Annotated in this window: 51 protein-coding genes and 2 pseudogenes (1 of these 53 running past the window's edge); 17 read left to right on the top strand and 36 right to left on the bottom strand. The window is 71.9% G+C overall.

Translation table 11 applies throughout. The features are described from left to right. Positions 1-1,243, bottom strand: partial view of an AMP-dependent synthetase/ligase gene (locus ACIF9R_RS29330; protein ID WP_399985396.1) — the 5' portion only. 680 nt of this gene lie to the left of the window's left edge; only the first 1,243 of its 1,923 coding nucleotides appear in the window; the start codon lies at positions 1,241-1,243; its stop codon lies off the left edge, out of view. Positions 1,244-1,878: 635 nt separating this feature from the next. Further along, entirely contained in the window at positions 1,879-3,165 is a 1,287-nt protein-coding gene (locus ACIF9R_RS29325) for an acetyl-CoA C-acetyltransferase (RefSeq protein ID WP_399985395.1), read from the bottom strand. A gap of 132 nt (positions 3,166-3,297) precedes the next feature. On the opposite strand from ACIF9R_RS29325, the gene ACIF9R_RS29320 reads away from it, so the two are divergent. Then, positions 3,298-4,605: a 3-oxoacyl-ACP reductase gene (locus tag ACIF9R_RS29320; RefSeq protein ID WP_399985394.1), complete on the top strand. Its 1,308-nt coding sequence runs from the start codon at positions 3,298-3,300 to the stop codon at positions 4,603-4,605. 7 nt (positions 4,606-4,612) lie between these two features. Continuing rightward, entirely contained in the window at positions 4,613-5,527 is a 915-nt protein-coding gene (locus ACIF9R_RS29315; protein WP_399985393.1) for a MaoC/PaaZ C-terminal domain-containing protein, read from the top strand. Here the strand turns inward: ACIF9R_RS29315 and ACIF9R_RS29310 are convergent. From ACIF9R_RS29310 to ACIF9R_RS29275, 8 genes are all read right to left on the bottom strand, one after another. After that, a complete protein-coding gene (locus ACIF9R_RS29310; RefSeq protein ID WP_399985392.1) occupies positions 5,497-6,246 on the bottom strand; it encodes a TetR/AcrR family transcriptional regulator in 750 nt (249 codons plus the stop codon). The two genes, ACIF9R_RS29315 and ACIF9R_RS29310, sit on opposite strands and share 31 nt — an antisense overlap. 24 nt (positions 6,247-6,270) lie before the next feature. Next, complete coding sequence (locus ACIF9R_RS29305; RefSeq protein ID WP_399985391.1) at positions 6,271-7,593, bottom strand: SPFH domain-containing protein; 1,323 nt, start codon at positions 7,591-7,593, stop codon at positions 6,271-6,273. Then, positions 7,590-9,311, bottom strand: coding sequence for an SPFH domain-containing protein (locus ACIF9R_RS29300; RefSeq protein ID WP_399985390.1), 1,722 nt, complete (start codon positions 9,309-9,311; stop codon positions 7,590-7,592). Before ACIF9R_RS29300 ends, ACIF9R_RS29305 begins: the two co-directional genes overlap by 4 nt. A 262-nt stretch (positions 9,312-9,573) precedes the next feature. Then, complete coding sequence (locus ACIF9R_RS29295) at positions 9,574-9,873, bottom strand: DUF4229 domain-containing protein (RefSeq protein WP_399985423.1); 300 nt, start codon at positions 9,871-9,873, stop codon at positions 9,574-9,576. A gap of 97 nt (positions 9,874-9,970) precedes the next feature. Next, positions 9,971-10,495, bottom strand: a complete 525-nt coding sequence (locus ACIF9R_RS29290; RefSeq protein ID WP_399985389.1) for a GNAT family N-acetyltransferase — start codon at positions 10,493-10,495, stop codon at positions 9,971-9,973. Between the two features lie 84 nt (positions 10,496-10,579). Further along, the gene (gene mqnE, locus ACIF9R_RS29285; RefSeq protein ID WP_399985388.1) at positions 10,580-11,743 is read right to left on the bottom strand and encodes an aminofutalosine synthase MqnE; all 1,164 of its coding nucleotides are present in this window, start codon (positions 11,741-11,743) and stop codon (positions 10,580-10,582) included. 120 nt (positions 11,744-11,863) lie between these two features. Beyond that, positions 11,864-12,322, bottom strand: a complete 459-nt coding sequence (locus ACIF9R_RS29280; protein ID WP_399985387.1) for an Lrp/AsnC family transcriptional regulator — start codon at positions 12,320-12,322, stop codon at positions 11,864-11,866. A gap of 108 nt (positions 12,323-12,430) precedes the next feature. Beyond that, entirely contained in the window at positions 12,431-13,114 is a 684-nt protein-coding gene (locus ACIF9R_RS29275) for a UbiX family flavin prenyltransferase (RefSeq protein WP_399985386.1), read from the bottom strand. A 93-nt stretch (positions 13,115-13,207) separates the two neighbouring features. Between ACIF9R_RS29275 and ACIF9R_RS29270 the strand changes: the two genes are divergently transcribed. Further along, entirely contained in the window at positions 13,208-13,810 is a 603-nt protein-coding gene (locus tag ACIF9R_RS29270; protein WP_399985422.1) for a rhomboid family intramembrane serine protease, read from the top strand. A gap of 197 nt (positions 13,811-14,007) precedes the next feature. Here ACIF9R_RS29270 and mqnP read toward each other — a convergent pair whose 3' ends face one another. The 3 genes from mqnP to ACIF9R_RS29255 form a co-directional block, all read right to left on the bottom strand. Further along, positions 14,008-14,919: a menaquinone biosynthesis prenyltransferase MqnP gene (mqnP, locus tag ACIF9R_RS29265; RefSeq protein ID WP_399985421.1), complete on the bottom strand. Its 912-nt coding sequence runs from the start codon at positions 14,917-14,919 to the stop codon at positions 14,008-14,010. Positions 14,920-15,013: 94 nt separating this feature from the next. Continuing rightward, the gene (locus tag ACIF9R_RS29260) at positions 15,014-15,484 is read right to left on the bottom strand and encodes a hypothetical protein (RefSeq protein ID WP_399985385.1); all 471 of its coding nucleotides are present in this window, start codon (positions 15,482-15,484) and stop codon (positions 15,014-15,016) included. Further along, a complete protein-coding gene (locus ACIF9R_RS29255; RefSeq protein ID WP_399985384.1) occupies positions 15,481-16,938 on the bottom strand; it encodes a menaquinone biosynthesis decarboxylase in 1,458 nt (485 codons plus the stop codon). The genes ACIF9R_RS29260 and ACIF9R_RS29255 overlap by 4 nt, the downstream gene beginning before the upstream one ends. 76 nt (positions 16,939-17,014) lie before the next feature. Between ACIF9R_RS29255 and ACIF9R_RS29250 the strand changes: the two genes are divergently transcribed. After that, entirely contained in the window at positions 17,015-17,353 is a 339-nt protein-coding gene (locus ACIF9R_RS29250) for a PLD nuclease N-terminal domain-containing protein (protein ID WP_399985383.1), read from the top strand. Between the two features lie 34 nt (positions 17,354-17,387). Here ACIF9R_RS29250 and ACIF9R_RS29245 read toward each other — a convergent pair whose 3' ends face one another. Beyond that, positions 17,388-19,220, bottom strand: coding sequence for a protein kinase (locus ACIF9R_RS29245; protein WP_399985382.1), 1,833 nt, complete (start codon positions 19,218-19,220; stop codon positions 17,388-17,390). Between the two features lie 174 nt (positions 19,221-19,394). Here ACIF9R_RS29245 and ACIF9R_RS29240 point away from each other — a divergent pair, with 174 nt between their 5' ends. Next, positions 19,395-19,994 carry a TetR/AcrR family transcriptional regulator gene (locus ACIF9R_RS29240; protein WP_399985381.1) on the top strand — a complete coding sequence of 200 codons (600 nt, stop codon included), beginning with the start codon at positions 19,395-19,397 and terminating at the stop codon, positions 19,992-19,994. Between the two features lie 33 nt (positions 19,995-20,027). On the opposite strand, the gene ACIF9R_RS29235 is transcribed toward ACIF9R_RS29240, so the two are convergent. Next, positions 20,028-20,924 carry a hypothetical protein gene (locus ACIF9R_RS29235; protein ID WP_399985380.1) on the bottom strand — a complete coding sequence of 299 codons (897 nt, stop codon included), beginning with the start codon at positions 20,922-20,924 and terminating at the stop codon, positions 20,028-20,030. Positions 20,925-21,296: 372 nt separating this feature from the next. Further along, positions 21,297-22,061, bottom strand: coding sequence for a CDP-alcohol phosphatidyltransferase family protein (locus tag ACIF9R_RS29230; protein WP_399985379.1), 765 nt, complete (start codon positions 22,059-22,061; stop codon positions 21,297-21,299). Positions 22,062-22,172: 111 nt separating this feature from the next. Here ACIF9R_RS29230 and ACIF9R_RS29225 point away from each other — a divergent pair, with 111 nt between their 5' ends. Next, a complete protein-coding gene (locus tag ACIF9R_RS29225) occupies positions 22,173-22,655 on the top strand; it encodes a nucleoside deaminase (protein ID WP_399985378.1) in 483 nt (160 codons plus the stop codon). Between the two features lie 48 nt (positions 22,656-22,703). Here ACIF9R_RS29225 and ccsB read toward each other — a convergent pair whose 3' ends face one another. The 7 genes from ccsB to hemL all read right to left on the bottom strand — a co-directional run bounded on the left by ccsB (position 22,704) and on the right by hemL (position 30,646). Further along, the gene (gene ccsB / locus ACIF9R_RS29220) at positions 22,704-23,816 is read right to left on the bottom strand and encodes a c-type cytochrome biogenesis protein CcsB (protein WP_399985377.1); all 1,113 of its coding nucleotides are present in this window, start codon (positions 23,814-23,816) and stop codon (positions 22,704-22,706) included. Positions 23,817-23,946: 130 nt separating this feature from the next. Then, a complete protein-coding gene (locus ACIF9R_RS29215) occupies positions 23,947-25,671 on the bottom strand; it encodes a cytochrome c biogenesis protein ResB (RefSeq protein ID WP_399985376.1) in 1,725 nt (574 codons plus the stop codon). A 4-nt stretch (positions 25,672-25,675) separates the two neighbouring features. Beyond that, the gene (locus tag ACIF9R_RS29210) at positions 25,676-26,449 is read right to left on the bottom strand and encodes a cytochrome c biogenesis CcdA family protein (protein ID WP_399985375.1); all 774 of its coding nucleotides are present in this window, start codon (positions 26,447-26,449) and stop codon (positions 25,676-25,678) included. Between the two features lies 1 nt (position 26,450). Beyond that, the gene (locus ACIF9R_RS29205; protein ID WP_399985374.1) at positions 26,451-27,101 is read right to left on the bottom strand and encodes a TlpA family protein disulfide reductase; all 651 of its coding nucleotides are present in this window, start codon (positions 27,099-27,101) and stop codon (positions 26,451-26,453) included. A gap of 90 nt (positions 27,102-27,191) precedes the next feature. Next, entirely contained in the window at positions 27,192-28,508 is a 1,317-nt protein-coding gene (locus ACIF9R_RS29200; RefSeq protein ID WP_399985373.1) for a hypothetical protein, read from the bottom strand. A gap of 132 nt (positions 28,509-28,640) precedes the next feature. Beyond that, positions 28,641-29,333: a histidine phosphatase family protein gene (locus tag ACIF9R_RS29195; protein ID WP_399985372.1), complete on the bottom strand. Its 693-nt coding sequence runs from the start codon at positions 29,331-29,333 to the stop codon at positions 28,641-28,643. After that, positions 29,330-30,646, bottom strand: coding sequence for a glutamate-1-semialdehyde 2,1-aminomutase (gene hemL / locus ACIF9R_RS29190; RefSeq protein ID WP_399985371.1), 1,317 nt, complete (start codon positions 30,644-30,646; stop codon positions 29,330-29,332). The genes ACIF9R_RS29195 and hemL overlap by 4 nt, the downstream gene beginning before the upstream one ends. A gap of 315 nt (positions 30,647-30,961) precedes the next feature. On the opposite strand from hemL, the gene ACIF9R_RS29185 reads away from it, so the two are divergent. Then, positions 30,962-31,570 carry a hypothetical protein gene (locus ACIF9R_RS29185; protein ID WP_399985370.1) on the top strand — a complete coding sequence of 203 codons (609 nt, stop codon included), beginning with the start codon at positions 30,962-30,964 and terminating at the stop codon, positions 31,568-31,570. Between the two features lie 141 nt (positions 31,571-31,711). Here ACIF9R_RS29185 and ACIF9R_RS29180 read toward each other — a convergent pair whose 3' ends face one another. Continuing rightward, complete coding sequence (locus ACIF9R_RS29180; RefSeq protein WP_399985369.1) at positions 31,712-33,652, bottom strand: BTAD domain-containing putative transcriptional regulator; 1,941 nt, start codon at positions 33,650-33,652, stop codon at positions 31,712-31,714. Between the two features lie 112 nt (positions 33,653-33,764). On the opposite strand from ACIF9R_RS29180, the gene ACIF9R_RS29175 reads away from it, so the two are divergent. Further along, complete coding sequence (locus ACIF9R_RS29175) at positions 33,765-34,643, top strand: alpha/beta fold hydrolase (RefSeq protein ID WP_399985368.1); 879 nt, start codon at positions 33,765-33,767, stop codon at positions 34,641-34,643. A gap of 433 nt (positions 34,644-35,076) precedes the next feature. Here the strand turns inward: ACIF9R_RS29175 and ACIF9R_RS29170 are convergent, their stop codons facing one another. After that, positions 35,077-35,439: a DUF6223 family protein gene (locus ACIF9R_RS29170; RefSeq protein WP_399985367.1), complete on the bottom strand. Its 363-nt coding sequence runs from the start codon at positions 35,437-35,439 to the stop codon at positions 35,077-35,079. 260 nt (positions 35,440-35,699) lie between these two features. Between ACIF9R_RS29170 and ACIF9R_RS29165 the strand changes: the two genes are divergently transcribed. From ACIF9R_RS29165 to ACIF9R_RS29155, 3 genes are all read left to right on the top strand, one after another. Beyond that, positions 35,700-36,830 carry a sensor histidine kinase gene (locus ACIF9R_RS29165; protein WP_399985366.1) on the top strand — a complete coding sequence of 377 codons (1,131 nt, stop codon included), beginning with the start codon at positions 35,700-35,702 and terminating at the stop codon, positions 36,828-36,830. Continuing rightward, the gene (locus ACIF9R_RS29160; RefSeq protein WP_399985365.1) at positions 36,827-37,492 is read left to right on the top strand and encodes a response regulator; all 666 of its coding nucleotides are present in this window, start codon (positions 36,827-36,829) and stop codon (positions 37,490-37,492) included. The genes ACIF9R_RS29165 and ACIF9R_RS29160 overlap by 4 nt, the downstream gene beginning before the upstream one ends. Before the next feature lie 144 nt (positions 37,493-37,636). Beyond that, on the top strand, positions 37,637-38,176 hold the full coding sequence (locus tag ACIF9R_RS29155) for a DUF4396 domain-containing protein (protein WP_399985364.1): 540 nt from the start codon (positions 37,637-37,639) through the stop codon (positions 38,174-38,176). A gap of 128 nt (positions 38,177-38,304) precedes the next feature. Here ACIF9R_RS29155 and ACIF9R_RS29150 read toward each other — a convergent pair whose 3' ends face one another. The 3 genes and pseudogenes from ACIF9R_RS29150 to ACIF9R_RS29140 all read right to left on the bottom strand — a co-directional run. Then, positions 38,305-38,634, bottom strand: coding sequence for a winged helix-turn-helix transcriptional regulator (locus ACIF9R_RS29150; protein ID WP_399985363.1), 330 nt, complete (start codon positions 38,632-38,634; stop codon positions 38,305-38,307). Further along, positions 38,570-39,179, bottom strand: a pseudogene (locus ACIF9R_RS29145) (sigma-70 family RNA polymerase sigma factor); the annotation flags it as partial. The pseudogene ACIF9R_RS29145 and the gene ACIF9R_RS29150, both read right to left, overlap by 65 nt. Then, positions 39,121-39,306, bottom strand: a pseudogene (locus ACIF9R_RS29140) (hypothetical protein); the annotation flags it as partial. The pseudogenes ACIF9R_RS29140 and ACIF9R_RS29145, both read right to left, overlap by 59 nt. A 414-nt stretch (positions 39,307-39,720) precedes the next feature. Here ACIF9R_RS29140 and ACIF9R_RS29135 point away from each other — a divergent pair. Next, positions 39,721-41,214 (top strand): SulP family inorganic anion transporter, encoded by a 1,494-nt coding sequence (locus ACIF9R_RS29135; protein WP_399985420.1) that lies wholly within the window; start codon positions 39,721-39,723, stop codon positions 41,212-41,214. A gap of 75 nt (positions 41,215-41,289) precedes the next feature. Next, positions 41,290-41,925 (top strand): glyoxalase, encoded by a 636-nt coding sequence (locus tag ACIF9R_RS29130; protein WP_399985362.1) that lies wholly within the window; start codon positions 41,290-41,292, stop codon positions 41,923-41,925. 48 nt (positions 41,926-41,973) lie between these two features. Here the strand turns inward: ACIF9R_RS29130 and ACIF9R_RS29125 are convergent, their stop codons facing one another. From ACIF9R_RS29125 to ACIF9R_RS29100, 6 genes are all read right to left on the bottom strand, one after another. Continuing rightward, positions 41,974-43,944, bottom strand: coding sequence for a sigma-70 family RNA polymerase sigma factor (locus ACIF9R_RS29125; protein ID WP_399985361.1), 1,971 nt, complete (start codon positions 43,942-43,944; stop codon positions 41,974-41,976). Between the two features lie 125 nt (positions 43,945-44,069). Then, positions 44,070-44,777, bottom strand: a complete 708-nt coding sequence (locus ACIF9R_RS29120; protein ID WP_399985360.1) for an AAA family ATPase — start codon at positions 44,775-44,777, stop codon at positions 44,070-44,072. A 395-nt stretch (positions 44,778-45,172) separates the two neighbouring features. Next, positions 45,173-46,552 (bottom strand): ATP-binding protein, encoded by a 1,380-nt coding sequence (locus tag ACIF9R_RS29115; RefSeq protein WP_399985419.1) that lies wholly within the window; start codon positions 46,550-46,552, stop codon positions 45,173-45,175. Between the two features lie 52 nt (positions 46,553-46,604). Continuing rightward, positions 46,605-47,330, bottom strand: coding sequence for a response regulator transcription factor (locus tag ACIF9R_RS29110; RefSeq protein WP_399985359.1), 726 nt, complete (start codon positions 47,328-47,330; stop codon positions 46,605-46,607). Between the two features lie 73 nt (positions 47,331-47,403). Next, positions 47,404-48,036, bottom strand: a complete 633-nt coding sequence (locus tag ACIF9R_RS29105; protein ID WP_399985358.1) for an FMN reductase — start codon at positions 48,034-48,036, stop codon at positions 47,404-47,406. Beyond that, the gene (locus tag ACIF9R_RS29100) at positions 48,033-49,127 is read right to left on the bottom strand and encodes an LLM class flavin-dependent oxidoreductase (protein ID WP_399985418.1); all 1,095 of its coding nucleotides are present in this window, start codon (positions 49,125-49,127) and stop codon (positions 48,033-48,035) included. The genes ACIF9R_RS29105 and ACIF9R_RS29100 overlap by 4 nt, the downstream gene beginning before the upstream one ends. Positions 49,128-49,246: 119 nt before the next feature. Between ACIF9R_RS29100 and ACIF9R_RS29095 the strand changes: the two genes are divergently transcribed. Next, entirely contained in the window at positions 49,247-50,023 is a 777-nt protein-coding gene (locus ACIF9R_RS29095) for an SDR family NAD(P)-dependent oxidoreductase (RefSeq protein WP_399985357.1), read from the top strand. Positions 50,024-50,102: 79 nt separating this feature from the next. Here ACIF9R_RS29095 and ACIF9R_RS29090 read toward each other — a convergent pair whose 3' ends face one another. Beyond that, a complete protein-coding gene (locus tag ACIF9R_RS29090; protein ID WP_399985356.1) occupies positions 50,103-51,296 on the bottom strand; it encodes an RtcB family protein in 1,194 nt (397 codons plus the stop codon). Between the two features lie 216 nt (positions 51,297-51,512). Here ACIF9R_RS29090 and ACIF9R_RS29085 point away from each other — a divergent pair, with 216 nt between their 5' ends. From ACIF9R_RS29085 to ACIF9R_RS29075, 3 genes are all read left to right on the top strand, one after another. Continuing rightward, positions 51,513-52,346, top strand: coding sequence for a DUF3558 domain-containing protein (locus ACIF9R_RS29085; RefSeq protein ID WP_399985355.1), 834 nt, complete (start codon positions 51,513-51,515; stop codon positions 52,344-52,346). 118 nt (positions 52,347-52,464) lie between these two features. Continuing rightward, entirely contained in the window at positions 52,465-53,313 is an 849-nt protein-coding gene (locus ACIF9R_RS29080; RefSeq protein ID WP_399985354.1) for a DUF3558 family protein, read from the top strand. Between the two features lie 88 nt (positions 53,314-53,401). Next, positions 53,402-54,742, top strand: a complete 1,341-nt coding sequence (locus ACIF9R_RS29075) for a DUF2637 domain-containing protein (protein WP_399985353.1) — start codon at positions 53,402-53,404, stop codon at positions 54,740-54,742. Positions 54,743-54,873: 131 nt separating this feature from the next. On the opposite strand, the gene ACIF9R_RS29070 is transcribed toward ACIF9R_RS29075, so the two are convergent. Next, positions 54,874-55,089, bottom strand: coding sequence for a hypothetical protein (locus ACIF9R_RS29070; protein WP_399985352.1), 216 nt, complete (start codon positions 55,087-55,089; stop codon positions 54,874-54,876). Positions 55,090-55,331 lie beyond the last annotated feature (242 nt).

Raw genomic sequence — 55,331 nt, 5'->3', positions numbered from 1 at the left:
CCTCGAAGATCTCGATGCCGGCACCGGCGTAGAACGCGCCGAGGCGGCGGCCCAGTGGGGAGCCGCCGCAGATGGCGTAGCGGACCCTGCCGCCCATGGCGCCCCGGATCTTGCGGTAGACCAGCGGGTCGTAGAGGGCGCGGGCCGCCTTCAGGGAGCGGGACGGGCCGGGGCCCGTCCCGGCCTGCCGGTCCTCCAGGGCCTCGCCGTAGCGGCGGGCCACCGACGCCGCGCGGTCGAAGGTCGAGACCCGTCCATGCGATTCCGCCTTCGCGCGGGCGGAGTTGAAGACCTTCTCCAGCATGTACGGGATGGTCAGCAGGCAGGTGGGCCGGAAGCTCGCCAGGTCCGGCAGCAGGTCCTCGGCGGCCAGGCTCGGCGCGTGGCCGAGTCGCACCCGGGCGCGTACGCAGGCGACGGCGACCATGCGGCCGAAGACGTGGGACATGGGCAGGAAGAGCAGCACCGAGGCCTCTTCGCCGGTCCGGGCCCTGAAGATGGGGTAGAGCAGCTCGATGGCGTTGTCCACCTCGGCGAAGAAGTTGCCGTGGGTGAGGGCGCAGCCCTTGGGCCGGCCGGTCGTTCCCGAGGTGTAGACGAGGGTGGCGAGGGTGTCGGGGCCCAGCATGCCGCGGCGTACCTCCACCTCGGCGTCCGGGAGGTGCGTTCCCGCCTCCGCCAGGGCGTCGACGTGGCCCTTCTCCACGACCCACACCCGCCGCAGGTCGGGCAGGTGCGGGAGTTCGGGGCCGAGGGCGGCGGCCTGTCCCGCGGTCTCCGTGATCAGGGCGACCGCTCCGGAGTCGTGCAGGATCCAGCGCGCCTGGTAGGCGGACGAGGTGGGGTAGAGGGGGACGGTGACCAGTCCGGCCGCCCAGGCGGCGAAGTCGAGGACCGTCCACTCGTAGATGGTGCGGGCCATGACGGCGACCCGGTCGCCCGGCACCAGCCCTTCCGCCATCATGCCCTTCGCGACGGCCAGGACCTCGGCGGCGAATCGTTCCGCCGTCACGTCCCGCCAGCCGCCGTCGGCCGTCCTCCGGCTGAGGACCACCGCGTCGGGCGCCGTGGTCGCGTTCTCGAAGGGCAGGTCGGCGAGTGATCCGTGCCGTACCGGCTTCGCGAACGGCGGTACGGACGCTTCCCGTACGACCCCGTCCAGCCGCCGGATCCCGGGCTCGACCAGGACGGGCGCTCCGTAGACGTCGTCGTCGAGAGCGGTGGAGGAATGCGGGGTGGACACGGGCGGCTCCTGGGACGTGCGGGGGAACTGCTTGATGCCACGGCGCACGTGCCTCGCACGCCGAGGCGCTGGTCGGTGGGCCCCCGGCGAGGGGACGGAACCGGTTGGTGCGGGGATCGTACGGGGGTGACGTGGGGGGTCTGTGCGGGTATGGCGGTGGTACCGGGCCGGGCGTGTGCAGTGTCGGGGGGCGTTCGCGCGGCACGCACGCGTAGGGGCTCCCCGCGCCGCTCCGGTACGGTCCCACCGGTCCCACCGTGCCGCTCAGGTACGGCCCTGCGTCGCGCCGGTACGGCCCCGCGGCGCTCAGGTACGGCCCCGCGCCGCTCAAGCACCGCCCCCCACGTCGCTCAGGCACCGTCCCACGCCGCTCAAGCACCGTCCCACGCCGCTCAAGCATCGCCCCGCACGCCGCTCAGGCACCGTCCCACGCCGCTCAAGCATCGCCCCGCACGCCGCTCAGGCACCGTCCCACGCCGCTCAAGCATCGCCCCGCACGCCGCTCAGGCACCGCCCGCTGTGCTCAGGCAAGGCCCCCGCGGCGATCAGGTCGGTCGTGGGTGCCCACTCGCGACCGTCGGGCGGCCGCCGGCCGCTACCGGCGAACACACCCGGTCATGGGGAGGCATGTTCGGTCACGGCCTTTCCAGGATCGCCGTCACGCCCTGTCCGCCCGCCGCGCAGATGGAGATCAGCCCCCGGCCGGGGGTCTCCCGCTCGGCGAGAAGCGTGGCCAGCGTCGCCACGATGCGGGCGCCCGTGGCGGCGAAGGGGTGGCCGGTGGCCAGGGAGGAGCCGGCGACGTTCAGCCGTGCGCGGTCGACGGGCGCCAGGCCGCGCTTCTCCCAGGCGGCCAGCGTGGCCAGCACCTGCGAGGCGAACGCCTCGTGCACCTCGATCAGGTCGAAGTCCGCCATGCCGAGACCGGCCCGCTCCAGCATGCGCGGGACCGCGTACGCGGGTGCCATCAGCAGCCCGTCCTCGCCGTCGGCGACATCTCCGTGAACGAAGTCCACGGCGGCGGTCTCGTACGCGGTGAGGTAGGCGAGCGGTGCCACACCCCGCTTCCGGGCCCACTCCTCGCTCGCCAGCAGGACCAGCGCCGCGCCGTCCGTGAGCGGGGTGGAATTGCCCGCCGTCATGGTGGGTTCGGGGTGGTCGAGACCGAACACCGGCTTCAGGGCGGCGAGTTTCCCCGCCGTCGAGCCGGGGCGCAGATGGTGGTCCCGGGCCAGGCCCCGGAACGGCACCACCAGATCGGTCAGCAGGCCGCGCTCGTACGCCGCCGCCAGCCGCTGGTGGCTGGTCGCCGCGAGGTCGTCCTGGGCCTCGCGGGAGATGCCCCAGGCGCGGGCGGTGACGGCCGCGTGCTCGCCCATGGAAAGGCCGGTGCGCGGCTCGGCGTTGCGCGGAATGTCGGGAACGAGGTGCCGGGGGCGCACCTTCGCCAGCGCCCTGAGGCGGGCGCCGGCCGACTTCGCGCGCCGCGCCTCCAGCAGCACCTTGCGCAGGTCGTCGTTGACGCCGAGGGGCGCGTCGCTCGCGGTGTCGGCGCCGCCGGCGATGGCGGCCTCGGTCTGCCCGAGCGCGATCTTGTTGGCGGCGGTGATGACGGCCTGCAGCCCGGTGCCGCAGGCCTGCTGGATGTCGTAGGCGGGGGTGCGGGCGTCGAGTCGTGACCCGAGGACCGTCTCCCGGGCGAGGTTGAAGTCACGGCTGTGCTTGAGGACCGCGCCGGCGACGAACTCCCCCACCGCGCCCGGCTCGTGCAGCCCGTACCGCTCGACCAGGCCGTTCAGCGCGGCGGTGAGCATCTCCTGGTTGGAGGCGGTGGCGTAGGGGCCGTCGGACCGGGCGAACGGGACGCGACTGCCGCCGATGACCGCGACGCGCCGGACGGCAGTCGGCTTCAAGGTGCTCATCTCGACCTGCTCCTCATCGGTGGCATAGGATTACCTCCGGTAACCTTACTCCAGAGTAAGCATGTTCGGGGCACCCCCGAGCGCACCCGAGGCACACCCGAAGCAAGCAGGGCAAGCACGGAGGAGTCCCCCATGGCCGACCGCTATCTGAGCTTCACCGGCACCGCGCCCGGCCGCTTCCTGACGCGCCGCCTGGGCCTCCCCCGGCCCGTGCCCCTGCGCCGCTGGTCGCCCGACCGGCCGGACCTGGAGGGCGGCCTGCTCCACCTCACCGCCGGAAAGTCCGCCCTCGGCCTCGCCCCCGTACTCGCCCGCACCGGACTCGACACCGACGACACCACGGGACGGCCGGCCGCCGTCGTCCTGGACGCCAGTGGGATACGGGACGTCGAAGGCCTCGGTGAGGTGCACGCGGCGCTGCATCCCGTCCTGCGGTCGGTCGCCGCGAGCGGCAGGATCGTGGTGCTCGGTGCCCCGCTCGACCCGGGCGACCACCATCAGGCCGCCGCCCAGCAGGCGTTGGAGGGCTTCACCCGCTCCCTCGGCAAGGAGACCGGCCGGGGCATCACCGTGAACCTGGTCCGCCTCACCGACGCCGACGCCGCCGCATCGACCCTCCGCTTCCTGCTCTCCCCCAAGTCGGCCTACGTCAGTGGCCAGGTGATCGAGACCGGCGCGCACCCGCCCGCCACCCCCTACGACGTGGAGCGACCCCTCGCCGGCCGCACCGCCCTGGTCACCGGCGCCGCACGCGGCATCGGCGAGGCGGTAGCCGAGACGCTGGCCCGGGACGGCGCACACGTGGTCGTCCTCGACGTGCCCCAGGCGGAAGCGGACGCCCGCCGCGTCGCCGAACGGCTCGGAGGCGTCGCGCTCCCCCTCGACATCACCGCCGCCGACGCGGGCGCCCGTATCGCCGAAGCCCTCCCCGACGGCATCGACGTGCTCGTCCACAACGCGGGCGTCACCCGTGACCGCCGCCTGGTCAACATGCCTGCCGACCGATGGAGTTCGGTACTGGAGGTGAACCTGGCGAGTGTGCTGCGCGCGACCGACGCGCTGCTCGCCGCCGGGGCCCTGAAGCGTGGCGGGCGCATCGTGGCGACGGCGTCGATCGCTGGGATCGCGGGGAACGCCGGCCAGACCAACTACGGTGCGAGCAAGGCCGGAATCACCGGCCTGGTCCGCTCCCTCGCCCCGCGGGCGCTCGCCGGGCACGGGGTGACGGTGAACGCGGTGGCCCCCGGGTTCATCGAGACGAGGATGACCGCCGCCGTCCCGCTGTTCATCCGTGAGGCGGGGCGCCGTATGAACTCCCTCGCCCAGGGCGGACTGCCCGTCGATGTCGCCGAGACCACCGCCTGGCTCGCCCACCCGGCCTCCGGCGCGGTGAACGGCCAGGTCGTACGGGTCTGCGGCCAGAGCCTGTTGGGCGCGTGAGCACACCATGACGACGCCCGCCCCCGTGGTGGAACTCTCCGGAGCCCCCGCCCTCGCTCCGCTCCTCGCCCGCGGTGCCCTGCTGTCACCCCTCAAACGGCCCCGCCCCGACGCCGGCTGGCCCCGGACCCGGCTGACACTGCCCGCCCTGCGTGTCGATCCCGTCCGGCTCACCGCGTACGAGCGGGTGTGCGGCTTCCCGACCGGCGAGGAGGCGCTGCCGGTGACGTATCCGCATGTGCTGGGCTTTCCGCTCGCCATGCGGCTGATGAGCGGGCGGGACTTCCCACTGCCGCTGCTGGGCCTCGTCCACACGTCGGTGGCGATCACCAGGCGCCGCGCGACACCGTCCATCACCGCGTACGACCTGACGGTGTACGTCGACGGCCTGGCCCCGCACCGGCGCGGCACGGAGGCCGCCGTGGTCACGGAGATGCGGTCCGGCGGGGAGGTCGTATGGGAGTCACGGAGCACCTACCTGGCCCGGCACCGGACCACCACCGAACACCCGGAGAACCCGGAGAACCCAGAAACCCCGGAGAACCCGGAAACCCCGGAGGACCCGAAGCACCCGGAGAACACGGGGGAGGGCCGCGGTCCCCTCCCCGCCCTCCATGAATGGCACCTCGCCGGGGACATCGGCCGGCGCTACGGCGCGGCGTCCGGCGACCGCAATCCGATCCACCTGTACCCGCTCACCGCCCGGCTCTTCGGCTTCCCCCGCGCCATCGCGCACGGCATGTGGACCGCCGCCCGCTGTCTCGCCGCGCACGGCACCACCGACGCGACCGCGATCCGGGCCGGCTTCCGGGCGCCGGTGCCGCTGCCCGGCACGGTGACCTACGCCGCGCGGGACGGACGCTTCGAACTGCGCGGCGCCGGCGGGCGGGTTCACCTCACCGGGGAGGTCCGCCCGGCCTGAGGCGCACCGGCGCCGGACGCGGACCCGGAGACGGACGCGGACCCGGACTCGCACACTGACCCGGAGCCGGACGCGGAGTCGTCGGGCGGTGTCCAGTGCGCGCCGGCCATCAGATCGCCCAGCCCCGCCCAGGCGAAGTTCATCAAGGTGGCCGCCGACTGCCGGGCCGTGACGCCGGACGTGGCGTTGGCCCAGTCGGCGAGGGACTCGGCGGCGCCCACCAGGGCCTCCGCGAGCCCGGCGACCTCCCGCTCGGGGAAGTCGGGGTCCCGATGGGCCTCGCGGGCGGCGGCGAGAATGAGCTCGGTCACGAACGCCACGATCTCCGCGCGCATCGCGGCCACCTCGGCGGCGAACACCTCACCGTGCGTACGGGCCTGGAGGTGCAGCACCGCCCAGCCGTCGGGGTGCTGGGCGGTGTGCGTGAAGAACGCCGTGAGGCCCGACCACAGCTGGCGGTCCGCGGGCAGCCCCGGCCGGGCGCCGGCGCGGACCGCCTCGGTGAGGGCTCTCGCCTCCCGCCGGATGCAGGCGGTGAAGAGGTCCTCCTTGGAGTTCAGGTACAGATACACCAACGGCTTGGACACGCCCGCCAGTTCGGCGATCTCGTCCATCGACGCGGCCATGTACCCCCGTTGCCCGAAGGTACGTACGGCTGCGTCCAGCATCTGCTGTTCACGGACCGCACGCGGCATCCGCTTCGTCTTCACGGCACCCATGGGACACAGCGTACGGTCCGTCTCCTACCGCGCGTCGCCGCCGTCGTTCACCCACCCCGCCCGGTCACCGAGGACCGGCCGGTCGCCCGCCGTCAGCCGCGGCAGCAGCTGCGCGGTGAACAGCGTGGACAGTGCCGAGGTGTCGGTGCCTCCGTCGGTACGCACCACCACCGGCTGGGGGGCCTTGCCGGCGAGCCCGGCACCCACCTCCAGACGCCGGCGGGCCAGTTCGTACTGGAGCACCGCACGGTTGTCCCGGTAGGCCTTGGCCAGGGCGCGCTGGGCGCGGGCCTCGTTCTCGGCGGCGATGAGACCACTGCGCCCGCGGGTCTCGATCTCGAACCGCACCCGCTGGGCCTCGGTCTCCTGCCGCTCCAGCAGCTGGGCGACCTCCTCGCGGGCCCGGTTCAGCGCGGCCTTCACCTCGACGATGCGGGCGTCGCGCACCTTCTTGGCCCGTTCGATGTCCATGCCCAGGCTGTCGATGCGCCGCTTGCGGGTCAGGCCCCACTCCTGCTCGTAGGCCGTGCGCTCCTTGGCGATCCGCTCCCGGGTGGCCAGGTGGTGCTGGTACTGCGTCGGCAGCTGCACGTCGGGGATGTTGCAGCCGGTGATGCGCACGCCGTAGCCGGACAGCTGCCGGTTGAGCAGTTCCTGCATGTCGGCCACGTCCGAGCCGCGCAGGTCGTAGGCGCGCTCGGTGCGCATCTGCCGGGCCCGCTGCCGGATCGCGTCCTGTACGGCGCTGGACAGCACCAGGTCGAAGTTGCCGGCGCCGATGGTGCGGACGAACAGCACCGCGTCGGTGATGCGGAACTTCAGGAAGAACTCGATCGAGCGCAGCGGCACGTTCTCCCGCGTGGGGCAGGCCATGACCGGCGCCGAGTACGGGATCTCGGTGGCCGTGTCGACGACGAAGTCGACCCGTGACCAGGGGTGCCAGAGGTAGTGCCGGCCCGCGTCGAGCGTACGGGTGACAGCACCGTAGCGGGTCAGCACGCCATTGGTGCCCTGTTCGATCTCGACGATCGAGGAGCGCCACCACCACAGCGCGCCGATCACCAGCAGCACCACGCCGCCGACGTAGGCGAGGGTGGCGAGGGCGCCGTACGCGACATCGGCCACCCCGTCGGAGCCGGCCTCCCGCACCGTCAGCATCACCCCCGTCAGCAGGGCGTAGGCGCCCAGCCACAGCGGCAGCATCCACCACAGCCGGCGGCGGTGGCGCGGGATGATCACCGGAATGAGGGTGTCGGCCTCGCCGCCGCGCAGCAGACGGGCGATGTCGCTCCAGGGGGCGACGGCTTCGGAGATGACCGAACGGCGGTGTATACGGGCGGAGCTCACTGCTGGGCCTCCTCGGCGGTCTCGTGCACATCACCGGCTGTGGCGGTCCCGGCTGTCCCCGCGAACGCGGGCGCGTCGTGCGCCTCCGCGCCCTCGGTCGCCCCGCCCACCGCGACGCCCTCGGGCGTCCGCGGCACCGTCGGCCGGTCGGCCGCCAGCAGCGCGCCGATCTCCTCCTCGCGGGCGGCGATCCGCTCGGACACCTCCGTGAGCCGGCCCCGTACGGCGGCCATGTCCGCCTCGGAGAACAGCTCGGCCCCGCGCTCGCCGACCAGCTCACGGGCCAGCTCAAGGAAGTCGATCCCGGCCGCCCCGGTGCCGTCCACGCCGCCGATCCGCACCAGGCGAGGCAGATGGTCGGCGACCTGCTCCAGGGTGTCGAGCACCTGCTGCTGGTAGCGGTACTCGAGGATCTCCGGCGCCTGTGCCGCGGTCACCGCGCGGATGTCGAGGGCCTGTGCCTCCAGCAGCGCCGCGTTGGCCTTCGCCTCCGACTCGGCCTGAACGTAGCGCTGGCGGGCCAGCGCCTCGGCGCGGTTGGTCTCACGCTCCACGGCGGTGTCCATCTGCGCCTGGTACTGGGCGATGTCGGCCTGGATCGCGGAGAGCGTCTCCTGGCTCGAGGCGAGTTCCTTGCTCAGGTCGCCCTCGTCCTGCTCCTTGCGCAGCTGGAGCGCGTACTCGTGGGTGTACGCCTCCTTGGCCATGCGCACCATCTCGGGGGCGGCCAGGTCCATCCGGTAGCGCCGGTCCGACGGCTCGGCGTGGGTGATGTTGGCGTTGGTCAGCTCCACCGCGGGACGGAACTGCTGGTTGAGCTGCTCCAGCAGACGGCCGCTGTCCTCACCGACCATGTCGTAGATCCCGGAGGCCTCCTGCTCGTAGATCAGGCTGCGAATGGTCTCACTGACGGCGTTGCCCAGCTTCTCCTCGAACCCGCGCACGGCGCCGAGCGTGTAGACGAACTCGACCGGGTCGCTGATCCGGAACTGGATGAACAGGTCGATGGACGCCTTGACCCCGCCCTTGGTCGGGGCCTCGCGCACCGGCGCGTTGAACGGGTACTCGCGGACCGTGTTGACGATGTACGACACCCGCTTCCAGGGGCTCAGCAGGGTGACCCGGCCGGGGCCGACGACCTTCTCCAGCTTGCCGAACCGGGTGATCATCGCCTGGCAGCCGTCCGGCACCATGACCAGGCCCTGCCGCCACCACACGAACCCGACGGCGAGCAGCGCGATGACCCAGTAGTGCAGTCCGAACAGCGGGTTGGTGAGCCCGTTGCTCCCGGTCGCCGACACCACCGACGTGCCCACGGCACCGATCACCAGCAGCGACAGCACCGGCAGCATGGACAGCAGGGAGCGGCCCCTGGGCATCACCATCGGGCAGATGGCGTGCACCACCTCGCCGCCTTCGCGCAGCTGCTCGCTGCGGCCGAGCGCCTCTCCGGCCTCGTCCAGCGGCACCGTCTTCTGCCGCATGACGGTGTCGACGGAACTCCCGTCCTGTTCCCGGGCCGCCGGAAAGTCGGCCGGGTCGATCCCCTCGCCCTCGGTCTCCTGACGCCCGCCCCGGCCGTCCCCGTCGCGCTGCGACGTCGCGCCACCGCCCCCGACGCGGCGGCGCAGTTCGTCCTGGGCCGCCGCGCGCGGATCGGTGCCGGACGCGACCGCCTCGGCCACGCTGCGTAGGCTCTGCGCCCGCGTACGTGCCATGGGTTCCCCCTTCGCCTGTGGTGCTGATCCGTGCCGGATCACTCACTGTGGTCCGCGTGATACGCACGGTGTGCAGGGTGTGCAGGGTGTGCATGAGGTCACGCGGTCAGGTGATTTCACACCATCGGGGGAACAGCGGTAAGGGGCGCTCCCAGCAACGGTCACCTGTCGGTGGTTGCCGGAAAGCACCCCTCATGCGAATGTCCGGAGCCCCGGAAGGCCTGAACGGCGTCAGCCGCACAGGCAGGCGCGGTGACGGGCGTTACGACGTCTGGCCCTGCGCGCGGGCGGTGTCGTCGGCCGTGTCCTCCATGCTGCGGTTGGCCTCCAGGTTGACCTTGGCGCGGTCCACCCGCCGCACGATCTGCTCGGAGGCCCGGTCGCGCTCCTTGCGGAGCACGACGAGGCTGATCGGGGCCGAGATCAGCATCGCGAGCAGGATGATCCACAGACCGTTGGAGTCGCCGAGGCCGCGCGGGGCGAGGCCGGAGTAGACGAGACCCCAGACGACCACGAGGCAGCCCACGAAGATCCCGAGGCGCATCAGCGTGTAGCGGAGCATCTCATCCACTCTTCCCTGCGTACGGTCAGAACGTCCCAAAGGGACAACGTCCAGTGAAGCACGGCCGGCGGAGGATCTTCCGGCGGGGGTGCGGGCCTCAGGTCAGGGGCAGCAGCATGAAGACCTCGTCCCGGTCGTCACCGGGGGCCACACGGATCGCGCCCGGGACCCGGCCGACCTCCTTGTAGCCGCAGGAGGCGTAGAAGCGCTCCAGTCCGAGGCCGCCGCGGCAGGTGAGCCGTATCGCCTCGACGCCGTCGAGGGTGCGGGCGGCCCGCTCGGCGGCGGCGAGCAGGTCACGGCCGTGGCCCTTGCCCTGGTGGCGGGGGTGGAGCATCACCGTGTACAGCCAGATCCAGTGGGTCATCAGGTGGTGGGTGTTGAGGGTGAGGAACGCCGCGGCGGCCACCCGCCCCTCCTCGTCGTGCCCGACGAGCAGCCGGGAGCGCTCCTCGGCCATCGCCACCCACTGCCCCACCAGCCCCGGCCGGACGTCCTCCCTCGTCACCGGCGGGACGAACCCGACCGCGCCTCCCGCGTTGCTGACATCGACCCACAGGTCCAGAACGCCGTCACGGAGTCCGGGGGTGACGACGGGATCGAAGGTGAAGGTAAGGGCCATGGCTCGATGCTAGTCCTTACGGCCGGGGGACGGCCGGGGGCGGGGGGCGGAGCCCTCCGCCGGGGCCGAAGGGGCGGCCCCCCCTCACACCCGCATCGGCTGCGGCGACTCCCGGCGCGCCGGGTCCGCGCCGTCGTACTCCCGGATGATCTCGTATCGCGTGTTCCGCTCCACGGGCCGGAACCCGGCGTCCCGGATCAGGTCGAGCAGATCCTCACGCGTCAGCTTGTTCGGCGTGCCGTAGTTGTCCGCGTCGTGCGTGATCTTGTACTCGACGACCGAGCCGTCCATGTCGTCCGCACCGTGCTGGAGCGCCAGTTGCGCCGTCTGCACGCCGTGCATCACCCAGAACACCTTGACGTGCGGCACGTTGTCGAAGAGCAGCCGCGACACTGCGAACGTCTTCAACGCCTCCGCGCCGGTCGCCATCTGCGTCCGTGCCTGGAGCCGGTTGCGGACCTTGCCGTCCTTCATGTCCACGAAGTCGTGCTGGTAGCGCAGCGGGATGAAGACCTGGAAGCCGCCGGTCTCGTCCTGGAGTTCACGCAGCCGCAGCACGTGGTCCACGCGGTGACGGGGCTCCTCGATATGGCCGTACAGCATGGTGCTCGGGGTCTTGAGCCCCTTCTCGTGCGCCAGGCGGTGGATGCGCGACCAGTCCTCCCAGTGGGTGCGGTGGTCGACGATGTGCTGCCGGACCTCCCAGTCGAAGATCTCCGCGCCGCCGCCGGTGAGGGACTCCAGGCCCGCGTCGATCAGCTCGTCGAGGATCTCGGAGGCGGACAGGCCGGAGATGGTCTCGAAGTGGTGGATCTCGGTGGCCGTGAACGCCTTCAGCGAGACGTCCGGCAGCGCGGCCTTCAGCTCCCGCAGCGAGCGCGGGTAGTAGCGCCACGGCAGATTGGGGTGCAGCCCGTTGACGATGTGCAGCTCGGTCAGGTTCTCCGACTCCATCGCCTTGGCGAGCTTCACCGCCTCCTCGATGCGCATCGTGTACGCGTCCTTCTCCCCCGGCTTGCGCTGGAAGGAGCAGTAGGCGCAGGAGGCCGTGCACACGTTGGTCATGTTGAGGTGCCGGTTGACGTTGAAGTGCACGACGTCGCCGTTCAGCCGCGTGCGCACCTCGTGGGCCAGTCCGCCCAGCCAGGCCAGGTCGTCCGACTCGTACAGCGCGATGCCGTCCTCACGGGTCAGGCGTTCGCCCGCCCTGACCTTCTCCTCCAGCTCGCGCTTGAGCCCGACGTCCATGCCGTCCCTCATTTCCTCGACCTCTACGACCTCTGCGGCCCCTGCGGCCTCTACGACCTGTAGACCTCTACGGCCTCTTCAGCAGGCCCCGTCCACCGTACGCGCCCTCCACCGCACCTCTCACTGCACCTCTTCGGGCAGCTCACCGACGCGGTTCTCCCACTTGGTGGAGAGCACGATCGTCGTACGGGTCCGGGAGACGCCCTTGGTGCCGGACAGCCGGCGGATGATCTTCTCCAGGCCGTCCACGTCACTCGCGCGCACCTTGAGCATGAAGGAGTCGTCACCGGCGATGAACCAGCAGTCCTCGATCTCACTGAGGTCCTTCAGCCGCTGCGCCACGTCCTCGTGGTCGGCGGCGTCGGAGAGCGAGACGCCGATCAGGGCGGCGACGCCGAGGCCGAGCGAGGCGGCGTCCACGGTGGCGCGGTAGCCGGTGATGACACCGGCCGCCTCCAGCCGGTTGATGCGGTCGGTGACGCTGGGTCCCGACAGGCCGACGAGCCGCCCCAGCTCCGCGTAGGAAGCCCGGCCGTTCTCTCTCAGGGCCTGGATGAGCTGCCTGTCCACCGCGTCCATTCGAATCGAAGCCTTCCACTGAAGAGGTACGAAAGTTCCTGAAAGGTGGTACTCGCTGTGCTGCTGTGCGCGCCGTGCGCGCTGTGGTGACCTGCCCGGCTGCCGGTCTCAGTCGGTACGGGATCCGCCGCCGAGTCCGCCTGTCCAGCGGCGGTAGAGCCGGTGCTCCACGCCCGCCGCGTCGAGTACGCGTCCGGCCACGAAGTCCACCAGGTCCTGGATGTGCGTCGCGCCCGCGTAGAAGGCCGGGGAGGCGGGCACCACGGTGGCGCCCGCGTCGTCCAGCGTCACCAGGTGCCGCAGGGTCTGGCCGTTCAGCGGTGTCTCCCGCACGGCCACCACCAGCGTGCGTCCCTCCTTCAGGGTCACGCTCGCCGCCCGCTGCAACAGGTCCTTGGAGAGCCCGAGCGCCACCCCGGCCACACAGGCCGTGGAGGCGGGCACGATGAGCATGCCCCTGCTCGGATACGAGCCCGAGGACGGCCCGGCCGTGAGGTCACCGGCGGGCCAGTGCCGTACGCCGTCGAGGTCGACGGAGAACGTGTCCGGCTTCCCGTCCGCCCCGCGGGACAGCCATTCCCGCAGGTCGTCGCGCCAGTGGGCGTCACGGAAGGAGATGCCCGTCTCGTCCAGCAGGGTGAGCCGCGAGGCCCGGCTGACGACGAGATCGACGCTCTCACCGGCGGCGAGCAGGGCGCGCAGCACCGAGGCGGCATACGGAGTGCCGGAGGCACCGGAGACCCCTACGATCCAAGGCGTACGCCGCGTCTCTCCTGGCTTGACTGGGTTCACGACACCGAGCCTACCGGGAGTCGCAGGGAGGGAACCGGGCAAGGGGTGCCGGGCGTTCTTCACAGAGAACGGGCTGACGGCGGGGGGTGCATGATGTCGGATTCGCGTCCGGAGTGGTCGGGGAGCGACCGGGTCAGGACCGCGGCCAAGCTGATGGTGGGCTGGGTGGCCCTGCTGTGGCTGCTCGAAGTGATCGACGTGGCCACCGGGCACGCGCTGGACGCCTACGGCATCGTGCCTCGCGTCCCGTCCGAGCTGGCCGACATCCTCCCGGCCGCCTTCCTGCACTTCGGCTTCGCCCATGTGGCCGCCAACAGCGTGCCGCTGCTGGTGCTGGGCTTCCTGGCGGCGCTCGGGGGGATACGCCGGTTCCTCGCGGTCTGCGCGCTGATCGTCGTGGCCGACGGACTGGGGGTGTGGCTCATATCCCCGGCGCACTCCAACACCGCGGGCGCCTCCGGCCTGATCTTCGGCCTCTTCGGCTTCCTCCTGGTCAGCGGCTTCGTCGAGCGTCGCCCGCTGGGGGTCCTGGCCGGCGTCCTGGTGGCGGCGGTCTGGGGCGGCTCGATCCTGGCGGGCCTCGCCCCGACCCAGTCCGGCATCAGCTGGCAGGGCCACCTGATCGGCCTGGTGGCGGGCGTGACGGCGGCGTTCCTCTTCCGCCGCGCACCCGAACCCCGGCGACCGGCGGCCTGATCTCCCGGACGCCGGACACCCCTGGAGCCTGTTGCGAAGGTGGCGTCGTCGCCCGAAGGGCGGCAGTGCGGCGTCCGGTGCGTGCTCTCGGCGTGCCCCGCCGGAAGCCCTCCGTACGGGGCGTACTCGGGCTCGGGCCGGTGCGGCGGGAGTGCGTGCCGGGCATCGCGCGGCCGGCGCCGCTTTCGCACCGGGCCCTAGACCGTCAGCCCGCGTACCAGCAGGTCCAGCAGGGCGCAGACGAACAGCGCGATGCCGATGAAGCCGTTGACGCTGAAGAAGGCCCGGTTCAGGCGGGTCAGGTCGGTGGGGCGGACGATGGTGTGTTCGTAGACGAAGGCTCCGGCGACGATCAGCACGCCCAGCCAGAAGAAGGCACCGGCGTCGGTGAGGAGGGCGAACCAGACGAACAGGCCGGTGGTCACGGCGTGGCAGACGCGGGCGCCCCGGACGGCGGCCGGGATGCCGAAGCGGGCGGGGACGGACCGCACACCGGTCTCACGGTCGGTGTCGACGTCCTGGCAGGCGTAGATCAGGTCGAAGCCGCCGATCCAGATGCCGACCGCCAGACCGAGGACGACCGCGTCCCAGGACCACGACCCGGTGACGGCCAGCCAGCCGCCGACCGGTCCCATGGCCTGCGCGAGTCCGAGGATGGCCTGGGGGAAATCGGTGAACCGCTTGCCGTACGGATACACCACCATGGGGATCACGGCGACGGGCGCGAGGGCGAGACAGAGGGGGTTGAGCAGGGCCGCCGCGCCGAGGAAGACGACGAGGGCGACCAGCGCGCCGGTCCAGGCATGCCTGACCGACACCGCGCCGGTGACCAGTTCGCGGTGCGCGGTGCGGGGGTTCCGGGCGTCGATCTCCCGGTCGATGATCCGGTTGGCGGCCATCGCGAAGGTCCGCAGCCCGACCATGGCGACGGTGACCAGGAGCAGTTCGCCCCAGTGGATGTTCGCGTCCCACTCGTACATCGCGGTGAGCGCGGCGATGTAGGCGAAGGGCAGCGCGAACACCGAGTGCTCGATCATGACGAGGCGCAGGAACGCCGGAACACCCCCGCGTCGGCGGGGACCGTGGTCCGCGCTGCCCTCACCGAGGATGGCTTCACTGCTCACGATCCGTACTCCTTCCAGCGCCGCGTCACCCGATCGTGTGTCTCCGGGTCGGAGCCCACGACCCCGTCGGCGGTGGTCATCATGCGAGGCTCCCGAGGAACGTGTCGAGGTCGGCCAGCAGCGCGGCGGCCGGCAGCGGGCCCGTCGCCACGGTCAGCGGCGTGCCCGCGTCGTCGGGCGGGGCGAGGTGCGCGGTGAAGACGTACGCGTCGGCGCCGGACGGGCGGGCGTCCAGCCGCAGTACCGCGCCGCCGTCGACCGTGAAGGGTCCCTCCGCCGCGGCCAGCTCGTCACGCAGCCGCCGCGCGAAGTCGGCGGGTTCCGCGTCGCGCACGCCGGGCAGCTCGAAGCCGTCGCCCTCGCCACCCTGCTCGAACAGCACCGCCCAGGTGTCCCCGGCACCGGCGAGTTCCTCGGGGGTGACACCCGCCTCCGCGGCCGCCCGGCGGACCCCCTCGTCGCCCGGGTCCAGCTCGGGGCGTACGAGGGCCACATAGTCGGTGTCGGTGCCGATGAAGAGCGCGGGGCCGCCGACGGCCAGGGGACTCACAGTCCGTACTCCTTCCAGCGGCGGTCGACCTTCGCCGCCGTGTCGGGGTCGGACTCCACCATGTCGGGCCAGCCCCCGTCGCGCGTGTAGCCCTCCTCGGGCCACTTCTTCGTCGCGTCGATGCCCGCCTTGCCGCCCCAGAACTGCTGATAGGACGAGTGGTCGAGATGGTCGACGGGGCCTTCGACGACGGTGAGGTCACGGGCGTAGTCGGTGTTGCCGAGGGCCCGCCAGGAGACCTCGTGCAGATCGTGGACGTCGCAGTCGGAGTCGACGACCACGATCAGTTTGGTCAACGACATCATGTGGGCGCCCCAGATGGCGTGCATCACCTTCTGGGCGTGTTTGGGGTACTTCTTGTCGATCGAGACGATCGCGCAGTTGTGGAAGCCGCCGGACTCGGGCAGGTGGTAGTCCACGATGTCGGGGACAATGATCTTCAGCAGGGGCAGGAAGAAGCGCTCCGTGGCCCGCCCCAGCGGCCCGTCCTCGGTCGGCGGCCGGCCGACCACGATCGACTGCAGCAACGGACGCTTGCGCATGGTCACGCAGTCGATCGTCAGGGCGGGGAACGGCTCCTGCGGGGTGTAGAACCCGGTGTGGTCGCCGTAGGGACCCTCGGGAAGCATCTCGCCGGGCTCCAGCCAGCCCTCGATGACCACCTCGGCCTGCGCGGGTACCTGGAGCGGAACCGTCCTGCAGTCGACCATCTCGATCCGCTTGCCCTGCACGAAGCCGGCGAACAGGTACTCGTCGATGTCCCCGGGCAGGGGCGCGGTGGACGCGTACGTCACGGCCGGCGGGCAGCCGAAGGCGATGGCGACCGGCAGCCGCTCACCGCGCCGCGCGGCGACCTGGTAGTGGTTCCGGCTGTCCTTGTGGATCTGCCAGTGCATGCCGATGGTGCGCTTGTCGTGCCGCTGGAGCCGGTAGAGGCCGAGGTTGCGGATGCCCGTCTCCGGGTCCTTGGTGTGGGTGAGTCCCAGGTTGAAGAAGGAGCCGCCGTCCTTCGGCCAGGTGAACAGCGCCGGAAGCTGCTCCAGGTCGACGTCGTCACCGGTCAGTACGACCTCGTGCACGGGCGCGTCGCCGGACTTCACCTTCTTCGGCGGCACGTGCGTCATCGAGCCGAGCTTCCCGAAGGCCTCGCGCACGCCGATGAAGCCCTGCGGCAGCTCGGGCCTGAGCAGCCCGCCGATCTTCTCGCTGATGTCCGCGTACGACTTCAGCCCGAGTGCCTTCAGCAGGCGGCGGTCCGTGCCGTACACGTTCATGGCGAGGGGCATGCTCGAGCCGCGCACGTTCTCGAAGAGCAGGGCGGGACCGCCGGCCTTGTTCACCCGGTCGACGATCTCACCGACCTCCAGATACGGGTCGACCTCGGCCTTGATGCGCTTGAGGTCGCCCTCGCGCTCCAGCGCCCTGAGCAGGGAGCGAAGATCGTCGTAAGCCATGCGGTCAAGTATCCCCGAGCGGTTACCCTGGCCCTGTACCACCCACCGCTTTCATTGCTTTCGCTGGAGAGGCCCCATGCTTCGGGTGCTGATGTTCCTCGTGCCGCTGGCACTGAGCGTGTACGCGTTCATCGACTGCATCAGCACGAAGGACGAGGACATTCGTCACATGCCCAAGCCGCTGTGGGCGATCCTCGTGCTGTTGTTCCCGCTGGTCGGGTCGATCTCCTGGCTCATCGCCGGCAAGAAGCGGCAGCCCGCGGGCGCGGGCGGCTCCGTATGGGGCGGGGGCGGCGGCCGCCGCCAGTGGGTGGCGCCGGACGACAACCCCGAGTTCCTGAAGTCGCTGGACGAGGACACGAAGAAGGACAAGGACGACAACCCGGGGGACGGGGACCGCGGCGGGACGGCCTGACCGCCCACGCCCCCGTCCGCGCCCCCGTTCGGCGTCAGCTCCTGGTCCAGCTCTGGGACGCCGTCCCCTCGCACACCCGCACCATGATCAGGCCACTGGGCCGGGAGTGTTCCAGACACCTGCCGGTCTTCGCGAGGATGACGCTGCCGCCCGAGCCGAGACGCCACTCCTGAGCGTCGTCCGCACCACAGGTCGTGCTGTGCATCGAACCGTAGGCGGACAGACAGTTGCCGGACACCCGGTGGACGATCCGGTAGGTGCCGGACGACACGCTCCGCAGGCTCCAGTCGGCCGCCCCTGAGGTGCAGTCGCCCATGGAGACGTTGCCGTAACCGGCGCTCGCGGTGGCGGTGAGACACCGTCCGCTCGACCCGTTGCGCAGGGTGGAGCCACCCCCCTCCACCGGGGCCTCGGCCTCCGTACCCCCGCCCGGAGGCGGGTCCTCCCCGCCTCCGCCACCCGGGTCCCCGCTCGTTCCGGCACCGCCGTCGGCGCCGCCGTTCCCACCCGCGCCGTCGTCCTTCCCGTCCCCGTCCCCGTCGTCGGCGTCGGCGCCCGCCTGTGCGGGAGCGGTCGCCGGCTCCTGGGACCCGGACCCCGGCTTCTTCGAGGAGGATGCCCCGGCGGACGGCGACGGCTTCGCGGACCCGCCGGGCGTCCCCGGCGGCGCGGTGACGGAGAGCGAAACCGACGAGGTGGGGGCGGGTCCCGCCCCGTCAGCGGTGTCGAAGGTGTACGGCAGCAGCGTGAAGGCGAGGGTGGTGCCCGTCGCCACGACCACGACGGGGACGGCCACGGGGACCACACGTGTCCGGCGGCCGCGCTCCTCCGGCGACGGCCTGGACGCACCGGGCGCCTCCGGTTCCCCAGGCTTCTCGGGCTTCTCGGGTTCCTTCGCCGCTTCCGGTTCCTTCGCCGCTTCCGGTTCCTCCGGCAGGGTCAAAGCGGTCGGTGTCCGCGCCGCGAAGGCGGCCCGTTCGGTCAGCTGCGCCGTGACGGCCTCCGGCCACAGCGGCGGCGTGAACGGGCCGTGCCGGTCGGCGAGTTCGACGAGTTCGGCGGCGGTGGGCCGACCCTCGTAGTCCTTGTCCAGACAGGCCGCGACGACCTCGGCGAGTTCCGGATCCAGAGCGCGTACGGCGTCGAGGTCGGGCTCCTCGTGCACGATCCGGTACAGCACGCCGTGTCCGGACTCGTCACCGAAGGGCGGCCGGCCGCTCGCCGCGTACGCGATGACCGAGCCGAGCGCGAAGATGTCGACGGCCCCGGTCGACGTGCGTGCCCCCGAGGCCTGTTCCGGGGACATGTAGGCGGGAGTGCCCACCACCATGCCACTGATGGTGATCTTGCTCTGCTCCGCGGCGCGGGCCACACCGAAGTCGATGAGGGTGAGGCCGTCGAGGGTGAGCATGACGTTGGACGGTTTGATGTCCCGGTGCACCATGTCGAGCGCGTGCACCGCGGCGAGCCCCGCGGCGGCCTCCCGCAGCAACAGCCAGAGGGCTCCGGCGGGCAGCGGTCCGTCGTGGACCTCGAGGGCCTCGCGCAGGGTGAGGCCGGGGACGTAGGCGGTGGCGAACCACGGGGGCCGGGCAGTGCGGTCGCCCGCGAGCAGCGGGGCGGTGGCGTGCTCGGGTAAGCGGGCCAGGTTGTCCAGTTCGTGTCCGAAGCGGCGCAGAAAGTCCTTGTCCTCGGCGACGACCGACGGCAGCAACTGCTTGACGGCGGCGTACCGCCCCTCGTGCACGCCGAGGTAGACGCGGCCCATGCCGCCCGCCCCGAGCCGTCCGACGAGCGGGATCGTGCCGATCCGCTGCGGGTCCTCGTCCTCCAGCGGCTCGGCGCCGCTTCCGCCCAGCTCGATCACGTCTGCCCCGTCGTCGTGTTCCGTCGTCGCGCCACCGGTGGCGACCCGCCCGCTCCCCCCACGACGGGCGGACCGCACGTCGGCAGGGGTCAGTCTGAAGGAGAACGGGCTAGAATTGGAAGTGAATTCTAGAAATTCACTCCAGAATCACCTGGAAGGTACGGCCACCCTGCGATGACCCCCAAGCAGCACCGCGGCGAGGTGACCGCCGAGCACCTGCTGGACGCGGCGCTGCGCGTCTACGGAGAGTCGGGCGAGCAGGGCCTCACCGTCAGCGCGGTGACCGCGGCGAGCGGTGTCAGCCCCGGCAGTCTCTACCACCACTTCGGCAGCATGGACGGCCTGCTGACCGCCCTGCTGATGCGCTGGCTGGAACGGCTGCTGGTGGAGATGGTCACGGCCCTGGAACAGGCGGACTCCGCCCGCGCCGGTGTCCGGTCCCTCGTGCGGGCCTACCTGACGTTCATCCGGGACCACCGGGAGGCGGGCCTCCTGCTGCACTCCTCCCGCGCCGACGAACTGGGCATGCGCCAGGCGAAGCAGCTCCGTGACGCCCAGGAGGCCCGGCTCACCCCGCTGTCCGCGTGGGTGAGCCGGTACGTCGCGTCGGGCGAGCTCGCGCCCCTGCCCGTGTCGGTTCTGGAGTCGCTGATCCTCGGCCCGGTGATCGGCGCGAGCCGCCGCTGGCTGACTCTCGGCGACATCGACCTCGACGAGGCGGCGGACGTCCTGCCGGACCGGATCTGGCGGTCGGTCAGCGCGAACCCGGGGTGAGTACGGGGTCGGCCGCGAGCAGTCCCGGGTGGATCACTCCTCCCCGAAGATCTCCTCGGCCTTCGGGACGGTGACGGCGCGGGCGAGCCAGTGACGGAGGACGTCGGGGTCGGTGCAGCCCGTGACACGGCTGCGGACATCGTCCGACACCTCGAGACCGCGTTGCTCCAGAACGAGCAGGATGCCCTCGGCACGGGCTTCGGCACGGGCTTCGGCACGGGCTTCGGTGCGGGCTTCTTCCCGGATTTCCTCGACGAGGTAGGACTTGTAGAAGGAGAGGTCCACGGCCACCAGGTTCCTCCAGAGGTGCTTGGCCGGGTGCTTGCCCAGGCCCTGTGCGGTGAATTCGACGATGGGGTCCGCGATGTCTTCGGGCACGTCCCGCAGTGCGGTGGAGAGGGCCTTCAGTATGGCATTCACGGCGGGTTCGGCGGCGTGTGTGATGGCCGCCAGGCTGGCCAGGACGAGGTCGGCGCGCGCCTCCTCCGGGTCCGTGATCACGGGCATGTTGTGCGGGCCGGCGACCACGGGACGCAGGGTGAGGGTGGGCAGCTCGGGCGGTCCGCTGCTGACCGCTCGCTGGGCCCATTTGGCCGTGGTGTGGTCCTGGCAGACCACGAGCAGTGCGGTGGGCAGCCGGTACTTCGTCCACAGGTAGCTGGTGTAGTACGCCCAGCTGGCCGGCTTGTCGGGATTCCTGCCGCCCTGGGCCTCGATGGCGAGGAGGAAGTCGCCCCGGTCCGCGGTCTCGAAGCACAGGATTGTGTCGACACGGCGTTCGACAGGGCTGCTCTCGGTGAGGTCGGTCGGCAGCGGTGTGGCCCTGACGGGCCTGGGAATGTCGACTCCGAGGAAGCGTGAGACCCGGCTGAAGAGTCCGGGGTCGTGCTGGAAGATGCGGTGCATCGCCTCGTGGGGCGGCTTGACCATGGGTTTCCTTGCTGTCAACCGACTACAGCCGACATATGTCGTCGGCATGTGCACCGAACGTAAGGAAGCCAGGACCCTGGAAGAAGACAAACAGGCAATATTCACCCGGGCGAGTGAGCGGGCCCGGTGCGGGCGGCCACGCCGGAGGAACGGCTAGTTGCGGGGTGTCAGGGCCGCCCATGACCGTTCACGGCCGTTGGCCGACGTGAGCCGGCCCTCACCGTTTCCCGACTGCGTGATCTGCGGGGAAATCGCGGACCACTGCCGCCCGGCCCCGGCGTCTTTCGACGGCACCGGGGAGACGGACGCGAACGTGCTGCCGCGCCGGCACCGGGGCACCGGGGCACGGCGGTGCCCCGGCCGGCGGGTGGGTCAGCGCAGGCGGGAGGAGGACAGGATCGACAGCAGGTGCGCCGGGACCATCACCCAGGTGATGACGGCGAGTGCACCCAGCGCCCAGCGGGTCGGCTCGAGGCCGCCGGTCACGGCGTCGGCGACGGCGGCCGCGAGGAGGACGAGGGACGCCTCGATGCCGTTGGTGACGCGATGGATCTTGAACGCGGCGGCGACCCGGCGGACGGTGGCGACGCCCTGTGAGCGCGGGCGGGTCGACTCGTCGTCGGCGACCATCAGGCCGCGGCGGGCGCGGGCGACGTCCACCAGGTCGGTGGATGCCTTGAGCAGGACGACGCCGAGGGCGGTGGCTATGCCGATCGACAGCCACCCGCCGACGCCGGACTCGGCGGCGCGGTAGCCGGCGCCGGCCAGCAGCGCCGCGTCGGCGAGGTACGCGCCGAGCCGGTCGACGTAGATGCCGGCCGCACTGTTCTGGCCCTTCCAGCGGGCGACTTCACCGTCGACGCAGTCGAAGAGGAGGAACAGCTGCATGAGGATCACGGCGAGGATCGCGCCGGTCAGGCCGGGGATCATCAGGGCGGCGCCGGAGGCCACTCCGCAGACCACCATCGTCCAGGTGAGCTGGTCCGGGGTGACCGGGGTGCGTACCAGGTGGCGGGTGGTGCGCAGGGAGATCTTCCGCATGTAGAGCCGGCCGGCCCAGTGCTCGCCGTTGCGGCTCGCCATCTTGGCCTGCGGCTGGCAGACCTCCCGCAGCTCCTCCAGTGCCGGAGCACCCATGTCGTTCCTTCCCTCAGAGCTCAACTGCCGCCCGCGCAGCAGCGATCGGGCCAGCGTACAGAGCCGGTGCGGCACGCCCGACGCGGGCCGTACGCAGGGAACACTGACCCCATGGAGTCGATCGATCAGCTCACCGCCCGCACCTGGCTCGCCACCGCCGTCGCGGAGGCCCGTACCGGGCGGGAGGAGGGCGGCATTCCCATCGGCGCCGCGCTGTACGGCGCCGACGGGACCCTGCTCGGCCGGGGCCGCAACCGCCGCGTGCAGGACGGTGACCCGTCGATGCACGCGGAGACCACCGCCTTCCGCGCGGCGGGACGACAGCGGTCGTACCGTGGCACGACGATGGTGACGACCTTGTCCCCGTGCTGGTACTGCTCGGGCCTGGTCCGTCAGTTCGGCATCTCCCGCGTGGTGATCGGCGAGGCGGTCACCTTCCACGGCGGCCACGACTGGCTGGCCGCCCACGGCGTGGAGATCGTGCTGCTGGACGATCCGGAGTGCGTCGCGATGATGCGGGAGTTCGTCGCCCGTCATCCACAGCTGTGGAACGAGGACATCGGCGACCGGGCCGGTGAAGGCCGGTGTCCGTGACCCGGGTCACGGACACCGGCCTTCACCGGCCTTCGCGGTGCGCGGCGGTCAGAAGCCGATGGACCGCAGCGCTCCCAGGCCGACGTCGGCGTACGAGTGCTTGCCGGAGACGAAGATGTTCACGCCGTAGTAGTTGAACAGCCAGCAGCCGAACGCCGCCAGGGCGAGGTAGGCGGCCTTGCGGCCCTTCCAGCCGGCCGTGGCGCGGGCGTGCAGGTATCCGGCGTAGGCGACCCAGGTGATGAAGGACCAGGTCTCCTTGGGGTCCCAGCCCCAGTAGCGGCCCCAGGCGTCGCCGGCCCAGATCGCGCCCGCGATGATCGTGAACGTCCACAGCGGGAACACGGCCGCGTTGACACGGTAGGCGAACTTGTCCAGGGACGCGGAGGCGGGCAGCCGCTCCAGGAACGAGGTCGCGAAGCTGCCGGGCTTGCCGCCGTTCGCGAGCTTGTTCTCGTACGCGTCCTTGAACAGGTACATGATCGTGGTGATCGCGCCCACGTAGAAGACCGCGCCGCACAGGATCGCCGTGGAGACGTGGATGTACAGCCAGTACGAGTGGAGGGCGGGAACCAACTGGTCGCTGGCGGTGTACAAGACAGTGACGGCGAGACCGAGATCGAGGAGGACCGAGGTGGTCAGGAACAGGCCGATCCAGCGCACGTTCTTCTTCAGCGCCAGCAGCAGGAGGTACACGCCGACCGCGGTGGTGGAGAAGGTGATGTTGAACTCGTACATGTTGCCCCACGGCGCCCGCTCCACGGACAGCGCGCGGGTGAGCACCCCGCCGAACGCGAGGAGGAACGCGAGCACGGTGAGGGAGACGGCGATACGCCCGTAGAGGTCGCCCTTCTCGTCCCCGCCGTGCGCTCCGGGCCCGTCGGGCACGTCACGCGAGCCGGTCGCGGCCCGTACGACGACCTTCGGCCGCTCCAGTACGGCGGTGCCGCCGGCCTTGTTGACGGTGACGGCCGGTGCGGCCTTCACCGTGGCCGACTGGGGAGTGAGAGCGGCGGCCGTACGGCCGACCTTGCTGCGGCTGCCGAAGAGCCATTCGGCGATGTACGCGAAGAAGGCCAAGGTGTAGATGGCCATCGCGGAGTAGATCAGCACATTACTGATGCTCGCGAGATCTTCGTTGGTGGCGGCGGCGAGGGTCACCTCAACACTCCTTCGGCTGAACATCCCGGCGGCATCCGGTCGGGCGGTGAGGTCTGCGGCGGGATGGCATGCGTGTCACCGGGCTGGTTTCGACCCGGGCGGCGTGGATCGATGGAGAGCCGGAGAGGACTCAAGGCTGCTCAGCCCCTTCGGACGCGGAGTCGGAGCCGGACACACCGTCCGGCTCCGGGGCGGTTACGGGGTCGGGCACACCGGGCGCCCTCTCGTAGAGGAGGCCGGCGAGGTCGCCGAGTTCCTCGGGGAGCCTCGTGGACTCGCTGCGGCCGAGGCCGGCCATCTCGACGACGGTCACGCCGTCGGGGCCCTCGACCGCGCGCACCCATACGCGGCGACGCTGGATGAACAGGGAACCCGCGAGTCCGGCGATCGCGGCGACGGCGCCGCCGAGCGCCCAGCCGGCGCCCGACTCCTGGACGATCTGGAACTGCGCCCACTCCTTGACGTCCTTCTCGAAGGTGATCGAGCCGGCGCCGTTCGGGAGCGTCATGGTCTCGCCGGGCATGAGCAGCTGCTTGAACAGCTCGCCGTCGGCGTCCTTGAACTCCTTCATCTTGGTCCTGTCCATCTGGTACACGCTCTGCGGAATGCCGGCGTCGGCCTTCAGGTCGCCGTGGTAGGCGGACAGCGCGAGCACCGGATAGTCCAGCGCGGGGAACTGGGAGAGCATCGTGCCGCCGGAGCCGCCGAAGGTGGGCACGAAGAAGGCGTTGAAGCCGAGCTGTTCCTTCGTGCCCCCGGGGTTGCGGTAGCCGTCGAGAACCTTGACCACGCCGGAGGACGTGACGTTGGCGTCGAGCGGCAGCAGCGGCACGGCGTCCTGGAAGACGACCTCGCCCTTGCCGTCGCGCACGGTGACGAAGGGCGCGTAGCCGTGACTGGTGAGGTAGACCTTGGCGTCACCGATCGTCAGCGGCTCGTTGACCTTGACGGTGGTCTTCTTCTCCTCGCCGTAGGCGCCCTCGGTGTAGGTGAGGTCCGCTTCGTAGGTGCGCGGCGTCCCCTTGTTGGGCCCGGTGCGCTCGTACGTGCCCCGGAAGTCCTTCATGTCGAAGCTGAACGGCTCCAGGTCGTCGACGGAGAAGAGGTTGCCGGACTTGAAGTCGTCGTACATCGGGAGCGCGTTGGAGAATCCGTCGCCCTCGACGATCAGCTTGTTGCCCTCGGACTTGAACAACTGGCCCCAGGCGAAGGCGATCAGCATCACGATCAGCGCGATGTGGAAGAGCAGGTTGCCGACCTCGCGCAGATAGCCCTTCTCGGCGGCGACGGCGTCACCGACGAGGTGGGCGCGGAAGCGGCGCTTCCGCAGCAGGGCGAGCGCGGCCTCGCGGACCTGCTCGGGTTCGGCCCCGGTGCGCCAGGTGGTGTGGGCGGGCAGCCGGGTCAGCCGCCGGGGGGCGCCCGGCGGGCGGCCGCGCAGCTGGCCCACGAACTGCCAGGTGCGGGGCACGATGCAGCCGATGAGGGAGACGAACAGCAGGATGTAGATCGCCGAGAACCACACCGAGCTGTAGACGTTGAACAGGCCGAGCTTGTCGTAGAGGGGCGCGAGGATGTCGTGCCGCTCGCGGAAGTCGGCGACCTTCGTCGCGTCGATGCCGGTCTGCGGGATGAGCGAACCGGGGATCGCGCCGAGCGACAGCAGCAGGAGCAGCAGCAGCGCGACCCGCATGGAGGTGAGCTGCCGCCAGAACCAGCGGGCCCAGCCGATGACGCCCAGGGAGGGCAGATGGGGCGGCTCGTCCTTGGGCGCGGTGGACAGCTGGGAGCCGGCCGCGCCGAGGTCCTGGTCGTCACCGGCCTTCGGGGTGGTGTCCGTCGTGGTGTCGCTCATCGGGTCAGATCCCCACCGTGAAGCCGTTGGACCAGGTCTGCATCTCCGCCACGAGGCTGTCCCACGCGCCGGTCAGCAGCAGCACACCGGTCACGATCATCATCGTGCCGCCGATGCGCATGACCCAGGTGTAGTGCCGCTTGACCCAGCCGAAGGCACCGAGCGCCTTGCGGAAGGCCACGGCGGCGAGCACGAAGGGCACGCCCAGTCCCAGACAGTACGCGACGGTCAGTACGGCGCCGCGCCCGGCGCTCTCCTGCTGGGCGGAAAGGGTCAGTACGGAGGCGAGGGTGGGGCCGATGCAGGGGGTCCAGCCGATGCCGAACAGCGCGCCGAGGACGGGCGCGCCGGCCAGCCCGGTCGCCGGCCGCTTGTGGAAGCGGAACTCCCGCTGGGTGAGCCAGGGCATCAGGCCCATGAAGAAGACACCCATGAGGATCATGAGGACGCCGAGCACCTTGGACAGGACGCCCGACTGTTCCTGCAGTGTCTGCCCGAAGTAGCCGAAGAAGGCGCCGCCCGAGACGAACACGACGGTGAAGCCGAGGACGAACAGGGACGCCCCGGCGACCATCCGGCCGCGCCGCGCCTCCGCCAGGTCGGTTCCGGAGACGCCGGTGACGTAGGAGAGGTAGCCGGGGACGAGCGGCAGGACGCAGGGGGAGAAGAAGGAGACGAGCCCGCCGAGTACGGCGATGGGCAGGGCGACCAGCAGGGCGCCGTTGAGCACCGTGCCGTTGTAGCCCGTCTCGGCGGCGAGCGTGTACAGGGCCGTCACGTCACTTCTCCGCGACGACCGGCTTGAGCATCTTCAGCAGCCGTTCCTCGTTGAGCGCGGTCAGCGAGCGGGCGGCGATTCTGCCGTCCCGGTCGAGGACCAGGGTGGACGGGACGGCCTGCGGGTTGAGGGTGCCCTTCTCGAAGCGGAGCATCAGCTTGCCCGTGGGGTCGTACAGGCTCGGGTACGGGATGCCGAAGTCCTTCTCGAAGGCGAGGGCGGACGTGGTGCTGCCGTCCCGGGTGTTGATGCCGACGAACTGCACGCCCCGGTCGGCGTAGTCCTTGGCCACGGCGGCGAAGTACTTGGCCTCCGCACGGCACGGGTTGCACCAGGAGCCCCAGACGTTGAGGACGACGACCTTGCCCTGGTAGTCGGCGACGTCGAGCTGCTTGCCCTCGAGCGTCTTCCCGGAGAGTTCGGGCGCGGCGACGCGCTTGCCCTCGGGGACCGTCGAGATGCCGTCGGTGCCGACGACGAAGTTGGTGTCCCCGCCGCCGCCCGACGTCCCGCCCGAGCCGCACGCGGAGACCAGCAGTGCGGCCGCGGCGGCGCCTGCCGCCAGAGTGGCGCGGCGGGAGAAGCGGGTGGCGCGGTTCGAGCTCTGCGGGGCTCGGTTCGAGCGCTGGGGGGCGCGGCTGGCGGCACTCATGTGAAAAGTTTCGCATGCCCGTTCTGGGGATCTTGCGCACCCCCCTGCGCACCCCCCTGCGCCCTCTCCTCGCGGGCGGAAACCCGCATATCAGGCGGTGCCGCCGGCACCCGCTCCCGCCGTACCGGCGCCCGCTCCCCCGGAGCCCGCGGGGTCCTTGGCGAACGCCTTCCAGCCGCCGTCCGGTTCCTGCCCCACGTCCAGGGTGCGGAGCTGCTCCAGGATCTCCGGCTTCTGCACGTCCAGCCAGTCGGTGAACTGCCGGAAGGAGACGAGCCTCACGTCGCCGCCCTTCTCCTTCTCCCGGGCGATGTGCTTCATCGCCTCCTCCACGGCGTCCATGTAGATACCGCCGTTCCACTCCTCGAAGTGGTTGCCGACGAAGAAGGGTGCCCGGTTCGACTCGTATGCCCGCTTGAAGCCGGATATGTAGGATCCGGCGGCCTGTTCACGCCAGCCCGGGTAGTTGTGGGCGGGCGCCTTCGTCGTGTTGAGGGACTGGTTGGCGAGCATGTTGTAGTCCATCGACAGGACTTCGAAGGAATGCCCGGGAAAAGGTATCTGCTGGAGCGGAAGGTCCCATATCCCCTTCTTCTTCGTCGGCCAGACCTGCCGTCCGCCGGGCGAGGAGGCGTCGTAGCGCCAGCCGAGCTCGCGGGCGGTGGGCAGCAGTGCGTCCCGCCCGAGGAGGCAGGGCGTACGGCCGCCGATGAGTTCCTTGTCGTAGTCGAACGGCAGGGACTCCACGTCGGTCCAGCCGGAGTTGGTGCGCCACTCCTTCACGAACGACGTGGCCTGCTCGATCTCGCTGCGCCACTGCTGCGACGTCCAGTTGCCGACGCTGCCGGAACCGGCGCAGAAGTGGCCGTTGAAGTGCGTACCGATCTCATGGCCCTCGAGCCAGGCCCGGCGGAGGTTCCTGAGCGTGTCCTTGATGTGCGCGTCGGTGAGGTACCCGATGTCGGACGCGCCCCTCGGGTTGTTCGGCGGGTCGTAGAGGCGCTTCTTCGACTCGGGGAGCAGATACACGCCCGAGAGGAAGAAGGTCATGGACGCGCCGTGCTCCTTGGCGAGGTCCAGGAAGCGCGGGAAGAGCCCGTTGCCGACCTCTCCGGCGCCGTCCCAGGAGAAGACGACGAACTGCGGGGGCGTCTGGCCCGGCTCCAGTGGCACGGGCCGGTCCGGCTGGTGGGGCTGCGCGCCGGTGAAGGAGGTGGAACCGTCACCGATCGGACGGGCCGTCCTCGTCGGCTTCGGCTTCGGCGTTCCGGTCCGGTCGCCGCCGGAGCGGGAACCGTCCCCGGAGGCCGCACCGCCCGAGCCGCCGCAGCCGGCCAGCGAGACGGCGGCCACGGCACCGGCCCCCGCACCGAGCCCGAGCATTCCCCTGCGGGAGAGAGCGCGCATGGCGTCCCCCTTCGTCACGTCCTCTGGTGGTCACCCATTCAGAGCACGTGACGGAGCAGGCGGTTCCCCCTCGACTGCGGCGGTTTCGCAACGAAATCCCGGGAGGGCGTTACCTTCCGAGAACGACGACCGTTAGGCCCCGAAGGCCTTGCCCTTCCCCTTCACCGGCTTGGCGCCCGCCAGCAGGTGCGCCGGGACGAGATCGCGGGCCGGCTCGCTGTAGCCGACGGAGACGATGCTGTCCCCCCGGTAGGTGAACGTGGTCAGCGAGGCGAGCGTGCACTGCCGCTTGCGCGGGTCGTGCCACAGCCGCCGCTTCTCCACATAGGACCGCACGATCCAGATCGGCAGCTGGTGGCTGACCAGCACCGCCTCATGTCCGCGCGCCGCGTCCTTCGCCGCGTGCAGCGCGCCCATCATGCGGACGACCTGATCGACGTACGGCTCGCCCCAGGACGGCCTGAACGGGTTGACGACGTGCTTCCAGTTGGCCGGGCGGCGCAGCGCGCCGTCGCCGATGCCGAAGGTCTTGCCCTGGAAGACGTTCTCGGCCTCGATCAGCCGCCCGTCGGTGGCGATGTCCAGGCCGTGCGCCTTCGCGATGGGCTCGGCCGTCTGCTGCGCCCGCTCCAGCGGGGAGGCGACGACATGGGTGATGTCGCGGGAGGCGAGGTGCTCCGCCACCCGGTCGGCCATGCGCCGGCCCAGCTCCGAGAGGTGGTAGCCGGCCAGCCGGCCGTACAGGACGCCGTCCGGGTTCTCGACCTCGCCGTGCCGCATCAGGTGGACGACGGTGACGTCGTCGTCCTTCTTCGGGGTGCTCATGCCGTGGCCTCCGCTGCCGCTCGGGCCGCCGCCGGAAGGGCGTCGGCGATGCGCTGGACGGCCTCCTCGTCGTGGGCCGTGGACACGAACCAGGACTCGAACGACGACGGCGGCAGGTAGACGCCGTTCGCAAGGAGCGAGTGGAAGAACGCGGTGAAGCGGAACGACTCCTGCGCCTTGGCGTCCTCGTAGTCGCGCACCGGACGGTCGGTGAAGAACACCGAGAACATGTTGGAGGCGTTCTGCAGCGTGTGCGCGACCCCCTCCTTGCCGAGCGCCTCCGTGACGAGCGACTGGATCTGCGCCGAGACGGCGTTCACCTTCCCGTACGCGGCGTCGTCGAGCAGCCGCAGCTGGGCGAGCCCGGCGGCGGTGGCGACCGGGTTCCCGGAGAGGGTGCCGGCCTGGTAGACGGGCCCGGCCGGGGCGAGGTGGCCCATCACGTCGGCTCGCCCGCCGAAGGCCGCGGCCGGGAAGCCGCCGCCCATCACCTTGCCGAAGGTCATCAGGTCGGGCCGCACCCCGTCGACGCCGTACCATCCGGCGCGGCTGGTGCGGAAACCCGTCATGACCTCGTCGGAGATGTACAGCGCTCCGTGCGCGGCGCAGGCGTCCTTCAGCCCCTGGTTGAACCCGGGCCGCGGCGGCACGACGCCCATGTTGCCCGGCGACGCCTCGGTGATCACACAGGCGATCTCACCGGGGTGCGCGGCGAACGCGGCGTGCACCGCGTCGAGGTCGTTGTACGGCAGCACGATCGTGTCGCCGGCCTGCGCGCCCGTCACACCGGGGGTGTCGGGCAGCGCGAACGTGGCCACACCGGACCCGGCGGAGGCGAGCAGCGAGTCGACGTGGCCGTGGTAGCAGCCGGCGAACTTGACCACCTTGGTCCGCCGCGTGAAGCCGCGCGCGAGCCGGATCGCCGACATGGTGGCCTCGGTGCCGCTGGAGACCAGCCGTACCTGCTCCAGCGGTTCGATCCGGGCGACCATCTCCTCGGCGAGCGCCACCTCGCCCTCACCGGGCGTGCCGAAGGACGTACCGCGCGCGACGGCCTCCTGCACGGCGGCGATCACCTCGGGATGCGCGTGCCCGAGGATCATCGGGCCCCACGAGCAGACGAGGTCGACGTACCGGCGCCCGTCGGCGTCGGTCAGGTAGGGGCCGGTTCCGGACACCATGAACCGGGGTGTGCCACCGACCGCGCGGAAGGCACGCACCGGTGAGTTCACGCCACCGGGAGTGACGGCCGCGGCACGGTCGAACAGCGCCTGCGAGGCTTGGGCTTCGTACGAATATGGCAGTTCGCTCATGACCTGCGACTTCTCCGACCTTCTCCGACCTGCTCCGACGTCCCGGCCTCTCGCCGTGGCCGCGGATGCGTGTGACTCGTCTCAGGGTAGGCCAGGGGCGGCCTCGGGCATTCGGCCCCCGTTCCGGCGTGATCTGCGAAACTGGCGTCTGATACACACAGCTCACACGACCACGGCGGCGGGAGGCTGCGAGGGGCTCCCGGACAAGATGTTTCACCGCACGTTTCGGCGTGCGACCGTGGGGGAGGTCACTGTCACGATGATCGGGTTGCGCGGCGGGGGCCACGCGTCCTAGAAAAGCAGTCGGGTGGAGATATGCATCGCGGTGGCGGACTGGGCGAGGGGACTGACGGCCTGGGTCCTCGACGGGCCCGGCGGGGAAAGCACCGGCGCGAAATGGAGAACCCGGACGAGACGCGTCGACCGCGCGGCGAGCCCGATCGGATCGGCCCTCTGAGAGAGCCGGAGAGCAGGATGGGTGGTCGGGTGGGGGTGACGTACAAGTACTTCGGCGCGCCGGACGGCGCCACGGCGGCCCGCGTCCCGATCTCGATGCGCCCCGAGGAACTCGGCGGCGACGAACTCGGCATGGGCGGCATGTTCACCAAGATCAAGCCGGAGACCATGGCCGCGATGGTCCTCACGGGCATCGAGGGCGTCCCCCTGCACAAGGTCCCGCCCCTGGAACTGGTCGTCCTGCACCCGGACTACGCGGTCGTGAAGCTCCCCATGACGGTCGTCGACCCCCTGCGCGGCATAGGCGAGGAAGCGGTCGGCGCGGCCGCCTTCATCTGGTCCACGGTCCCGGACCGGGGCGGCCCGCGGGACGCGTTCAACGTGTACCAGCTGCTGCACGAATGGCAGGACTTCAGCCATCGGCTGCATGAGGCGGGGCATCAGGCGTACTGCCTGGTGTGGCCCTGAGCCGGGGCTTCCTACGGGGTGGGCGGGACCTTCGGGTCCCGCCCTCGTCATGTGACGGGGAGTCGTCGTCGCCGGGCGACGGGTGTGACGGGGCGTCGCCGGGCAACGGGCGTGACGACGGGTGTGCGGACGCGGCGGCGCTCACCGTCCCGCCGCGGCGCAGGCTTCCGCCTCGGCCAGGTACCGCGCCACCGGGCCCAGGGTCAGCATGCCGCCCGCGGCGCCTGCGTGTTCCGCGCGGGCACCCCGCAGGGCGGCCTCGGCGCGGGCGGCGACGCCGCGTTCGCCGAGGCGTACGGCGGCGCGGGCCGTCAGGCACCACAGGGCCTCCTGCATATGGTCGGGCGGTGGTTCGGGCACCGCGGCGAGGGCGGCGCGGGCCTGCTCGGTCCGGCCCCGGTCGAGCAGCAGGAGGGGGTGCGCCCAGGGGCGGTACGGGCCCCAGTCGAGGTGGGGATCGGTGGGCGCGGGCCGGTCGTGCAGCAGGCGCAGCCCCAGGAGGGCGAGCGGGAGCAGGCCACGGTGCAGCCCGGGCATTCCGGCCGTCCGGAGGGCGTCGTCGGCGGCGCGGTAGTGTGCCGCGGCCGTGGCGGCGGTTGGTCCTCCCGGTTCGGTGCTGCGGGCGGCCGCGGCCCGGGCATGGAACCACCCGGTGAGGACGGGGACGAGGGGCGCCTCGGTGGTGGCGGCGAGCCGTTCGGCGGCCTCGGCGTGCGAGGTCGCGGTGTCCAGGTCGCCGAGGGCCGAGGCGGACTGCAGGCGGACGAGCCTGCCGAGCACGGCGAAGTTCGGCAGCGCGTGCCGGGTGGCCAGGTCGAGGATCTCGGCGCCGGTCCTGTCCCGTTCCGTGGCGAGTCCGGGGTGGGCGAAGGACTGCAGGAACACCCCGTTGAGGGCGAACGCCAGCAGGGCGGGATCGGCCACGTCCCGTGCCAGCGCCTCGGCCCGCCGTGCCGCCTGTCGCGCGCGCCCGAGTTCGGCCCCCGACAGATCGGCGCTGCGGCTCTCGACGGCGACGGTGGCCAGGAGGCGGGCAGTCAGGTCGGCGGGGCCGTCGGGGCCGAGTGCGGTGAGCGTGCGCTCGGCGGCCGCCACGACGGCGCGGGACTGCTCGGGGTCGTCGGCCCGGGTCCACAGGGCGGGCACGTCGTAGGCGCCGATGATCCGTGCGGTGAGGAAGGGGTCGCCCGTGCGTTCCGCCGCCCGGACGGCGGCGAGGCGGTCGCGCCGTGCGTGGACGAGGGCGTCGCCACCCGCCAGTGCGAGGGTGCGGGCCAGATCCACGGTGGTGCGCGGACCGAACCGGACACCGGGGCCGGCCCACGCGGTACGTGGGCCTTCGAGGGACAGGGATCCGTTGAGGATGTCCGTCTCCAGGCGCTGGAGGTCGGCGCCGGGGTCGAGTCCGAGCTGATCGGCGAGCATCGCGCGGGCGCGGCGGAGGGTGGCCAGCGCGTCGGCCCGGCGGCCCGCACGGTGGAGCGCGCGGGCGAGGAGCGCCCAGGCGGGCTCTCGCCAAGGGTGTTCGGCGACATGGGCGCCCAGTTCGGCGACGAGGCCGGCGCCCTCCCCGGAGTCGAGGAGGATACGGGCGCGCAGTTCCACCCCCTCCCCTCTGAGCTCCTCCAGCCGGACGCGCTCGCGCTGCGCCCACGCGGAGCCGGTCACATCGGCGTAGGCGGGGCCCTGCCAGGCCGCGAGGACCTCGCCGAGGCCGGTCACCGCGTCGGGGGTCCGCCGGGCGCGGGCCAGGGTGTCCTGGAAGCGATGGACGTCCACGTCCTCGCGCGGCAGACGCAGCGCGTAGCCGGGCCCCTCGGTGACCAGGACGCCCGGCGGAGTACGGGGCGGCCGGCCGGGTTCGAGGGCGCGGCGCAGTGCGGCGACGAACGTGCGCAGGGCGCCGACGGCGCGGGCCGGCGGATCGGTCCACAGGTCGTCGACGAGGGTGTCGGTGGTGACCATCCGTCCCTCGGCGGCGACGAGCCGGGCGAGCACCTCGCGGTGGCGGGGCCCTCCCAGGGCGACCGGGCTGCCGTCGTCGTGAAAGGCCCGCACGGCACCGAGCACGTCGATTCGCATGCCCCCATCCTCGGCGCCGGGGGCCGGCCTCGCCCAGCCGTGCTGATCGGCTGCTGATCGCCGTCGTCCAGGCTGCTGCGGTCAGTCCCCCACCAGGAAAGACGGCCCTCCCATGACGCTCACCCTTCCCGGCTTCGACCACACCCGCCTGCCCGGTGCGGACGGCGTGGAGCTGGCCACTGCCATCGGCGGCAGTGGCAGCCCGGTCGTGCTGCTGCACGGTTTCCCCCAGACGCACCTGATGTGGCGGCACGTCGCCGAGCGGCTCGCCGACGAGCACACGGTGATCTGTCCCGACCTGCGGGGCTACGGTGCCAGCGACAAGCCGGCGGCCACCGGTCCCGATGTGTACGCCAAGCGCACCATGGCAGCCGACGTCGTGGCCCTGGCGGCGGCGCTCGGCCACGACCGCTTCGCCCTCGTCGGCCACGACCGGGGCGCCCTGGTCGCCTTCCGTGCGGGTCTCGACCACCCCGGGGCCGTCACGCACCTGGGCATCCTCGACGTCGTGCCGACGCTCGACATGTGGAATGTCCTGCACGGCGTCTCCGCGGCGGTCGGGTACCACCTCTTCCTCATGGCCCAGCCGCCGGGCCTGCCGGAGGCGATGATCGCGGGCAGTGCGGACGCGTTCTTCGGCTCGTTCCTCGACTCCTGGTCCGACGACCCGGCCGCCGTGCCGCGGGAGGTGCGTGCCGCGTACCTGCGGGCGAGCGCCGCGGCGGTGACGTCGATCGTCGCCGACTACCGGGCCTCGGCGGGCATCGACGTCGCGCACGACCAGGCGGACAAGGACGCCGGGTCGCAGCTGGCCATGCCCGTGACGGTCGTCCAGCAGGACTGGGGTGCGCGGCTGGGCTACGACGCCGGCGGGGTGTGGCGGGCGTGGGCGCCGGACCTGGACCACCGGCTGACCCGGGCGGGGCACTTCATGGCCGAGGAGGCACCCGACGAGGTCACGGCGGCGATCCGGGACCTGCTGGCCCGCTGAGCCTCCCGGACGACACGGCCGGCCCTCGTGAGCGGTGCCGCGACAGGTCCCGTTCCCCGGTCGCGGTCCCGCTGTCGCGCGTGCCGGCTGAGCCTCCCGGACGGCACGGCCGGCCCTCGTGAGCGGTGCCGCGACAGGTCCCGTTCCCCGGTCGCGGTCCCGCTGTCGCGCGTGCCTCGGTCGCTCACGGACCGCAGCGGCCGCGCCGCCCGCCGGAGCATCGTCCGCCGCGGCGGCGGCCATGGGCGCGCCGAGCCTGACGGGCTGCGGTGCGGGTGCGCAGCAGCCCTCGCCGTCGGCCTGCTCGGCGCGGGGGTCGTCGTACGGGCCCGCATGCGGACGCACGCGACCCCCGCGAGGCCGGAAGGCCGGTGAGGCGGCCGGCACCGGGGTTGTTCCGGCGTGCGCGGGGGGGCCACGCCGGAAGGCGGGGTCAGACCGGTGTCCGGTCGGCGCGGCGGTGCCGGTTGAGCGCCCGGCGGCCGAGGAGCACGGCGCCCAGCCCCAGCGGGATGGCCACGAGCGCGCCGACGAGTCCGTTGCCGGTGCCGGGACCGCCGTCGGCGGTGGCCGCGTGCAGCACCGCGAGGACCGTGCCGGCCACGCCCGCCGCGATGGCCGACACCCCGCCGATCCGGGCGTTGCCGGTGCCGATCCGGCCGCCGGCGCGGGCCAGGGCGGTCCAGCCGAGGGCCAGACCGAGCAGCCCCGCCCCGAGGGCCAGATAGGAGCCGGTCCGCCCGTCGCCGATGATCCCGCCCTCGGCGGCCGCCAGCAACGCTGCTGAAGCACTCATGCCGTTCTCCCCTTCTCCGTCGCCGATCGCGCGATCGGCGCGCGATCGGCGCGCAATCAACGCACGTTCGATGTGTCCCGAGCATGCGGGCCGGACCCCCGGCCGGTCGTCCGGCAGGCGCGGTCACTTTCCGCTGCCACCGCGGCGGGACGCGCATACCGCGGACGCGGCAGACGGCCCGGAGGTACCGCGTACGCGGTAGCCGGGCGTTCGTCCCTCAGCTCGATCCGCCCGCCACCGCATCCGGCTACGGTGCCCCCATGGACACAGGACGGCGGTTCGCTGTTCCGGCCGGCGTCGGCGACTGGGCGATCGCCGCGGGTGTGGCGGCGTTGCTGCTGGGCGGTGGACTGTCCGGGCCGCACCCGGCCGGGGGCCGCGAACTGCTCGGCTCGGTGCTGCTGGCGGCCGGCGGACTGGTGCTGGCCGCGCGCCGCCGGGCGCCGCGCGTGGTCCTGGCGGTCACCGGGCTGTGCGCGGTGGGCCACCTGGCGGCCGGCTTCGACGTGCTCGCCGTCTCCTACCTCGTCGCGGTCCACGGCGCGGTGCGCACCGGGCACCGCACCGTCGCACTGGCCGGCTCCGCGGGCCTGCTGGTCGTACTCCCCCTCGTCGCCCTGGTGTCCGGGGAGGGGCCCGCGGGCGAGGCCCTGGGGCAGGCCCGGAACACGCTCGAGATCGCCTGGCTGATCGCCGCGTTCGCCGCCGGGGAAGCGGTGCGGCAGGCCGAGCGGCGGGCGGAGGAGGCCGAGCGCACCCGCGAGGAGACCGCGCGGCGGCGGGCCGACGAGGAGCGGCTGCGCATCGCGCGGGAGCTGCACGACTCGCTCACCCACCAGATCTCGGTCATCAAGGTGCAGTCGGAGGTCGCGGTCCACGTGGCCCGGCGCCGGGGCGAGCGGGTACCGGATGCCCTGCTGGCGATCCAGGAGGCCGGCCGGGAGGCGAGCCGGGAGCTGCGCGCCACCCTGGAGGCGCTGCGCGACGACGGCACCGCCCCGCCGCACGGACTCGACCACATCCCCGGCCTGGTGAAGCGATTCGGGACGGCCGGCCTGGAGACGACGCTGGTGATCGAGGGCCATCCGCACTCCGTGCCGACCGCGGTGAGCCGTACCGCCTACCGGATCGTCCAGGAGTCACTGACCAACGTCGCCCGGCACGCCGCGGCGACGACCGCCTCGGTGGTCATCCACTACCGGACGGACGCTCTCGCCATCCGCGTCGACGACAACGGCAGGGCCGCCCAGACCCCCGCGCCGACCCCGGGTCTCGGTCTGCTCGGCATGCGCGAACGGGTCACGGCCCTGGGCGGCCGGCTGCGCACGGGACCGCTCGGCACCGGTGGCTTCACCGTCCAGGCGGACCTCCCCACGAACGGAGCCCCGTGATCCGGGTCCTGCTGGTCGACGACCAGCCGCTCATCCGCAGCGGCTTCCGCGCGCTGCTCGACCTCGAGGACGACATCGAGGTGGTGGCCGAGGCCGCCGACGGCCGGGAGGGCCTGGCGCTCGTCAGGGAGGAACTGCCCGACGTCGCTCTGGTCGACATCCGGATGCCCGTCATGGACGGCATCGAGGCGACCCGGCGCATCGCCGCGGACCCGGCCCTGACCGGCGTGCATGTCGTCGTGCTGACCAACTACGGCATGGACGAGTACGTCTTCCAGGCGCTGCGCGCCGGCGCCGCCGGCTTCCTCGTCAAGGACATCCTGCCGGAGGACTTCCTGCACGCCGTACGCGTCGCCGCCCGGGGCGACGCCCTGCTCGCACCCGCCATCACCCGCCGGCTCATCGACCGGTACGTCACCCATCCGCCGCCGCGAGCCCGCGCCGGGAACGGGCTGGAGGAGCTGACCGGCCGCGAACGCGAGGCGGTCGCCCTGGCCGCGCACGGCCTGTCCAACGACGAGATCGCCGCCCGCCTGGTCATCAGCCCCTTGACCGCGAAGACCCACATCAACCGGGCCATGGCCAAGCTCCACGCCCGCGACCGTGCCCAGCTCGTGGTCCTCGCCTACGAATCCGGCCTGGTGACCCCGGGCGCCTCCTGACCCCTGTACGCCGCCGACCGGACCGACGGGCCACGGCGTCCCGAGCAGGGCACTCTCACCTCGCGGGAATACCCCCAGGGGGTATATGGTTTGGCGTCTGAGGCCATACGGGTACTCGCGGCACGTCGATTGGGGATGAGGGGCATGGACCACGGCACGCACCACTCCGGTACCGCACACGGCCCATCCGGTACGGCGCACGACCACACGGCGCACGCGGCCGGCCGCGACCACGGCGGTCAGGCGCACGGCGCGAGCTGGGCGACGGCAGCGAAGGCGACGCTGCACTGCCTGACCGGGTGCGCCATCGGCGAGATCCTCGGCATGGTCATCGGCACCGCCCTGATGTGGGGCAACGTACCGACAATGGCCCTGGCCATCACCCTCGCCTTCGTCTTCGGCTACTCCTTCACGCTCTTCGCGGTGGTACGCGCCGGAGTGTCCCTGAAGACGGCGGTCAAGGTCGCGCTGGCCGCCGACACCGTCTCCATCGCGGTGATGGAACTGGTCGACAACGCGATCATCGCGCTGACCCCGGGAGCGATGGACGCGCACCTGTCCGACGGACTGTTCTGGTACGCGCTGCTCGGCGGCTTCGCCGTGGCGTTCGTGATCACCGCTCCGGTCAACAAGTGGATGATCGGCCGGGGCAGGGGTCACGCCGTCGTCCACGCCTACCACTGACCCGCGCGGTGCCGCCGCCGTCTCAGCCCGGGGCCGTGACCTGGGCTGAGCCCCGCGGACGGCGGCAGACGATCGCGGGACGACCCGGATGCCGTCGGCGCGGCAGCCCATGTGCGGCGGCGCGCTCCCTAGCCGTTCGGCCGTTCGCGTCCCCAGGCGGCCAGGGGTTCGAGTGCGTCGTTGAGGCGCTTACCGTCCTCGGTCAGCGAGTACTCGACGCGGGGCGGCACCTCGTCGTAGGAGACGCGGCGCACGACGCGGTCCGCTTCCAGCTCGCGCAGATGGGAGGCGAGCACCTTCTCGGTGATTCCCGGAAGCAGCCGGCGCAGCTCGCCGAAGCGGCGGTGGGGATGCTCGTGGAGCGCCCAGAGGAGCTGACCGGCGCGGCCCGGGAGCCGCGCGGACGGGCGGCAGTCGCTCCGCCTCCTCCAGCAGCTCCAGCAGGGCCGCCCGGGCACGGGCCACGCGGGAGCGGACCGTGCCCACCGGGCAGTCGCTGAGCGCGGCCGCCTCCGCGTAGGGCAGGCCGGCCAGCTGGGTGAGGACGAACGCCTCCCGTCGCTCCTCCGGCAGTGCGGCCGGCAGGTCCAGGCAGGACGACGCCGTCGTCCAAGCCGGGCAGGCCGCTCGGCTGGGACCGCTCGACGGCGGCCTGCCAGTTCGGCGCCTCGGAGAGCCGGGGCCGGACGGCGCTGTACCGGGAGCTGTCGACGACGGCGCGGCGGGCGATGGACAGCAGCCGGACGCGGGCGGAGGAGCGGCCCTCGAACCGGTGCAGGCTGCCGAGTGCGCGCAGGAAGGTGTCCTGGGCGAGGTCGTCCACGGCCTGGAGGTCGCCGCAGAGGTGGGTGACGTAGCGCAGGACGTCACGGTGCAGGGCGCGTACGAAGTGCTCGCCCGCGTCCGTGTCCCCGCTCCGGGCGGCCGGCGTCCAGGCGGTCCGCGGGGAGCCCGCGTTCCCGGCCGGCCAGGCACCAGCCGACGGTTCCCGTGGCGGCGGCACCGGCGCCCGGCGTCCACGCGGGCACGTCGCTGCCGGACATCATGACGTGGCCCAGGGCGGCGAGCAGCACACGGACGGCCGCGAACACCGCGGCCCGTACCGTGCGGGAGCACCACCCAGCAGTCATGGCGCCTCATCCTCGCGTCCGGGCGCGGTCCGACACAGGCGGATCGGGATTCCGCCCCCCGGCCTCCGGTCGGCAGCGACCGCACCGGGACGGAGCACGAAGGTAGAGTTGACCGGGTCAGTCGTGTCGGGGCCGACGAAGCCCCCGGCGAAGACCGTTGTCCGCAGGAGAGAGCGTGCGCATGTCCGCGATGCCCGGCGCCGCTGTCTGCCCGCCGTGACCCTTCGCCTCCCGGCGGCGTCCGGCGCGGTCGCACGTGGCCCCGCCGTCCCCCACTGACCCGGGGCCCGCCCGTTCCGCCCAGGCCCTTCGCGCCCTCCCCCCTTGTCCTCCGCATGTCCTCCCGCGCGCCCGCGCCGATGCCGGGTGTGCCCGAGCCCGACAGGTTCCCTCGTCTTGTCCCTCTCCGCTGCTCTGTCCCCGTCCTCCTGGCTGCGCGGCTCCCGGCGTCCGTCCTGGCTCTCCGATCCGAAGGTGCTGCGCACCGAGGTGCTGGCCGGTCTCGTGGTCGCGCTGGCGCTGATTCCCGAGGCGATCTCGTTCTCGATCATCGCCGGGGTCGATCCGGCGGTCGGTCTGTTCGCCTCGTTCACCATGGCCGTGACCATCGCGGTCGTCGGCGGCCGCCGGGCCATGATCTCCGCGGCCACCGGCGCCGTCGCCCTGGTCATCGCACCGCTGAACCGTGAGCACGGCTTCGGTTACCTGGTCGCGGCCGTCATCCTCGCCGGTGTGTTCCAGATCGTCCTCGGCGCGCTCGGGGTGGCCAGGCTCATGCGGTTCGTGCCGCGCAGCGTGATGGTCGGTTTCGTGAACTCCCTGGCCATTCTCATCTTCATGGCGCAGGTGCCGGAGATGACGGACGTGCCGTGGCCCGTCTATCCCCTGCTCGCCGCCGGACTGGCGCTGATGGTCCTCTTTCCGAGGGTCACCACCGTGGTCCCGGCGCCGCTGGTGTCCATCGTGATCCTCACCGTCGTCACGATCGCGGCCGGGATCGCCGTGCCGACCGTCGGCGACAAGGGTGAGCTGCCGTCCTCGCTGCCGGTGCCGGGGCTGCCGGACGTGCCGTTCACCCTCGACACGCTCACCACCATCGCGCCGTACGCGCTCGCCATGGCCCTGGTCGGGCTGATGGAGTCGCTGATGACGGCCAAGCTGGTCGACGAGATCACCGACACCCACTCCTCCAAGACCCGCGAGTCCGTCGGCCAGGGCGTCGCGAACATCGTCACCGGCTTCTTCGGCGGTATGGGCGGCTGCGCCATGATCGGCCAGACGATGATCAACGTGCGGGTGTCCGGGGCCCGTACGCGGCTGTCGACGTTCCTGGCGGGCGCGTTCCTGATGGTGCTGTGCATCGTCTTCGGGCCGGTCGTCTCGGACATTCCGATGGCGGCGCTGGTCGCGGTCATGATCATGGTGTCGTTCGCCACGTTCGACTGGCACTCCGTCGCCCCGAGGACACTCCGCCGGATGCCGGCCGGGGAGATCACCGTCATGGTGGTCACGGTCGTGTGCGTGGTCGCCACCCACAACCTCGCGATCGGTGTCGTCGTCGGCTCGGTCACCGCGATGGTGGTCTTCGCCAAGCGGGTCGCGCACCTCGCCGAGGTCACCGCCGTCACCGACCCCGACGGCAGCACGGTCGTCTACCGGGTCACGGGCGAGCTGTTCTTCGCCTCCTCCAACGATCTGGTCGGGCAGTTCGCGTACGGCACGGACCCCGACGCGGTCGTCATCGACCTGTCGGCCGCCCACATCTGGGACGCCTCGTCCGTGGCCGCGCTGGACGCCATCGAGACCAAGTACGCCCGGCACGGCAAGAGCGTGGAGATCGTCGGGCTGAACGAACCCAGCGCACGGATCCACAGGACGCTCAGCGGCGAGCTCACCGGCGGTCACTGACCGGCGGCGGCCGGCCGGAGGACCGGTCAGTTTTCGAGAAGCGTCGGCGGCCGGTCCGCCCCTACCGTCGAAGGCATGAACTCCATCGACTCCGTGACCCTGGAGGTGGCCGACCCCACGGCCGCCGCACGCTTCTACTCCGACGCCTTCGCACTGGACCCGGCGCGGGTGCGCGTGCGCGGCGCCGAGACCTCCACGACCGGCTTCCGCGGTTTCACGCTCTCCCTCGTGGTGTCCCAGCCGGGCGACGTCGACGCGCTCCACGCCGCCGCCCTCGACGCCGGAGCCGACTCTCTGAAGCCCCCGGCGAAGTCGCTGTGGGGCTACGGCGGTGTGGTCCGGGCGCCGGACGGCACGGTCTGGCAGCTCGCGACCTCGTCGAAGAAGGACACCGGACCCGCCACCCGGGACATCGACGAGATCGTGCTCCTGCTGGGTGTCGAGGACGTCAAGGCCAGTAAGCAGTTCTACGTCGAGCGGGGCCTGACCGTGGGCAAGAGCTTCGGCGGCAAGTACGTCGAGTTCACCACCGCCCCGGACACCGTCAAGCTGTCGCTGTACAAGCGCCGCGCCCTCGCGAAGGTGGCGGGCGTCGACGCCGACGGCACGGGGCCGCACCGGCTCGCCGTCGCCAGCCCCGTCGGCCCGTTCACCGACCCGGACGGCTTCGTCTGGGAAGCCACGGGCGGGCAGCCGGACACCGCCAACTGACGGCTGACACCGGACACCGGACACCGCCGGCTGACGACGCTCAGCGGATCAGAAGCCGAACACCTGCGTCCACGTCCAGTCGTTCTCGGTCACACCGACACCGAGTGTCTTGAGCGAGCAGTTGAGGATGTTCGCGCGGTGGCCCTCGGAGTTCATCCAGGCGTCCATGACGCTCGCGGCGGAGCTCTGGCCCTGGGCTATGTTCTCGGCGCCCGGGCTCGGGTGGCCCTGTGCCTTGGCCCGGTCCACGAAGCTGCTGCCGTTCTGGCCGGTGTGGGAGAAGTAGTTGTTGGCGGACATGTCCTCGCTGTGCAGCTGGGCCGCTTTGGCCAGCCGGTCGTCCAGCGTCACGGAGCCGCAACCGGCCTTGGAACGCTCCGTGTTGGTGAGAGCGAGAACCTGGGCGGCGGGGCCACCGGCCGGGGGCGCGGCCGGCTCGTCCGGCTCGTCCGGCTCCGGCTGCGCCGGCGGTTTCGCGGGGGCCGTGGTGCGTGCGGGAGCGGACTTCGCCTCGGACTTCTCCGGACGGGGCGTGGCGGAGGGCTTCGGCTTCCTGCCGGCCGCGCCGGCCGAAGGGGAGGGCGAGGCGGAGGGTGACGCGGAGGAGGCTTCGGCGGACGGGGTGGCGGCCCCGGGGGTGGGCACGGCGGACTCCGGTCCGCTCTCGGACGCCGCCCGCACCCGGTCCGCGTCTCCGTCCGGGGTGAGGATGGCTATCCCGGATATCGTGCCCCCGCCGATCAGCAGCGCGGCGGCCACGGCCGCGACGGTCCTGCCACGCCGCTTGCGCTGCCGGCTGCGCGCGCGGAGGCTCGTACGGTGGCCCACCACGGGGTCCGGCTCGGGGCTCCCGGTGGGGGAATCGGCGGTCCGCGCCGGTCCCGCGCCGTCCTGGTACGCGGCTGCCCGGTCGTCCGCCGCCCCGCTGGAACGGTCGTGCGCACCGCACTGGTCCGCCCACGCCCCTCCGGCGCCAGCGGGCGACGCACCACCCGGGCCGGCGCCCGCATGCGCACCGCCCGCGACGTCCCCCGTCCCGCCCTGGCCCGCGGGCACCTGCCCGGGCCCCGTCGGCCACATCGGCTCCGCGGGCATCACCCCGGGGCCGCCCGGACCGAACGCCGTACCCGGCCCCGTGCCCAGTCCCGTACCCGGCCCCGTGCCCGGTCCCGTCGCCATCCCGGCGAGGGAACCCGTCGCGTCCGCCGTTCCGGCGCCGAAGACGGTGAACAGGGCGGACGCCGCGAGCAGGCTCGCGCCCACCGGGACCAGGCCCAGGCCGACCAGCAGGCCCTCCGCCGGAACCAGGCCCGACTCGAAGCCCGCGCAGACCGTGCAGTCCCGGACGTGGCGGGCGATGCGCTTGCGCCACAGCGCGGAGGGAACCGCGTCCCAGGACGCGACCACGTCGTCGAGGAGCACGCAGCGGGGATGGGCGGCCAGCGCCCGCACCACCAGCCGGGCCGTCTCCAGCTGCGCCTTCATCCGCTGCACGCGCACGGCCGTGTGCTGCGGTGACAGCTCCAGCGCGGCCGCCACCTCCGCCCGGGTCAGCTCACCCGCCGCCTCCAGCCACCACAGCGACAGCAGCGCCTGGTCGTCGGGGTCCAGCCAGCGGGTGGCAGCGGCGGCCTCCCGCCGCTGCCCCTCCAACCCGAGCCGTACGATCGTCAGATCCACGAAGTCGGCACCCGGGTCGGCGACGTCGTAGGCGTCGTGCAGCGCCGAACCGGCCGGAGCCGTACGGTGATCGCGCCAGTGGTGGCGGAGCTGGTTCATGGTGATGGCGACCAGCCAGGACCGGAATCCGTCGGGGTCCCTCAGCGAGCCCAGCGCGGCGAGGGCGCGGAGCATGGTCTCCTGCACCACGTCGTCGACGTCGGGGTGCCCGTTCAGGGCCCGGCCCACGATGTTGTAGACCAACGGAAGGTACGCGGAGACGAGTTCGTCCTGGGCACGCATGTCGCCGCGCTGTGCCGCCTCGACCGTCCCCCTGCCGGGTCCGCCGCTCGCTGCCATGCTCGTCCACGCTCCTTCTCGGTCCTCGTCCGGTCCGTACGGCCCTGTCCCGGCCCCTGTTCACAGAAGGAGAGCCATCGCCCCGGGCCGGATAACGGAAACCGGCGGACCCGCACGCGCGGGCGTCACTCCAGCACGTGCCGCAGATACGCGCCCGGGTCGGCGAGGTAGCGGCGCCAGTGGTCGACCAGGGCGAGGTCCTGCCAGGTGGTGCGGCGCATGCCGTGCTCACCGACCTCGATGATGTCCGCGCCGGGCAGCGCGGTCAGCAGCGGGGAGTGTGTGGCACAGATCACCTGCGCCCCCGCTCCGGTCAACTGGTCGATGTGACCGAGCAGTTCCAGGCAGGAGGAGAAGGACAGGGCCGCCTCCGGCTCGTCCAGGACATACAGGCCGGGCCGCAGGAACTTGCCGCGGAACGCCGCGAGGAAGCCCTCGCCGTGACTGCGCGCGTCGGGGTCGAGACCCTCCCGGCCGAGGGCGTCGAGAGCCGTTTCGGCGCGCAGGAAGAAGCCCTGGCGGGCGGACCAGGAGGTGAGCATCCGGCGACCGCCGGGCGCCGCGTCGAAGCGGACGCGTTCACCGAGGACGGACTTGGCGCGATGGCTCGCGTAGCGCCACTCGTGGGAGCCGCCCCAGGGGTCCAGGCCGAAGCCCTCGGCGAGAGCCTCGACCAGGGTGGACTTGCCCGATCCGTTCTCACCGACGACGAAGGTCACCGGGGCGGTGAAGCGCAGTCCGTCGCCCAGGAGTTCGCGCACACAGGGGACCGACCAGGGCCACTCCCCCGCGTCGTACGAGCCCGCGTGTGCGTACGCACGTTCGATGATCACGGGCCCGAGTCTCCCATGACGGGGATTTCCGGGTCAGCTCCCCGCGCGGAACGCCAGAAGTGATCCGCCCCTCACTTCGCGCCGACGGCCCGCGGCACCAGCGTCCACGCCGTCTCCCGCAGCAGGACGTGCCCGCTCCCCGCCCTCCGCCCTCCGCCCTCCGCGGGCAGTCGTGCCGCAGGGCGGCACGGGTGGGCGCGACGGCACCCCGCTAGCGCCGGGCCGCGCAGACACCCCCCGCTCAGCGTCCCCCGGCCTCCGAGGTCAGACTCACGGGACCGCAGGACCGCAGGACCGCAGGACCACAGGACCACAGGACCACAGGACCACAGGACGCCGCCCCACGGCAGGACAAGCGGGTCAAGCCAACGGCCGGCGGACCGACCCGCCCCCACCTACGGACCACCCCCCACCGTGAACCCGGTCACCGTCCCCCCGCCCTCCCGCCGGAAGGCGTACGGCGCCCCACCATGGGCCAGCGCGACCTCCCGCACGATGGACAGACCCAGCCCCGACCCCGGCAGGGACCGCGCGTCCGCGGCCCGGTAGAAACGGTCGAAGACGCGGATCAGATCGTCGTCGGCGATCCCCGGCCCCCGGTCCCGCACCTCCACCCGCACCGTCCCCGGACGCGCCGGCCCCGATACCCGGATCTCCACCGGTGAGCGCCCGCCCCGGTCGAACTTGACCGCGTTCTCCACGAGGTTGGACAGCGCCCGCGTCAGCATCCCCGGCCGCCCGTCGGTCGTGGTGTCACCGCTCACGCGGACCACGATCTCCCGTCCGGTGCGCCGCCGGGCCAGTCCCGCCACGTCGCCCGCGATGTCCGCGAGGTCGACCCGCTGCGGCGGCTCGGTGTCGGACTGCCCGGCCGCCAGCTCGACCAGCTCGTTGACGAGGTCGGTCAGTTCGCGAGCCTCCTGGGTGAGATCGGCGACGAGTTCCTCACGGGTGCCGGGCGGCAGCTCGTCGATGCGGCGCAGCAGCGAGATGTTGGTCCGCAGCGAGGTGAGCGGCGTACGCAGTTCGTGCCCGGCGTCCTGCACCAGCCGCCGCTGGTCCTCCTCGGACTGGGCGAGCCTGCCCAGCATCCGGTCGAAGGCGCGGCCCAGGCGCCCCACCTCGTCGTTGCCGGCGACGGGCACCGGGACGCCGAGCCGCCGGGTGCGCGCGACGACCTCGGCGGCGTTGGTGAGGACCACCAGGCGGCGGGTGATGCGCCGGGCCAGCCACCAGCCGAACAGCCCGGCGCCGACCACCACCGCCGCCATCAGGATCAGCGTGCGCCGCTGAAGCGCCCGCAGTAGGTCCTCGGTGTCGCTGAACTCCTGCGCGACCTGCACCGCGCCCCGCTCACCGCCCAGTGAGACGGTCGCGACGCGGTACACGTCGTCGCCGACGTCGACGCCCGCGTGCACGACCACCCGTCCCGCCGTGGTGGCCCCGGCGATCCGGCGGTCGGAGTCCACCACCGGCAGCCCCGGATCGCCCGGGTCGAAGACGCTGCCGTCCGGCCCGAGCACCTGGACGTCGGTCCGCGCGGGCCGCACCAGGTCGTGGCCGGGCGCGGCGGAGGAGAAGTCGAGCGGTGCCATCCGGTTCTCCCGGACCTCACTCCGCAGATCCTGCACGACCTCGTCGAACACGGACTGCTGGTCCACCCGCACCAGCCGGGCGGCCGCGCTGTACGACAGGATGCCGACCAGTACGGTGACCGTGGCGGTGACCGCCGCGAACGCCACCGCGAACGTGGTCCCCAGCGACAGCAGCCGCATCCGCCGGCGCGGAACCGACCCCGCCCCGCGCGCACCGCCCGCGGTCACTCCGTCACTCCGCCCTCAGCACGTAACCCACCCCGCGCACCGTGTGGATCAGCTGCGGCGCACCGGGCTCGTCGAGCTTGCGGCGCAGATAGCCGACGTAGACGGCGAGATTCTTGGAACCGGGGCCGAAGTCGTAGCCCCAGATACGGTCGTAGATGGTGGCGTGTTCCAGGACGACGCCGGCGTTGCGGATCAGCAGTTCCAGCAGCTCGAACTCGGTGCGGGTCAGTTCCAGCTCCCGCTCGCCCCGCCAGGCCCGGCGCGCCCGCGGGTCCATCCGCAGCCCGGCCGCCTCCACGAACCGCCCCGAGGGATCCGGGGCCCGCTCCGGCACGGGCACGGGGGCCGGCACCGGCTCCACGGGGGCCGCACGGCGCAGCAGGGCGCGCAGCCGGGCGAAGACCTCCTCGACGTCGAACGGCTTGACGACGTAGTCGTCGGCGCCCGCGTCCAGTCCCGCGATCCGGTCGGCGGTCTCCACCAGCGCCGTCAGTATCAGCACCGGTGTGCGGTCGCCCTCGGCGCGCAGCACCCGGCACACCTGGAGCCCGTCGAGGCCGGGCATCATGACGTCGAGGACCAGGACGTCGGGCCGGCTGCGGTGGGCCTGCGCGAGGGCCTCGACACCGTCGGCGACGGCCGTGACCCGGTAGCCCTCCAGGGTCAGGGCGCGCTCCAGCGCGTTGCGGATGGCGCGGTCGTCTTCGGCGAGCAGAACGGTGTGCGGCACGCGCCCAGTGTGCCAACCACTGCCGTCCCCCGGCTCCGGTGGACGGGGGCGGGACCCGCTTCTTACCCGTATCTCACCCGGCGGGCCGCAGCGCCGCCAGCCGCTCCTCGAAGGGTGTGACCTCCTCGAACGAGTCCCGCCGGGGCTGCGGACGGACGGTGGACAGTCCCGACACCAGCGCCGCCAGCTCCCCGGCTGCCCGCTCGATACGCCCGTCAAGACCCTCGGCGCCCCAGTCCTCGGAGGCGGCGTAGACCCCGGTCGGGACGACGACGGCCCTGAGGTAGGAGAAGAGCGGGCGCAGGGCGTGGTCAAGCACCAGCGAGTGCCGCGCCGTACCGCCGGTCGCGGCGATCAGCACCGGCTTCCCGGCGAGGACGTCGGGGTCGGTGACGCCGAGCGCGTCGAAGAACGACTTGAACAGCCCGCTGTACGACGCCGAGACGTCATCGAGGCGCGCCTCCGGCACGACCGGCGTGACCACGATCAGCCCGTCCGCCCCCGACACCGCGTCGAACGCGTCGGACAGCGCCCGGCCCGGGAAGCCGTGGGTGAAGGTGTGCGCGATCTCGACGGCGAGGTCGCGCAGCTCGATCACCTGAACGTCGGCCGGGGCCTGCCCGGTGGCCGCGGCGGCCAGGCGGTCGCCGAGCAGCCGGGTGGAGGACGGGACGCTCAGCCCGGCCGATACGACGACGAGCTTCATACCTGTGCACCTTCCCCGGCCTTGACGCGGGCCAGCAGCGAACCGTGGGTCGGCGCGTCCGGCACGTTCGCCGGACGGTTCTTGGCGAACTCCTCGCGCAGCACCGGGACGACCTCCTCGCCGAGCAGGTCGAGCTGCTCCAGCACGGTCTTGAGCGGCAGGCCCGCGTGGTCCATCAGGAACAGCTGGCGCTGGTAGTCACCGGCGTAGTCGCGGAACGCCAGTGTCTTCTCGATGACCTGCTGCGGGGAGCCCACGGTCAGCGGGGTCTGCGCGGTGAACTCCTCCAGCGACGGCCCGTGCCCGTAGACCGGGGCGACGTCGAAGTAGGGGCGGAACTCGCGCACCGCGTCCTGCGAGTTCTTCCGCATGAACACCTGGCCGCCCAGGCCGACGATCGCCTGCTCGGGCGTGCCGTGCCCGTAGTGGGCGTAGCGGTTGCGGTACAGCTCGACCATGCGCCTGGTGTGGTCGGCCGGCCAGAAGATGTTGTTGTGGAAGAAGCCGTCACCGTAGTAGGCGGCCTGCTCGGCGATCTCCGGCGAGCGGATGGAGCCGTGCCAGACGAATGGCGGCACGCCGTCCAGCGGGCGGGGCGTGGAGGTGAAGCCCTGCAGCGGGGTGCGGAACTTCCCCTCCCAGTCGATGACGTCCTCGCGCCACAGCCGGTGCAGGAGGGCGTAGTTCTCGACGGCGAGGTTGATGCCCTGACGGATGTCCTTGCCGAACCAGGGATAGACCGGGCCGGTGTTCCCTCGCCCCATCATCAGGTCCGTCCGGCCGTCGGCCAGGTGCTGGAGCATCGCGAAGTCCTCGGCGATCTTCACCGGGTCGTTGGTGGTGATCAGGGTCGTCGAGGTGGAGAGGACCAGCCGCTCGGTGCGGGCCGCGATGTAGCCGAGCATGGTGGTCGGCGAGGACGGCACGAACGGCGGGTTGTGGTGCTCACCGGTCGCGAAGACGTCCAGGCCCACCTCCTCGGCCTTCAGCGCGATGGCGACCATGGCCTTGATCCGCTCACGCTCGGTCGGCGTACGCCCCGTGGTCGGGTCGGGAGTGACATCCCCGACGCTGAAGATCCCGAACTGCATGGCGGTCACCCTCCAGATTGTTGACGCTTCAACTATACCCCTGGAACGACCCTCCGCCCCGGCCTATTCCCCCGCATATGCTGGCCGGGCCCCGCCCCGACCGCCCGAGGAGCAGCTCCATGCCCACCGCCGCACCGCCCGCCGCGTCCCGTATCGCCATCGTCACGGGCGCGAGCAGCGGGATCGGCGCCGCCACCGCACGCCGGCTCGCCGGGGCCGGATACCGCGTCGTCCTCACCGCCCGCCGCAAGGACCGCATCGAGGCCCTCGCCGAGGAGATCACCGCCGCCGGCCACCAGGCCACGGCCTATCCCCTCGACGTCACCGACCGCGCGGCCGTCGACGAGTTCGCCACCGCCTTCAGGACCGTCGGCGTCCTCGTCAACAACGCCGGCGGGGCGCTCGGCCTCGACCCGGTCGCCACCGGCGACCCGGACGACTGGCGCACCATGTACGAGACCAACGTCCTCGGCACCCTCCACCTCACCCAGGCCCTGCTCCCCAAGCTGGACGCGAGCGGCGACGGCACGGTCGTGGTCGTCTCCTCCACCGCCGCCCACTCCACCTACGAGGGCGGCGCCGGCTACGTGGCCGCCAAGCACGGAGCCCACGTCCTCGCCGAGACCCTCCGCCTGGAGATCGTCGGCCGCCCGGTGCGCGTCATCGAGATCGCGCCCGGCATGGTCAGGACGGAGGAGTTCGCCCTCACCCGCTTCGGCGGCGACACGGAGAAGGCCGAAAAGGTCTACCAGGGCGTACCGGACCCGCTCACGGCGGACGACGTGGCCGACACCATCACCTGGGCGGTCACCCGCCCGCCCCACGTCAACATCGACCTGCTGGTCGTCCGCCCCCGCGCCCAGGCCTCGAACACCAAGGTCCACCGGGAGCCCTGACAGCCGCGACGGCTCACGCGGAGGAGCGGACCCCGTCCCGGGGCCCGCTCTCCTGGCCGTCTCCGCCACCGCCGCCGCGTCAGCCCTTCACGCAGACGACCTGCTTCAGCTTCGCGACGACCTCCACGAGGTCCCGCTGCTGGTCGATGACCTGTTCGATCGGCTTGTACGCGCCCGGGATCTCGTCCACGACGCCGGAGTCCTTACGGCACTCCACGCCCCGGGTCTGCTCCTCCAGGTCCTTCGTCGAGAAGCGCCGCTTCGCCGCGTTGCGGCTCATCCGCCGACCGGCGCCGTGCGACGCCGAGTTGAAGGACTTGGCGTTCCCGAGACCTTTGACGATGTACGAACCCGTGCCCATGGACCCGGGGATGATCCCGTAGTCCCCGGAGCCCGCCCGGATCGCTCCCTTACGGGTCACCAGCAGGTCCATACCGTCATAGCGCTCCTCGGCCACGTAGTTGTGGTGCGCGCTGATCTCCGGCTCGAAGACCGGCTTGGCCTTCTTGAACTCCTTGCGGACCACGTCCTTCAGAAGCGCCATCATGATCGAGCGGTTGTACTTCGCGTACTCCTGCGCCCAGAACAGGTCGTTGCGGTACGCCGCCATCTGCGGGGTGTCCGACACGAAGACAGCGAGGTCACGGTCGACCAGGTTCTGGTTGTGCGGCAGCTTCTGGGCCACACCGATGTGGTGGTCGGCGAGTTCCTTGCCGATGTTCCGGGAACCGGAGTGCAGCATCAGCCAGACAGAGTCCAACGTATCGACACAAACCTCTATGAAATGATTGCCGGATCCGAGCGTTCCCATCTGCTTCGTGGCGCGTTCCTGACGGAACTTGACCGCGTCCGCCACCCCGCCGAACCGCCCCCAGAAGTCGTCCCACCCCGCCGTCGCCAGCCCGTGGAAGCGGCCCGGCTCGACCGGATCGTCGTGCATGCCCCGGCCCACCGGGATCGCCTGCTCGATCTTCGACCGCAGCCGCGAGAGGTCGCCCGGGAGGTCGTTCGCCGTCAGGGACGTCTTCACGGCCGACATCCCGCAGCCGATGTCGACACCCACCGCCGCCGGGCACACCGCACCGTGCATCGCGATGACCGAGCCGACCGTCGCGCCCTTCCCGTAGTGCACGTCCGGCATCACGGCCAGGCCCTTGATCCACGGCAGCGTCGCCACGTTCCGCAACTGCTGGAGCGCGCCCTCCTCCACCGTCGCCGGGTCGGCCCACATCCGGATCGGCACCTTCGCGCCCGGCACTTCCACGTACGACATAACACCCTCATTCCCCCGGGAAAGCAACAGAAGTCCTGAATCGCAATACCGGTGCCAAGGTCGGCTAAAAGGGATGACGGACCGGCGTCCACGGCAGTGCGTGCGATACACATTGTCTGCGAAGGGCGCCCCCCTGCGGCAAGCGATTAACCAGCGGGGACACTGGGAAGGCCCGGCGGGCGCCGGCCCGCACCCACCGTCGAGAGGAGCCCGGCCGTGCAGCGGAGGGCGTACGTACCCGGCGTCGCCGCGCTCCTGGCGGCCGTGCTGACCGGCTGCACCGGCAGCCCGGACGACGGCGGCCAGGCGGACGACTCGGGCCCGGGAAGCGCCGCTACGGCAACCCAGGCGGCCCAGCCCGGCAGATACGCCACACTGCCCGAGCCCTGCGGCGTGGTCGACGGCAGGACGCTCGACGAACTCCTGCCCGGCATCGGGGAGATGACCGACGAGGGCAAGCGCGAGACGGCGTACGCGGGTGAGGCGACGCTCACTTACGACACCGACCGCAAGGTGGGCTGCCGTTGGAAGGTGGAGTCGGCCCTGGCCACCGACCACCTGCTGATCGACTTCGAGCGGGTCGTCTCCTACGACAACGCCGTCAGCGACGACGCCCGGGCCGAGGAACTCTTCGCGACGAAGCGGTCGGAGGCGGAGGTCCCCGAGCCGGTCGTGACGTCGACGGACTCCGCGCCGCCGTCCACCGGGGCTGCCCCGGGCCCCGGTTCGCCCCCGTCCACCTCCCCGGCCACCTCCCCGGCCGGTTCCTCCACCGCATCGGTCTCCGGCTCGCCCTCCGCCCCCGCGGACCTCCAGCCCCGCGTCCTGGAGGAACTCGGCGACGAGGCGTTCCTCGACGACGCGCTCGACAGCGCCGGTTCGACCGCCCAGCAGCGCACGGTGACTGTGGCGTTCCGCACGTCCAATGTGATCGTGACCGTCGAGTACGCGGAGCAGCCGATGACCGTCGGGGCCGTCCCCGACAGCAAGGAAATGCAGGACAGGGCCCGGAAACTGGCCGCCGAGCTGGCTGATTCCCTGGGCGGCTGAGGCCCTTTCACGGCCCCTTCACTCGCCTTCGCAAAGCACCCGAAGGAAGACCGCACGGGTGACTCAGCGCGTACCGTGACCCCTCGGACCCGATCCGACCGCAGGGAACACGAGCGTCATGAGTGAAGGAACCATGCAGCGACGAGCACAGCGAGACCAGCCCGAGCGAGCGAAGCGACTCACCCGCGTCCTTGTCTGCGCGGCCGTCGTCCCGGTGATGCTGATCGCCGCCGGCTGCTCCTCGGACTCCGGCTCCGACGACGGCAAGGGCAAGGGGGACGGCGCCTCCGCCTCGGCGTCGGCGAACCCGTCCCCGACCGTGCAGGCGGCGGCGTACAGGACGCTGCCCGAGGCGTGCGGGGTGCTGTCGAAGAAGACCCTGGAGGACCTGGCCCCGAAGGCCAAATCGGGCAAGCAGGGCGGCTCGGACGATGTCTCCACCCGCGCCAGCTGTTCCTGGAGCAGTCTGGACAACAACGGGGTGAAGGGCTCGCAGTTCCGTTGGCTGAACGTGTCGCTGCTGCGCTTCGACTCCGACACCACGCGGGGCGCGGGCGACAAGCTGGCCAGGGAGTACTACGCCAAGCAGGTGCGGGACGCCCGGGCGACCGTGGGCGCGAAGGGCACCGGGGCGGAGCCGCTCACCGGGACCGGTGACGAGGCGACGGCGGTGAGTTACGACCTGAAGAAGAAGGAAGGGACCTTCAAGCAGCAGACGATCGTGGCCCGCGTCGAGAACGTGGTCGTCACGCTCGACTACAACGGCGCCGGTCTGGCCGGGGACAAGACGCCGGACGCCGACGACCTGCTGAAGGACGCGAAGAAGGCGGCCAGGGAGGCGGTGCTCTCGGTGACGAAGGCCAACGGCACGGGCGCGGCGAGCGGTTCGCCGTCCGCTCCGGCGTCCGCTCCGGCGTCGGCGAAGCCGTCCGCGGCCGCGTCGAAGCCCGCTTCCGACAAGAGCTGAGCCCGCCGAATCAGAACCGGCCACCCGTTCCCCGCACACATGTGCCACTCTGTTGCGCGCAACAACACGCACGGAGAGGGGAGTACGGGTGGCCGCGCCCATTCAGCTGACACGGACGCACCGGGTTCTCATCGGTGTGGTCGTCGCCGGAGCCGTGATCATCGCCGGCATCGGCTTCGCGGGTTCGTACGCCGCGGTCCGTGAACTGGCCCTGCAAAAGGGCTTCGGGAACTTCAGTTACGTCTTCCCGATCGGCATCGACGCCGGTATCTGCGTCCTGCTGGCGCTGGACCTGCTGCTGACCTGGATCCGCATCCCCTTCCCGCTGCTGCGGCAGACGGCGTGGCTGCTGACGGCCGCGACGATCGCCTTCAACGGCGCGGCGGCCTGGCCGGATCCGCTCGGTGTGGGGATGCACAGCGTGATCCCCGTCCTGTTCGTCGTCTCGGTGGAGGCGGCCCGGCACGCGGTCGGCCGGATCGCGGACATCACCGCCGACAAGCACATGGAGGGTGTCCGGCTCACCCGCTGGATGCTGTCGCCGCTTCCGACGTTCCTGCTGTGGCGCAGGATGAAGCTGTGGGAGCTGCGTTCCTACGAGCAGGTGATCAAGCTGGAGCAGGAGCGGCTGGTCTACCAGGCCCGGCTGCGCTCCCGCTACGGCCGCGCCTGGCGCCGCAAGGCCCCGGTCGAGTCCCTGATGCCGCTCCGCCTCGCCAAGTACGGCGTCCCCCTGGCCGACACGGCCCCGGCGGGCCTGGCGGCGGCGGGCATAGAACCGGCGCTGATACCACCGGCCCCCGACATCGCGGCGGTGACCGCGGGCAACCTCCCCGAGGTGACCGCGGGCGGCGCCGGCCCGGCCGCGGGCGGTCGTGCCGCCGGGGTGGCAGCGGTGGGCGCGGCGGCACCTCACCGCGAGCAGCGCCCGGAACTCGCGGGCAACCACCACCCCGGGTTCCCGGAAGACCCCGCCGAGGACCAGAACCAGTGGCTCCAGGCCCGCGACCCCAGGACCGTCGAGTACAGCGGCGGCTACGACCCCACCTACGACCCCGACGCGGAGTACGCCCGCTGGTACGCGGAACAGCAGCAGGCCGAGCAGTACCAGGACCAGTACCAGGAGGAGCCGCCGCTCCAGGAGCCCTCTCCGGAGGAGACCGGCAGCTTCCCCATCCCGGTGGTCCCCGGCGGCCGCACCCGTGAGCTCGGTGAGGGCGGCGGCACCCTCGCCGACGAACCGGACGAGGAGGCGTACTACCAGGTGTTCCGTCAGTCGATAGACGGCAGCTATCCGACCCCCCGGGTCCTCGGCGACAACATCGAGGCGACCTACGGCACACTCCTGAGCCCGAGCGAGCTGAAGGCCCTCGCGGAGCGCTTCCAGGCGCGCCACATGGCGGAGATGGAAGCGGACCACATCGCGTGACCGAGGGGCACTCGCGCCCCGGCTGAACGATTCTGTCGGCGCGGGTGCTCATGGTGACGCCTCTGCCCGGCACACGGGTACGTGCACCGGGCAGAGGGCCTGTCAGAATCTGTGTCAGGGCTTGTACGCGGTTACTGCGGGACGCTGTACCAGTCGCGGTGGGGAGCGGTCATACCGTCCCCGGCGTTGGTGAAGTTCCACAGGGCGTGGCGGGTGCGGCCGTCAGCGGCAGGACTGGACTCGTACCAGACGGCGATGTCAGCCTTGCCGTCACTGTTGTGGTCACCGGACGCCACCTTGCTGAGCTCCCAGGCCCAACTGGTGGTACCGGCGCTGTCCCAGGCCATCACAGGCGCCGCGAAGGAAGCACCCGTACTCCTGAAGGTCCACAACCTCGAACGGAACCCACTCTCGCCCTGCCCCAGGTCATAGAGCACACCGACATCAGCCCTGCCGTCACCGTCGTAATCACCCGAAACCACCTTGCTACGACCCCAGGCCCAACTGGTCGTACCGCTGTCCCACGCGATCACAGGCGCCGCGAAGGAAGCACCCGTACTCCTGAAGGTCCACAACCTCGAACGGAACC

The organism is Streptomyces sp. NPDC086080 (assembly GCF_044540255.1).
Taxonomy (GTDB): Bacteria; Actinomycetota; Actinomycetes; order Streptomycetales; family Streptomycetaceae; genus Streptomyces.
The sequence above is the reverse complement of the archived record's forward strand: the minus strand, read 5'-3'. Positions and strand labels throughout refer to the sequence as shown.

What these genes read in the sequence shown, in the direction of transcription:
- ACIF9R_RS29325 (WP_399985395.1), bottom strand. Translation starts at nt 3,165, where the DNA reads ATGAGCACCTTGAAGCCGACTGCCGTCCGGCGCGTCGCGGTCATCGGC.
- ACIF9R_RS29320 (WP_399985394.1), top strand. Translation starts at nt 3,298, where the DNA reads ATGGCCGACCGCTATCTGAGCTTCACCGGCACCGCGCCCGGCCGCTTC.
- ACIF9R_RS29315 (WP_399985393.1), top strand. Translation starts at nt 4,613, where the DNA reads ATGACGACGCCCGCCCCCGTGGTGGAACTCTCCGGAGCCCCCGCCCTC.
- ACIF9R_RS29310 (WP_399985392.1), bottom strand. Translation starts at nt 6,246, where the DNA reads ATGGGTGCCGTGAAGACGAAGCGGATGCCGCGTGCGGTCCGTGAACAG.
- ACIF9R_RS29300 (WP_399985390.1), bottom strand. Translation starts at nt 9,311, where the DNA reads ATGGCACGTACGCGGGCGCAGAGCCTACGCAGCGTGGCCGAGGCGGTC.
- ACIF9R_RS29295 (WP_399985423.1), bottom strand. Translation starts at nt 9,873, where the DNA reads ATGCTCCGCTACACGCTGATGCGCCTCGGGATCTTCGTGGGCTGCCTC.
- ACIF9R_RS29290 (WP_399985389.1), bottom strand. Translation starts at nt 10,495, where the DNA reads ATGGCCCTTACCTTCACCTTCGATCCCGTCGTCACCCCCGGACTCCGT.
- mqnE (WP_399985388.1), bottom strand. Translation starts at nt 11,743, where the DNA reads ATGGACGTCGGGCTCAAGCGCGAGCTGGAGGAGAAGGTCAGGGCGGGC.
- ACIF9R_RS29280 (WP_399985387.1), bottom strand. Translation starts at nt 12,322, where the DNA reads ATGGACGCGGTGGACAGGCAGCTCATCCAGGCCCTGAGAGAGAACGGC.
- ACIF9R_RS29270 (WP_399985422.1), top strand. Translation starts at nt 13,208, where the DNA reads ATGTCGGATTCGCGTCCGGAGTGGTCGGGGAGCGACCGGGTCAGGACC.
- ACIF9R_RS29255 (WP_399985384.1), bottom strand. Translation starts at nt 16,938, where the DNA reads ATGGCTTACGACGATCTTCGCTCCCTGCTCAGGGCGCTGGAGCGCGAG.
- ACIF9R_RS29250 (WP_399985383.1), top strand. Translation starts at nt 17,015, where the DNA reads ATGCTTCGGGTGCTGATGTTCCTCGTGCCGCTGGCACTGAGCGTGTAC.
- ACIF9R_RS29240 (WP_399985381.1), top strand. Translation starts at nt 19,395, where the DNA reads ATGACCCCCAAGCAGCACCGCGGCGAGGTGACCGCCGAGCACCTGCTG.
- ACIF9R_RS29235 (WP_399985380.1), bottom strand. Translation starts at nt 20,924, where the DNA reads ATGGTCAAGCCGCCCCACGAGGCGATGCACCGCATCTTCCAGCACGAC.
- ACIF9R_RS29230 (WP_399985379.1), bottom strand. Translation starts at nt 22,061, where the DNA reads ATGGGTGCTCCGGCACTGGAGGAGCTGCGGGAGGTCTGCCAGCCGCAG.
- ACIF9R_RS29225 (WP_399985378.1), top strand. Translation starts at nt 22,173, where the DNA reads ATGGAGTCGATCGATCAGCTCACCGCCCGCACCTGGCTCGCCACCGCC.
- ACIF9R_RS29215 (WP_399985376.1), bottom strand. Translation starts at nt 25,671, where the DNA reads ATGAGCGACACCACGACGGACACCACCCCGAAGGCCGGTGACGACCAG.
- ACIF9R_RS29205 (WP_399985374.1), bottom strand. Translation starts at nt 27,101, where the DNA reads ATGAGTGCCGCCAGCCGCGCCCCCCAGCGCTCGAACCGAGCCCCGCAG.
- ACIF9R_RS29200 (WP_399985373.1), bottom strand. Translation starts at nt 28,508, where the DNA reads ATGCGCGCTCTCTCCCGCAGGGGAATGCTCGGGCTCGGTGCGGGGGCC.
- ACIF9R_RS29195 (WP_399985372.1), bottom strand. Translation starts at nt 29,333, where the DNA reads ATGAGCACCCCGAAGAAGGACGACGACGTCACCGTCGTCCACCTGATG.
- hemL (WP_399985371.1), bottom strand. Translation starts at nt 30,646, where the DNA reads ATGAGCGAACTGCCATATTCGTACGAAGCCCAAGCCTCGCAGGCGCTG.
- ACIF9R_RS29185 (WP_399985370.1), top strand. Translation starts at nt 30,962, where the DNA reads ATGCATCGCGGTGGCGGACTGGGCGAGGGGACTGACGGCCTGGGTCCT.
- ACIF9R_RS29180 (WP_399985369.1), bottom strand. Translation starts at nt 33,652, where the DNA reads ATGCGAATCGACGTGCTCGGTGCCGTGCGGGCCTTTCACGACGACGGC.
- ACIF9R_RS29175 (WP_399985368.1), top strand. Translation starts at nt 33,765, where the DNA reads ATGACGCTCACCCTTCCCGGCTTCGACCACACCCGCCTGCCCGGTGCG.
- ACIF9R_RS29170 (WP_399985367.1), bottom strand. Translation starts at nt 35,439, where the DNA reads ATGAGTGCTTCAGCAGCGTTGCTGGCGGCCGCCGAGGGCGGGATCATC.
- ACIF9R_RS29165 (WP_399985366.1), top strand. Translation starts at nt 35,700, where the DNA reads ATGGACACAGGACGGCGGTTCGCTGTTCCGGCCGGCGTCGGCGACTGG.
- ACIF9R_RS29155 (WP_399985364.1), top strand. Translation starts at nt 37,637, where the DNA reads ATGGACCACGGCACGCACCACTCCGGTACCGCACACGGCCCATCCGGT.
- ACIF9R_RS29130 (WP_399985362.1), top strand. Translation starts at nt 41,290, where the DNA reads ATGAACTCCATCGACTCCGTGACCCTGGAGGTGGCCGACCCCACGGCC.
- ACIF9R_RS29125 (WP_399985361.1), bottom strand. Translation starts at nt 43,944, where the DNA reads ATGGCAGCGAGCGGCGGACCCGGCAGGGGGACGGTCGAGGCGGCACAG.
- ACIF9R_RS29115 (WP_399985419.1), bottom strand. Translation starts at nt 46,552, where the DNA reads ATGCGGCTGCTGTCGCTGGGGACCACGTTCGCGGTGGCGTTCGCGGCG.
- ACIF9R_RS29105 (WP_399985358.1), bottom strand. Translation starts at nt 48,036, where the DNA reads ATGAAGCTCGTCGTCGTATCGGCCGGGCTGAGCGTCCCGTCCTCCACC.
- ACIF9R_RS29100 (WP_399985418.1), bottom strand. Translation starts at nt 49,127, where the DNA reads ATGCAGTTCGGGATCTTCAGCGTCGGGGATGTCACTCCCGACCCGACC.
- ACIF9R_RS29095 (WP_399985357.1), top strand. Translation starts at nt 49,247, where the DNA reads ATGCCCACCGCCGCACCGCCCGCCGCGTCCCGTATCGCCATCGTCACG.
- ACIF9R_RS29090 (WP_399985356.1), bottom strand. Translation starts at nt 51,296, where the DNA reads ATGTCGTACGTGGAAGTGCCGGGCGCGAAGGTGCCGATCCGGATGTGG.
- ACIF9R_RS29080 (WP_399985354.1), top strand. Translation starts at nt 52,465, where the DNA reads ATGAGTGAAGGAACCATGCAGCGACGAGCACAGCGAGACCAGCCCGAG.
- ACIF9R_RS29070 (WP_399985352.1), bottom strand. Translation starts at nt 55,089, where the DNA reads ATGGCCTGGGACAGCGCCGGTACCACCAGTTGGGCCTGGGAGCTCAGC.